This window comes from Marisediminitalea aggregata (assembly GCF_900129565.1).
Lineage (GTDB): Bacteria > Pseudomonadota > Gammaproteobacteria > Enterobacterales > Alteromonadaceae > Alteromonas > Alteromonas aggregata.
Genome location: NZ_FQWD01000001.1, coordinates 634,387 through 692,057, shown reverse-complemented (window position 1 = coordinate 692,057; position 57,671 = coordinate 634,387). Strand labels below are relative to the sequence as shown.

At 48.3% G+C, this 57,671-nt stretch carries 49 protein-coding genes (2 of these 49 only partly in view); 25 read left to right on the top strand and 24 right to left on the bottom strand.

Going from position 1 to position 57,671, the window contains the following annotated elements; translation table 11 throughout:
- The 3 genes from BUB81_RS02890 to BUB81_RS02880 form a co-directional block, all read right to left on the bottom strand.
- Positions 1 to 153, bottom strand: the 5' portion of a protein-coding gene (locus BUB81_RS02890; RefSeq protein WP_073317888.1) for a high-potential iron-sulfur protein. Its footprint begins 141 nt before the window's first position; the window shows 153 of its 294 coding nt (coding positions 1-153); the start codon lies at positions 151 to 153; the stop codon falls past the left edge of the window.
- A gap of 177 nt (positions 154 to 330) precedes the next feature.
- Entirely contained in the window at positions 331 to 987 is a 657-nt protein-coding gene (locus BUB81_RS02885; protein WP_342742585.1) for a flavin reductase family protein, read from the bottom strand.
- 16 nt (positions 988 to 1,003) lie between these two features.
- Complete coding sequence (locus tag BUB81_RS02880; RefSeq protein WP_073317885.1) at positions 1,004 to 1,195, bottom strand: zinc ribbon domain-containing protein; 192 nt, start codon at positions 1,193 to 1,195, stop codon at positions 1,004 to 1,006.
- A 68-nt stretch (positions 1,196 to 1,263) separates the two neighbouring features.
- Between BUB81_RS02880 and BUB81_RS02875 the strand changes: the two genes are divergently transcribed.
- The 3 genes from BUB81_RS02875 to BUB81_RS02865 all read left to right on the top strand — a co-directional run bounded on the left by BUB81_RS02875 (position 1,264) and on the right by BUB81_RS02865 (position 4,492).
- A complete protein-coding gene (locus BUB81_RS02875; protein WP_073318684.1) occupies positions 1,264 to 1,560 on the top strand; it encodes an HNH endonuclease in 297 nt (98 codons plus the stop codon).
- Positions 1,561 to 1,609: 49 nt separating this feature from the next.
- A complete protein-coding gene (locus BUB81_RS02870) occupies positions 1,610 to 3,733 on the top strand; it encodes an exonuclease domain-containing protein (protein ID WP_073317882.1) in 2,124 nt (707 codons plus the stop codon).
- Between the two features lie 429 nt (positions 3,734 to 4,162).
- Complete coding sequence (locus BUB81_RS02865) at positions 4,163 to 4,492, top strand: DUF3718 domain-containing protein (protein WP_073317878.1); 330 nt, start codon at positions 4,163 to 4,165, stop codon at positions 4,490 to 4,492.
- Positions 4,493 to 4,860: 368 nt separating this feature from the next.
- Here BUB81_RS02865 and BUB81_RS02860 read toward each other — a convergent pair whose 3' ends face one another.
- From BUB81_RS02860 to cutA, 17 genes are all read right to left on the bottom strand, one after another.
- Complete coding sequence (locus tag BUB81_RS02860) at positions 4,861 to 5,115, bottom strand: hypothetical protein (RefSeq protein WP_073317874.1); 255 nt, start codon at positions 5,113 to 5,115, stop codon at positions 4,861 to 4,863.
- 15 nt (positions 5,116 to 5,130) lie between these two features.
- Positions 5,131 to 6,024: a hypothetical protein gene (locus BUB81_RS02855; RefSeq protein ID WP_084526158.1), complete on the bottom strand. Its 894-nt coding sequence runs from the start codon at positions 6,022 to 6,024 to the stop codon at positions 5,131 to 5,133.
- A 393-nt stretch (positions 6,025 to 6,417) separates the two neighbouring features.
- Positions 6,418 to 7,758, bottom strand: coding sequence for an acetyl-CoA carboxylase biotin carboxylase subunit (gene accC, locus BUB81_RS02850; protein ID WP_073317867.1), 1,341 nt, complete (start codon positions 7,756 to 7,758; stop codon positions 6,418 to 6,420).
- A gap of 13 nt (positions 7,759 to 7,771) precedes the next feature.
- Complete coding sequence (accB, locus tag BUB81_RS02845; protein ID WP_073317864.1) at positions 7,772 to 8,230, bottom strand: acetyl-CoA carboxylase biotin carboxyl carrier protein; 459 nt, start codon at positions 8,228 to 8,230, stop codon at positions 7,772 to 7,774.
- A gap of 11 nt (positions 8,231 to 8,241) precedes the next feature.
- On the bottom strand, positions 8,242 to 8,682 hold the full coding sequence (aroQ, locus tag BUB81_RS02840) for a type II 3-dehydroquinate dehydratase (RefSeq protein WP_073317861.1): 441 nt from the start codon (positions 8,680 to 8,682) through the stop codon (positions 8,242 to 8,244).
- Positions 8,683 to 8,916: 234 nt separating this feature from the next.
- Entirely contained in the window at positions 8,917 to 9,963 is a 1,047-nt protein-coding gene (locus tag BUB81_RS02835; RefSeq protein ID WP_073317858.1) for a protein-glutamate methylesterase/protein-glutamine glutaminase, read from the bottom strand.
- A gap of 5 nt (positions 9,964 to 9,968) precedes the next feature.
- A complete protein-coding gene (gene cheD / locus BUB81_RS02830; protein WP_073317855.1) occupies positions 9,969 to 10,577 on the bottom strand; it encodes a chemoreceptor glutamine deamidase CheD in 609 nt (202 codons plus the stop codon).
- 10 nt (positions 10,578 to 10,587) lie between these two features.
- Positions 10,588 to 11,391: a CheR family methyltransferase gene (locus tag BUB81_RS02825; protein WP_073317852.1), complete on the bottom strand. Its 804-nt coding sequence runs from the start codon at positions 11,389 to 11,391 to the stop codon at positions 10,588 to 10,590.
- Between the two features lie 22 nt (positions 11,392 to 11,413).
- On the bottom strand, positions 11,414 to 13,585 hold the full coding sequence (locus BUB81_RS22455; RefSeq protein ID WP_073317849.1) for a methyl-accepting chemotaxis protein: 2,172 nt from the start codon (positions 13,583 to 13,585) through the stop codon (positions 11,414 to 11,416).
- Positions 13,582 to 14,100, bottom strand: a complete 519-nt coding sequence (locus BUB81_RS02815; RefSeq protein WP_073317846.1) for a chemotaxis protein CheW — start codon at positions 14,098 to 14,100, stop codon at positions 13,582 to 13,584. Before BUB81_RS02815 ends, BUB81_RS22455 begins: the two co-directional genes overlap by 4 nt.
- Before the next feature lie 5 nt (positions 14,101 to 14,105).
- Positions 14,106 to 16,052 (bottom strand): chemotaxis protein CheA, encoded by a 1,947-nt coding sequence (locus BUB81_RS02810; RefSeq protein ID WP_073317842.1) that lies wholly within the window; start codon positions 16,050 to 16,052, stop codon positions 14,106 to 14,108.
- Positions 16,053 to 16,057: 5 nt separating this feature from the next.
- On the bottom strand, positions 16,058 to 16,423 hold the full coding sequence (locus BUB81_RS02805) for a response regulator (protein ID WP_073317839.1): 366 nt from the start codon (positions 16,421 to 16,423) through the stop codon (positions 16,058 to 16,060).
- 6 nt (positions 16,424 to 16,429) lie between these two features.
- Positions 16,430 to 18,109 carry an ATP-binding SpoIIE family protein phosphatase gene (locus BUB81_RS02800; RefSeq protein WP_073317836.1) on the bottom strand — a complete coding sequence of 560 codons (1,680 nt, stop codon included), beginning with the start codon at positions 18,107 to 18,109 and terminating at the stop codon, positions 16,430 to 16,432.
- A 13-nt stretch (positions 18,110 to 18,122) separates the two neighbouring features.
- Entirely contained in the window at positions 18,123 to 18,401 is a 279-nt protein-coding gene (locus BUB81_RS02795; protein ID WP_073317833.1) for an STAS domain-containing protein, read from the bottom strand.
- A 9-nt stretch (positions 18,402 to 18,410) separates the two neighbouring features.
- Complete coding sequence (locus tag BUB81_RS22450) at positions 18,411 to 19,571, bottom strand: methyl-accepting chemotaxis protein (RefSeq protein ID WP_073317830.1); 1,161 nt, start codon at positions 19,569 to 19,571, stop codon at positions 18,411 to 18,413.
- A gap of 320 nt (positions 19,572 to 19,891) precedes the next feature.
- Positions 19,892 to 21,703 carry a protein-disulfide reductase DsbD gene (locus BUB81_RS02785; RefSeq protein ID WP_073317827.1) on the bottom strand — a complete coding sequence of 604 codons (1,812 nt, stop codon included), beginning with the start codon at positions 21,701 to 21,703 and terminating at the stop codon, positions 19,892 to 19,894.
- 30 nt (positions 21,704 to 21,733) lie between these two features.
- Positions 21,734 to 22,057 (bottom strand): divalent-cation tolerance protein CutA, encoded by a 324-nt coding sequence (gene cutA, locus BUB81_RS02780; protein ID WP_073317824.1) that lies wholly within the window; start codon positions 22,055 to 22,057, stop codon positions 21,734 to 21,736.
- Between the two features lie 213 nt (positions 22,058 to 22,270).
- Here cutA and BUB81_RS02775 point away from each other — a divergent pair, with 213 nt between their 5' ends.
- A complete protein-coding gene (locus BUB81_RS02775) occupies positions 22,271 to 22,756 on the top strand; it encodes an FxsA family protein (RefSeq protein WP_084526156.1) in 486 nt (161 codons plus the stop codon).
- Here BUB81_RS02775 and BUB81_RS02770 read toward each other — a convergent pair.
- The gene (locus BUB81_RS02770; RefSeq protein WP_073317821.1) at positions 22,753 to 23,748 is read right to left on the bottom strand and encodes a DUF4861 family protein; all 996 of its coding nucleotides are present in this window, start codon (positions 23,746 to 23,748) and stop codon (positions 22,753 to 22,755) included. The genes BUB81_RS02775 and BUB81_RS02770 overlap by 4 nt on opposite strands.
- Positions 23,749 to 23,965: 217 nt before the next feature.
- Between BUB81_RS02770 and kduD the strand changes: the two genes are divergently transcribed.
- The 12 genes from kduD to BUB81_RS02710 all read left to right on the top strand — a co-directional run bounded on the left by kduD (position 23,966) and on the right by BUB81_RS02710 (position 37,257).
- Entirely contained in the window at positions 23,966 to 24,727 is a 762-nt protein-coding gene (gene kduD, locus BUB81_RS02765) for a 2-dehydro-3-deoxy-D-gluconate 5-dehydrogenase KduD (protein ID WP_073317818.1), read from the top strand.
- Between the two features lie 16 nt (positions 24,728 to 24,743).
- Positions 24,744 to 25,586, top strand: a complete 843-nt coding sequence (gene kduI / locus BUB81_RS02760; RefSeq protein ID WP_073317813.1) for a 5-dehydro-4-deoxy-D-glucuronate isomerase — start codon at positions 24,744 to 24,746, stop codon at positions 25,584 to 25,586.
- Between the two features lie 9 nt (positions 25,587 to 25,595).
- A complete protein-coding gene (locus tag BUB81_RS02755; protein WP_175555758.1) occupies positions 25,596 to 26,582 on the top strand; it encodes a TRAP transporter substrate-binding protein in 987 nt (328 codons plus the stop codon).
- 1 nt (position 26,583) lies between these two features.
- Positions 26,584 to 27,072: a TRAP transporter small permease gene (locus BUB81_RS02750; RefSeq protein ID WP_073317809.1), complete on the top strand. Its 489-nt coding sequence runs from the start codon at positions 26,584 to 26,586 to the stop codon at positions 27,070 to 27,072.
- On the top strand, positions 27,072 to 28,367 hold the full coding sequence (locus BUB81_RS02745; RefSeq protein ID WP_073317805.1) for a TRAP transporter large permease: 1,296 nt from the start codon (positions 27,072 to 27,074) through the stop codon (positions 28,365 to 28,367). Before BUB81_RS02750 ends, BUB81_RS02745 begins: the two co-directional genes overlap by 1 nt.
- A 111-nt stretch (positions 28,368 to 28,478) precedes the next feature.
- Positions 28,479 to 29,501, top strand: coding sequence for a LacI family DNA-binding transcriptional regulator (locus BUB81_RS02740; protein ID WP_073317802.1), 1,023 nt, complete (start codon positions 28,479 to 28,481; stop codon positions 29,499 to 29,501).
- A 123-nt stretch (positions 29,502 to 29,624) separates the two neighbouring features.
- On the top strand, positions 29,625 to 31,112 hold the full coding sequence (locus BUB81_RS02735) for a UxaA family hydrolase (RefSeq protein WP_073318675.1): 1,488 nt from the start codon (positions 29,625 to 29,627) through the stop codon (positions 31,110 to 31,112).
- A 13-nt stretch (positions 31,113 to 31,125) separates the two neighbouring features.
- Positions 31,126 to 32,547 (top strand): glucuronate isomerase, encoded by a 1,422-nt coding sequence (uxaC, locus tag BUB81_RS02730; protein WP_073317799.1) that lies wholly within the window; start codon positions 31,126 to 31,128, stop codon positions 32,545 to 32,547.
- On the top strand, positions 32,547 to 34,013 hold the full coding sequence (locus BUB81_RS02725) for a mannitol dehydrogenase family protein (protein ID WP_073317796.1): 1,467 nt from the start codon (positions 32,547 to 32,549) through the stop codon (positions 34,011 to 34,013). Before uxaC ends, BUB81_RS02725 begins: the two co-directional genes overlap by 1 nt.
- On the top strand, positions 34,010 to 34,648 hold the full coding sequence (gene eda / locus BUB81_RS02720) for a bifunctional 4-hydroxy-2-oxoglutarate aldolase/2-dehydro-3-deoxy-phosphogluconate aldolase (RefSeq protein ID WP_073317793.1): 639 nt from the start codon (positions 34,010 to 34,012) through the stop codon (positions 34,646 to 34,648). The genes BUB81_RS02725 and eda overlap by 4 nt, the downstream gene beginning before the upstream one ends.
- Positions 34,645 to 35,559, top strand: coding sequence for a sugar kinase (locus BUB81_RS02715; protein ID WP_073317790.1), 915 nt, complete (start codon positions 34,645 to 34,647; stop codon positions 35,557 to 35,559). The genes eda and BUB81_RS02715 overlap by 4 nt, the downstream gene beginning before the upstream one ends.
- Before the next feature lie 282 nt (positions 35,560 to 35,841).
- Positions 35,842 to 37,257, top strand: coding sequence for a sensor domain-containing diguanylate cyclase (locus tag BUB81_RS02710; RefSeq protein WP_175555757.1), 1,416 nt, complete (start codon positions 35,842 to 35,844; stop codon positions 37,255 to 37,257).
- Positions 37,258 to 37,299: 42 nt separating this feature from the next.
- On the opposite strand, the gene BUB81_RS02705 is transcribed toward BUB81_RS02710, so the two are convergent.
- Positions 37,300 to 38,055, bottom strand: coding sequence for a rhamnogalacturonan acetylesterase (locus BUB81_RS02705; RefSeq protein WP_073317784.1), 756 nt, complete (start codon positions 38,053 to 38,055; stop codon positions 37,300 to 37,302).
- Positions 38,056 to 38,118: 63 nt separating this feature from the next.
- Positions 38,119 to 40,818 (bottom strand): TonB-dependent receptor, encoded by a 2,700-nt coding sequence (locus BUB81_RS02700; protein ID WP_073317781.1) that lies wholly within the window; start codon positions 40,816 to 40,818, stop codon positions 38,119 to 38,121.
- 421 nt (positions 40,819 to 41,239) lie between these two features.
- Here BUB81_RS02700 and BUB81_RS02695 point away from each other — a divergent pair, with 421 nt between their 5' ends.
- From BUB81_RS02695 to groL, 7 genes are all read left to right on the top strand, one after another.
- Entirely contained in the window at positions 41,240 to 42,430 is a 1,191-nt protein-coding gene (locus tag BUB81_RS02695) for a glycoside hydrolase family 88/105 protein (protein WP_084526153.1), read from the top strand.
- Positions 42,431 to 42,538: 108 nt separating this feature from the next.
- Complete coding sequence (locus BUB81_RS02690) at positions 42,539 to 44,110, top strand: glycoside hydrolase family 43 protein (protein ID WP_073318669.1); 1,572 nt, start codon at positions 42,539 to 42,541, stop codon at positions 44,108 to 44,110.
- Positions 44,111 to 44,116: 6 nt separating this feature from the next.
- Positions 44,117 to 45,100, top strand: a complete 984-nt coding sequence (locus BUB81_RS02685) for an alpha/beta hydrolase (protein WP_073317778.1) — start codon at positions 44,117 to 44,119, stop codon at positions 45,098 to 45,100.
- Positions 45,101 to 45,102: 2 nt separating this feature from the next.
- The gene (locus BUB81_RS02680; RefSeq protein WP_073317775.1) at positions 45,103 to 46,527 is read left to right on the top strand and encodes a glycoside hydrolase family 28 protein; all 1,425 of its coding nucleotides are present in this window, start codon (positions 45,103 to 45,105) and stop codon (positions 46,525 to 46,527) included.
- Position 46,528: 1 nt separating this feature from the next.
- Positions 46,529 to 47,692 carry a pectinesterase family protein gene (locus tag BUB81_RS02675; RefSeq protein WP_084526149.1) on the top strand — a complete coding sequence of 388 codons (1,164 nt, stop codon included), beginning with the start codon at positions 46,529 to 46,531 and terminating at the stop codon, positions 47,690 to 47,692.
- 247 nt (positions 47,693 to 47,939) lie between these two features.
- Entirely contained in the window at positions 47,940 to 48,230 is a 291-nt protein-coding gene (locus BUB81_RS02670; RefSeq protein ID WP_073317772.1) for a co-chaperone GroES, read from the top strand.
- A gap of 33 nt (positions 48,231 to 48,263) precedes the next feature.
- Positions 48,264 to 49,910 carry a chaperonin GroEL gene (gene groL, locus BUB81_RS02665; protein WP_073317769.1) on the top strand — a complete coding sequence of 549 codons (1,647 nt, stop codon included), beginning with the start codon at positions 48,264 to 48,266 and terminating at the stop codon, positions 49,908 to 49,910.
- A 132-nt stretch (positions 49,911 to 50,042) separates the two neighbouring features.
- Here the strand turns inward: groL and BUB81_RS02660 are convergent, their stop codons facing one another.
- Positions 50,043 to 50,906, bottom strand: a complete 864-nt coding sequence (locus BUB81_RS02660) for a hypothetical protein (RefSeq protein ID WP_073317765.1) — start codon at positions 50,904 to 50,906, stop codon at positions 50,043 to 50,045.
- Positions 50,907 to 51,239: 333 nt separating this feature from the next.
- Between BUB81_RS02660 and BUB81_RS02655 the strand changes: the two genes are divergently transcribed.
- Positions 51,240 to 56,387 (top strand): PKD domain-containing protein, encoded by a 5,148-nt coding sequence (locus tag BUB81_RS02655; protein WP_084526147.1) that lies wholly within the window; start codon positions 51,240 to 51,242, stop codon positions 56,385 to 56,387.
- Positions 56,388 to 56,682: 295 nt separating this feature from the next.
- On the top strand, positions 56,683 to 57,671 hold the 5' portion of the coding sequence (locus tag BUB81_RS02650) for a M16 family metallopeptidase (protein ID WP_073317759.1). The gene runs 1,873 nt beyond the window's last position; 989 of the gene's 2,862 nt are visible here — the first part of the coding sequence; it begins with the start codon at positions 56,683 to 56,685; its stop codon lies beyond the right edge, outside the window.

Below are 57,671 nucleotides of genomic sequence, written 5' to 3'. Positions count from 1 at the left end.
AGATTGACTGACATATTTTAACGCTTTCGCGGTTGCGTCATCTTCACTTAGGTGTTCCTGAGCATTGGCGCGCAGTGCAACGCCACCTAATGTCATTCCAATGAGAGTCGTGCCTGACAGCTTAAGAAAGTCGCGACGGTTGACAGATTTCATAAAAACTTACTCCAGCTTGTAAACGAGAATGATTCTTTTTTATTCAGTGCCTAAAACGACAAAACCTGCCAGCGGCAGGTTTTAGGGTACAAAAGCACGGGTCAGTTCATTGTTATTATTTTAACTATTATTACTTATACGCGTCTTTTTTGGATCTACCAAGGACAAAACTGCCAACTATTGATCTGTATTAAACAATTTCAGCGCGGTTGGCGCTTTATCAGGTTTTGCATACGCCATTTTTGCTATGCCAGAAGCCTGGTGATACGTATCTAAGCCGCTGACGCAGGCTAACGATAACTGACTGATGTCTATTGTCCCGTCTTCCTCAACGGCTTGTTCGCGCAGTAAGACGCGCTCTATCCGACCGATTACCAGTTCTGTCTGGTTGGCCTCAATTTTTTGGATAGTTTCTAATCGCAACCCAATCGCCATGGGACTCTCTGCCACAAAAGGTGCAGCAAAATCATCTTGCCAATGCGAGGTGAAGCCGCAGTGATCAAATTCGCTTTGTTCGGGCGTATACCTTGCTGAAGTCTGATGCGCTTGTGCGTAAAGGTTTACTGGTACTGCATTTATTGTGAAATAACCCTGTTCCTTGATATTTTCCAGGGTGTCGCGAGTGACTGTGTGGGGTCGCATCAGCATACCCATAAGTGGCGGGTTGGCACCCACGTGAAAAACCGAGGTCACAATGGCCAGGTTGGTGTGACGACTGCCATTACAGGTACCAATGAGATTAGCACTTTTGTAGCCCGACAGACTGTTAATGAAGTTTGCACGATAACGCTGCGGCATATCGTTAATGGTTTCGCTGGTATAAATCTGGTTCAAAATTGCGCCTTATGGTTTATTCATTCTCAACGTCGGCTTGCACAGAAATCTCACCGTCAACTTTGGAGACGGTGACGACAATAGGCTGACAGCAAATTTGGCAGTCTACAATTTGGGTTTGATCGATGTCGTACATTTCGTCAACTTCCAAATCGTTAATCGTCATGCAATATGGGCATTCAAAGGTGGTGGCGTTGGTTAAACTCATGCTGACCCCCGTAACGTGTTTATTCGTAGTGTAATTACGTCTCAGCAAAAAGGTTGGATTGCAAAAAAGTGAAGAAACAAAAAGCCGATACCTGTGCCTGTTGTGGAAGAACCACATATCTGACGTTCCATCACCTTATTCCGCGTAAAATGCACAGGCGGCCTCACTTTAAAAAGCACTACAGCAAAGCGGAGTTAGCGGCAGGTGTGATGGTTTGCCGGCAGTGCCACAATGGCATTCACAAGTTCTACAATGAAATGGTATTGGCAAAGCAATTAAATACCCTTCCACTGTTGCTTAGCGACCCAACTTTGTCTGCGCATTTTGCCTGGGTAAGCCGCCAAAAAGTCAGGGTTTGTCGCTAACCATAAACTGCTGTATATTTATACATGTTAGTAGCTAGCGGACACAACAATGCGTAAAACACTGCCAGAGCGGTACTATCTGGATCATTTTCACGAATTTCTGAGCTTTTTTGACGGTGCGAATCGGGTGTTATTAACCGATGAGGCCCTCGATTTTATTGATCGCTTTAAGGCCTTGGATGATAACGCGCAGTGCATTGTTGCAAGAGCGGCCAGTCGAAAATATGCCGTTGTGGTGGTGAAAACCTTTCAGTATCAGGAAATCCAGGCGCCTATCGATACGTTGTTTTTACTGCAACAACTAAACTGGTTTAGCGGTGTTTTAAACGGCGGTGCTTACGCTATTTCGCAGGTACTCACGAAGCCTCATTTGCATCAGTTATTGTTAGAAAATGGCATAAAGATGCCCGCCTCTGCGTCGAAAAATGTGCTGGTGGACACCTTTACTGAGGCTTATTCAAAGGGCGCTATCACCGAGTCCGGCGAGCTGGATTCGCAATACCTGTTTTGCGAGTTTGATGCTGTTCTGCGGTTCTTGTTATTTTTGTATTTTGGCCATACCCGAGGACGACTGAATCAGTTCTCCATGCGTGATCTGGGCGTAATGCGAACCCGGCAGGATGCCATCACCGACAGCGCGCGTTTTGAGCATCGCGAAGCTGCTGTGAACGCGTATCACTACGCCAATGCCTTACAGCAGTTCAAGTCGATGAACACCGAACAAAAACGCAACTTTGATCCGGTTGTCGATAAGCCGGTCTACTGTGCTATTGGTCATGATTACCGTGACAGATTGTTATTTGCAATGGGCCAGTTCTGGCTTTCCGAAGATAACCACAAAGCGCTCGGGTATCTGAAGCTGGCAGGCAGCGACAATGCCAGGGAAAAGTGGATACGAGAAACCTATAAAGCTGGCAATAAAGACGCCGCAAAGGAGGCTCTTGAAGCGATTATCGATGATCCGTCGTCCGACACATTGCTGGCCTTTGCTGAAGATTTTTACCAGCGCAAGTTTGGCAGTAAACGCACGTCGGTACTCACCGATATGCTTCGCGAGGCAACCCGGGTAATTTCTCTGGATGAATCTTATATTCAGGATGTCGAGAATGGCGTAGTAGAAACACACCTCAGGGAGAATAAACAAGCGTTTCGTACCGAAAACACGCTATGGCGAACCTTGTTCGGATTATTCTTTTGGGACTGGTTACATGGAGAGTTTGGACTGGTCAGCGAATTTGACCGCCGTCCGCAGGTGTTGAGGCATAACGATTTTTACGCGCGTTGTGGTGAACACATCGATGCGCATTTAGCTGAGTACTGTAATAGCCCTGACACGCTTTACCCGTATTTGCTGAAACAAGCCACCACACATTACGGCAAGGTAAACAGTGTGTTTATGTGGCGTCAGGGGTTGCTGGATACTATACATACCTTTTTGCAATACGTTGATATTCAGGGGCTGGCGAACTTCCTGCGCATGATGACCCAGGATTACGCCAATCTTCGTGATGGTTTTCCGGATATCATGGTGATTGAAAACGATACCCTGTGGTTTGAGGAAATAAAGGCGCCGGGGGATCAGCTTCGTCGCAATCAACTGGTGACGATACAGCGCTTAAAACAAACAGGCTTCAATGTAGGCATAACCCAGGTGAACTGGTATCAGGATCCTATGCAGCCCTATGTTGTGGTCGATATTGAAACCACGGGCGGTCAGGGGCCACAGCACCGTATTACCGAAGTGGGCATGGTAAAGATGATCAACGGCGAAGAAGTCGCCCGTTGGCAGAGCTTGATCAATCCTATGCGTCATATTCCGTATCGCATTACTCAGTTAACAGGCATCAGTGATGATATGGTCGTCGACGCACCCCCGTTTGAAGCCGTTGCTGACGATATTGATGCGTTTACTCGCGGCTGTGTGTTTGTTGCCCACAATGTGAATTTTGACTATGGGTTTATTAAACAAGAGTTCGCGCGTTTAGCTCGACCTTTCCGCAGACCCAAACTGTGTACGTGTGCAAGAATGCGACAACACCAATCCGGTTTGGCGTCTTATTCGTTAAAAGCGTTAACTCGGCATTTCGGTATACGGCTGGATAATCACCACAGAGCATTAGACGATGCACTTGCCGCCGCAGAATTACTGAAAATCATTCAGGGAGAAGGCTAACAAAGCCGGTGAATGTTCGATAATACGAGTTATTCTGATTTGCAACATTGCGAATAATACATACAAACTAAAAAATTATTATAATAAGTAAATTATTTTTTGATCTATTTGTACTCCCTGACCATACTAAGTATGCACTGTTGAAAGTGTGTACGCGTTCTTGCTGTTTGGCCCACATCTTTGTGGGCCTTTTTTTTGGGTGTTCCGCCCTAGACATTCCTCTTTAACTTTCTTCACTTGTCCCTCGTGAAATGCCAATGCTAAATTTTGGTCAAATTAGCCATTTTTTGGTTTTGATCTGTTTTTGTTCAACGCCGTCTTCTTTGTATTTTTGTTTAAATAGTTGATAACTAACATTAATAAAAGTTGGCACTGTGGTTGCTCTGGCTAAAGGGACTCCCCCGTTAAATGGATATAAAGGAAAAAACGATGAAAGCTATTGCAAAAGTATTAATGATTGTTGGTGTTAGTGTTGCTGGTATGGGCTTCGCACAGGCTGAAACCAAATTGGTTGCTGCTGATGACGCGGTAACCAGTGAAATATGTGTTGTGGCAGCATCAGGAAAGAAATTGAAGTTACACAAAACCATTAAAGATTTTGGCCTGACGCGTAACTATGTAGCTCGTAACGTGGAATGTAACGGTATGCCGATTGTTGAGTTTGTAGAACAATACGGTGACAACGTCACTAGCATTAATCGCTACATCACGAGTGGTGAGTACACTGGTCAGTTGATTACGCAAGTCACTGCGAAGTAATTCTGAATGACTCTGCACAAGGTCCCGCATTTGAGCAGTATGTGGGACCATTGTCATAGATACGTCTCTATTTATTCGCCGTTGTGTCTTCGAAAACCTGTATGGCCACTTCAGGCTCTCTGATAAAAAAGACCCCTTTCTGCGGAATGTAGTCGAAAGCGGGTACATCGGAGTCACTGGACGCTTTTGTTAAGTAGACTGTCCAATACTCCACATGTGGCGCGTTGTTATCCTTAAAGAACCCTACCCCGATATATTATTATTCCCGATAAAAATCCAATTCACCAAGTAAGTGTTGGCGATGTGCCGTGGACTGTTTGAACGCTTTCCTTACAGAGCTGGGAGTTGAATAGCCTCCGGCAACGGCTTCAACCTAAATTGTGCCGTACCATACCGTAGTCCGCCATGATCCTAGCCTTGTCTTCAGCTGCTTGTGCCAGTAGAGGATGACATTGAATTTGTGCACGCTGTTGGGCTTCATCTTCAATTATAAGCGATGCCAGCGCCCAGGCGGCTTCACTGAAACCACAAGTGTTGTTAGGCGTTTCATTGGCCTGAGCCTGCTGGTAAAAGCTCATTAGCAAACACAACAATATTCCTTTACCTGCATCACTCAACACCATACGAAAACGTCCTTATTAAAACTTCCTTTTGAGCCCAACAAGCAAGCGTTTGGTGCTATCCACTACATCAATCCGAGAAAACCAGTCCAAATCGGCTAAACCGATATCGCCACTTATGGCCAGTGAACCACCGTGTCCGGTGCCTAAATAATCTTCAGTAAGTTCTGCCCGGAAACCAAACTCTTCACTAACGTAGGCATAGTAAGCATAGATATCCAGGTTGTAGCCGTTAATTGCGAGTTCCGTTTCTGTGCCAACGACCACTTTATTTTGTGCATCATCCAGCCTGCGTACGTATTCGAAATTCCAGGTTTGTGTGTCGCTTGAGGAATACCGCCACTCTGCACGAGCGTAATTGCCAGCAGTGATGCGTTCAATGCCAAATTCAACGGCATGTTGCTTGGTGAGTGAAGCTGAATATTCCAGTTCGAAATAGTCTGAGCTGTCCCTTAGAGACAGAGCACGATTCGGGTCGGTGTCATTGAGGCTGCCAGCCACGAACTCCAGCTGATGGCCTGGCCTAACACTGGTTACGTAGCGAAGTCCCTGGATCCAACCGTCTTTCGATAATCCGGTTGCTGATACGCGTCCTTTGTAAGTGGGTATAACGCCAAGCTCTACTTTTCCCTGCTGCAAAGTACGGCGTAAATACAGTCGGCGAACTGCGAATTCCTGTGAGTCTGACTCACCAAAGGTATTGTGACTGGAAGCAAAGTCATCGCCAGTAACAATAAAACTATTCAGGCTCCACTTATCACTAAACGTGATTTGGGGGTAATACCTCACTCGGTACTGTACTCTATCGTCGCGGTTCGACCGATTGTCATACCGCACCTGAACATCAATTCGGTGATCGTAAACCGGATTCGACTGCAATGGCCAACTGGTCAGTACAATACAAATATACAAACATTTTTGTGCGGTTTGCCTGAAAGTCGCTGTGTTCAAACTGGGTGTACACATAAGGGCTGAATGACATGAGTGTACGTAAAAACAAAGGGCTGCGCAAAAGTTACAGCAAGAAAAAAGCCGGCAATGTGCCGGCCAAACAAGTGGAGAAGTACCTTTGGATAAAGGTATTCAGTCGCGTCCGAGCATGGGTCACATAATGCAATTAGCGCCTGAATGAGAGATTAGACTTAAGTTTAATCTCTTGGTTCAAATATAGTGAGAAAAAAATCGAAGTGATAATTAATATTATTAATCAGCCTGATTGGAAAAATAGAATAAAAGCCGTTTGTGTTATCTACAGACATAAAAAAAGGGCCTGAACAGGCCCTTAAATCTTTGACGCAGAGAGTGCTAGCTTAAACCCAGCTTCTTCTCGAGGTAGTGGATATTTGTTCCACCCGCGTAGAAGTTCTCATCTGCCATAATACGCTGCTGAAGTGGCACGTTGGTTTTGATGCCATCTACGACCAGTTCGTCCAGTGCGTGACGCATACGCGCAATCGCCTCATCACGGCTTTCGCCATAAGTGATCAGCTTGCCAATCATGGAGTCGTAATACGGCGGCACAGTATAGCCAGCGTAAATATGCGAATCCCAACGTACACCCAGTCCACCCGGCGAGTGGAACATATTGATCTTACCCGGGCTTGGAATGAAGTTGTTTGGATCTTCTGCGTTAATACGACATTCAATGGCGTGGCCGCGGATTTGGATTTGTGACTGGTCAATCGACAAAGGCTGGCCAGCGGCAATACGCAGTTGCTCTTTTACCAAATCCACACCGGTGATCATTTCTGAAACCGGGTGTTCAACCTGAATACGGGTGTTCATTTCAATGAAATAGAATTCGCCGTTTTCATACAGGAACTCAAAGGTTCCCGCGCCGCGATAGCCAATTTCAATACAGGCTTTGCGGCAGCGATCACCGATCTTGTTACGCATTTGCTCAGAGATACCTGGTGCAGGTGCTTCTTCTACCACTTTCTGGTGACGACGTTGCATAGAGCAGTCGCGCTCACCCAAGTGAATAGCGTTACCCTGACCATCGGCCAGAACCTGAATCTCTACGTGGCGTGGGTTTTCGAGGAATTTTTCCATGTAAACCACGTCGTTGCCAAACGCTGCGCCCGCTTCTGCTTTAGTGGTTTCAATAGACTTAACTAATTCCGCTTCGCTGCGAACTACGCGCATACCACGACCACCACCGCCACCGGCAGCTTTTACAATGATCGGATAGCCAATGCGTTTAGCAATCGCTTTATTGCGTTCTTCATCCGCAGTCAGCGGGCCATCTGAACCGGGTACACAAGGTACGCCGGCTTTCTTCATGGCGTTGATTGCCGATACCTTGTCACCCATCAGGTTAATGGTATCCGCTTTGGGTCCAATGAAGATAAACCCGCTTTTTTCTACCGCGTCTGCGAATTCGGCATTCTCTGCCAGGAACCCGTAACCCGGGTGAATCGCAATGGCGTTGGTGACTTCTGCGGCTGCGATGATGCGAGGTATGTTCAGGTAACTTTCTGTTGCCGAAGCACCACCAATACAGATTGACTCGTCAGCCAGCAGTACGTGTTTAAGGTTTCTGTCTGCCGTGGAGTGCACGGCAACCGTCTTGATCCCGAGCTCTTTACACGCTCGTAGGATCCGTAGCGCAATTTCGCCACGGTTAGCTATGAGTACTTTATCCATGCCTGACTACCGCTTATTCGATAATGAAAAGTGGCTGATCAAATTCTACCGCTTCCTGGTTTTCTACCAGAATGGCTTTAACAACACCGGCTTTGTCAGACTCAATTTGGTTCATCATCTTCATGGCTTCAACGATACACAGGGTATCGCCAACGTTAACGCTCTGACCTACTTGTACGAATTCTTTCGCAGTAGGTGAGGATGCGCGGTAGAAAGTACCTACCATAGGCGATTTTACCGTGTGGCCAGCTGGTGCAGCAGGCTCAGCTTCCGCCGCCGGAGCAGGTGCAGCCGCGGCTGGAGCAACAGGCGCTGCTGGTGCCGCAACAGGTGCACTGTAATGAATAGGCGCAGCAGCTTGTGAGCTACCACGGTGGATGCGTACAGACTCTTCACCTTCGGTGATTTCCAGTTCGGCAATACCTGATTCTTCGACCAGCTCGATCAGTTTTTTAATCTTTCTAATATCCATAATCTGTCTCTTTAGTTTTGTTTGTTCAGCATATCGACTGCCGCGTCCACAGCGAAATAATAGCCTTTGGCACCAAAGCCTACTATTACGCCCGCAGCGATATCGGAGAAATATGAATGGTGTCGGAAAGCCTCTCTGGCATGCACGTTCGACAAGTGCACTTCAATGAAAGGAATGTTGACGCCCAGCAGTGCATCACGCAAAGCGACACTGGTATGGGTGTAAGCTGCAGGATTAATAATGATGGCATCCACATCGCCCATTGCGCTGTGAATACGCTCAATCAGTTCGCCTTCTGCGTTTGATTGAAAGTGTAACAGCTCAACGTTTTTTGATTTGGCATACCCGGTAAGTGACGACACAATCTCTGACAGCGTCGTGTAACCGTAAGTTTCTGGTTCCCGCTTACCTAACAAATTCAGGTTCGGGCCATTTATTAATAGTATTTTCATTAAACTTGCAGCAATCTTGCGTCTATTTTCGGTGTACTTGCTAGTTATACAGAAAAAGCAAAAAAATTAACACCTAAAACGCGTTCAAATCCGACTTTTACTAAGTTAGTCAGCAATTATAGAGAATAATCATTATTTAGCAGCAAAATACTGGTCTAATCAGGGGAAATCGGCGCAAACTTGCCTTCACAAATAGGGCGAAGCACAGGGTTTGCGTCGTGGTTTACTCGATTTTTAGTAGCGGTTGCCTTTTGCTTTTGCCCGAATCGCGTCAGTTAACGCGTTGGCAATGTCGGGGATAGGTAAGGATTGGTCCACCCCGCCGCGCTTCACGGCCTCTTTTGGCATACCGTATACAACGCAACTTTGCTCATCCTGGGCAAAGGTTTTGGCGCCTTGTTCGTGCATTGCCTGCATGCCTTCTGCCCCGTCTCTGCCCATGCCGGTTAGTATGACGCCAAATGCATTCTGACCGACGGCTTTGGCCAGACTGTGAAATAACACATCAACAGATGGCTTATGCCCGCTTACGCGTTCGCCGTCACTCAGTTGTGTGCGGTAGTCTGCACCGTACTTAATAACACTCAAGTGTTGGTCACCAGGTGCAAGGTAAGCATGGCCGGGTAGCAGACGTTCGTTATGCTGCGCTTCTTTTACGGTTAACGCGCACATGCCGTTTAGGCGTTTAGCAAAGCTGCTGGTAAACCCGGGTGGCATGTGTTGTGTCATTACTATGGCTGGGTAGGACGCGGGCAGACGGATCAAAAGATCTTTAATGGCTTCGGTTCCGCCTGTACTAGCTCCAACACCCACAATGAGCTCTGTACCTGTGTAGCTCAGTTGAGTCTGACTCACCGCTTCATTGGCCGTGCGTTTGGTTACCTTGGCACTGGCCGCAGCAATAATTTTGCTGGTCACCGTTTCCTGAAATGCCATGAACTTTGCCTGTACATCAATTTTAGGCTTGGGAATAAAATCGATAGCCCCTAACTCTAACGCCAACATGGTGGCGTCGGCGCCTTTTTCTGTCAGCGTTGAAATCATCACAACCGGAGTGGGTTTGGCCTTCATAAGGCGGTCCAGGAACGTGAGCCCGTCTACTTTGGGCATTTCGATATCCAGCGTAATGACATCTGGATTAAATTTCTTCACCATCTCTTTCGCTACGTAGGCGTCGGGCGCGGTGCCAACCAGCCGTAGTTGAGGATGAGACGAAATAATTTGCGTCATCAGTGAACGGATCAGGGCGGAGTCATCTACAACTAAAACGGATATACTCATAGTACTTACTCAAAAAAATCGACATCACCCGCAACGGGACTGTCCTTGATACGCATGCGGTACTCACTCTCACGATCAAGTATAGTGTTGTTATGCATAATTTTGATTTTTCTTACTCTTACTTCGCCGGTATCGGGGAAGAAGTACACTTTTCTGGGGTAAGGACCGAGTAAATCCCTGGCCAGAATTGGGATCTTTTCAATTTGCAAATAATCCAACACAAACTCGCTATTGCGCTCGCCTACATTATTGATGGTAATGCCCTGTAACACATTGCCACCACCAAACACTTTCGCTTCTAAACGGCTCTTCGATGCTCCCAGCTTTAAGAGTTCGTTAATCAACAGCTCCATGGCGAAAGAACCATAACGGGCCGACGCATTCAAATTGCCGGCGGGGGCCATGTCTTCACTGGGTAACAAAAAGTGATTCATGCCACCGATGTTGGTTACCGGGTCACGCAAACACACGGAAACACAGGAACCCAGCACGGTTACAATCATCGTAGGCTCACGGGTTGCGAAGTATTCACCCGGCAGTATTTTGACCGCGTCACGGTCAAAATGGCGATCAAAATACCGATTGGGAATGGGCAATACAGGCAGTGTTGACAAAGTGAGCCCCTTACACGACCTGATAGATGGTTTTACCCATCGGACGCATCAGATGTGCCAGGTGTGAAAAATTTTCGGAGTGCCCTGCTATATACCAGCCGTTTGGCTTGAGTAGTGCCAGCATGCGTTTCAGAATCACTTCCTGTGTGGGTTTGTCGAAGTAAATCATGACATTGCGGCAGAAAATGATATCGACACCTGCCTTTACTTTGTAGTGATTATGCAACAGGTTTTGCTGAAAAAACCGGACAGCATGTCGCAGTTCAGGGATCACTCTGGCCTGTCCTGCGTTTGCTGCTTTACCTTTGTGGAAAAATTGTTTGCGTCTTGCCAGGCTCAGCTTCTCTACCTGCGCCAGAGGGTAGACACCCGCAGTGGCTTTATCCAGCATTTTACTGTCGATATCAGAAGCCAGAATGGTGATATTGTGTTTCAGCGAACCACGTGCCTCAGCACAGGTCATGGCAATGGAATAGGGCTCCTCACCACTGCTGGAGGCGGCGCACCAAATAGTTAACGATTCCGGGTGCGTCTCGAGAAACGACGCCAGCGCGTCGAAGTGATGGGCTTCTCTGAAAAATGAGGTCAGATTAGTGGTAAGGGCGTTTATAAAGTGCTCGGTTTCCGCCTTATTGGTATCCAGAAATGCCAGGTATTGCTGGAACGACTGGTGTCCAAGGGCACGCAGCCGCCGGGATAGGCGGCTGTACACCATGCTGTCTTTGCTATCGGCCAGATTAATGCCCGTCAACTGACGTATTTTCTGGCGAACAGCCTCGAACTCTTTATTACTGTACGCGAAAGGCCTGTCCATGCGTTTCTCCCGCAGTCAGTGCTTAAAAGCTCTCCCACTCGTCATCGTCTGGGTGCGATGCCTGCAGTGACTTCTTAGGGGCGGCGGCCAGTGCTTTAGCCGAGACCTTTGGCTTTGCAGGCGGTGTTGCCGGGGCCATGGGTGGCGCAGGCGCTATCTCCTGAACATGACCCAATTCAAAGAAGTTAACCCGTGAAATCAATTGCGACGCCTGCGAGCTCATACTTTCGGCGGCTGCTGCGGCTTCCTCTACCAACGCGGCATTCTGCTGGGTCATTTCATCCATTTGCGTTACTGCTTTGTTGATCTCGTCAATACCACTGGCCTGCTCTGCTGACGCGGATGCGATTTCAGACATGATGTCATTTACCCGCTGAATAGCAGTTACAATTTCCTGCATGGTTTTGCCTGACTCGTTCACCAGCTCGTTACCGCTTTCTACCTTAGTTACAGAGTCTGATATCAAATCTTTAATGTCTTTGGCGGCGTTTGCTGAGCGCTGGGCGAGGGTTCTTACCTCAGACGCTACAACTGCAAATCCGCGGCCCTGCTCCCCTGCTCTGGCAGCCTCTACGGCGGCGTTAAGTGCCAGAATATTGGTTTGGAACGCAATGCCGTCGATAACGCCAATGATGTCTTCAATTTTCTTGGCAGACTGATTAATGTCGGCCATGGTACCAACGACCTGCTCAATCAACTTACCGCCGTCAATAGCCACTCTGGACGCTTCTGATGCCAGTCCATTTGCCTGTTTGGCATTGTCGGCATTCAACTGAACAGTACTGGTGAGCTCTTCCATACTCGACGCAGTTTCTTCCAGACTCGAGGCCTGTTGTTCAGTGCGGGTTGAAAGGTCTGTATTACCTTTGGCAATTTCAGCTGACGCATTGTTGATCGTTTCTGAGCCAGAGCGGATCTCGTGAATGATGTTTGTCAGGTTTGACACGAACTCATTCACTGACTCTGCCAATTGTTTAAATTCGCCCTCGTATTCACGCTCTAGTTTGGAGGTGAGGTTACCCTTCGACAGCGATAACATGATTTCGCAAATATCATTCACCGCCATCTTACGCCCGGTGATATCCGTGGCGTATTTAACCACTTTGAATACTCTGCCATTGTGGTCGAAGATGGGGTTGTACGTGGCTTGAATCCACACTTCCTTACCGCCGTTGCCGATTCGGTGGAATTCACCAGACTGAAACTGTCCTTCGGCCAGTTGTTCCCAGAACAAACGGTATTCACTGCTGGAACGTTGGGCCGGATCCACAAACATACTGTGATGCTTGCCCTGAATTTCCTTCAGGGTGTAACCCACGGTATTCAGAAAGTTGTCGTTGGCCTGCAGGATTTTTCCAGAAGGTTCGAATTCAATAACGGCCTGAGACTGGTTGATCGCATCGATTTGACCAGAGAAATAGGCGTTTTTCATTTTTTCTGCGGTAATGTCGACGGCGTATTTTACTACCCGGGTGACTTTGCCGTTACTCGCTGTAACCGGGTTGTAGGATGCCTGAATCCACACCTCGTTACCCGCTTTGTCGTAACGCAGGTATTCGCCGCTTTCAAATTCACCTTTGGCCAGTTTAGCCCAGAAGTCTTTGTATTCGGGAGACTGTGCGTAGTCGGGGGCGACAAACATTCTGTGGTGTTTACCCGCGATTTCGCTTAAATCGTAGCCCATGAGGGTCAGGAAGTTGTCGTTAGCACTGACAATTTCGCCGGTGGGGCGAAATTCTATAACGCCCTGGCTGCGGTCGAGCGCTGCCAGTTTATTCGACGACAGATTAAACTCGGTTTTATCTACCCATTCTACGATGGCGCCGTCGGCATTGCCTTGTGCGTCCAGCAGGGGAGTGAGCTTTAAGTCAAAGTTAACATCGCCCACCACGATCGATGACTCCATCGGGGCGGTAAGTTCGGCAAGAATTCTGCGCTGGTGGCCAGGGTTCTTGTGGAACTGGTCAATGTTCTGGCCCACCAGGTTGTCTGCCGAAAAGTGGGGCAGCACGGTGCGGATCTCTTCTTCGTAATGTTTCAGCAGATTGTAAACCGCAGGGTTGGCGTAAATAATGTTCCGGTTTTTATCGGCGACCATTACACCTGAGGTAATAGCATCCAGGGCGATTTCATAAAACGCCGGTGCTTTGGGTTCCGGGGTGCTGCTGCCCCCAAATAGTTCACGTAAGTTCATACAGAGCCCTCGTTCTGCTGATTCATGCTGTCGAATATGCCGATTTCCTCACTGGTAATCAGGCGCTCGATGTTGACCAGAATAACTAAACCATCATCCACACTGGCCAAGCCGTCCAAATAACGGCTGTCAAAGGCAACCCCAAACTCAGGTGGCGGATGTACTTCCTCTTCTGTGACATTGATAACGTCAGAAACGCTATCGACTACTATGCCAACAATGCGATCCTGTACATTGAGCATGATGACAATAGTAAATTCATTGTAGGTCGCTTCGCTGACCTTAAACTTGACGCGCAAGTCGACGATGGGAACGATGTCGCCGCGCAAATTAATCACGCCTTTAATAAAGTCTGGCGCATTGGCTATTTTGGTAACGGGCTCGTAGCCGCGAATTTCTTTCACCTGGATAATGGCGAGTCCGTACTGCTCTTCGCCGAGCATGAAGGTCAGGTATTCCTTGCTTTCACCGACGGAGGCGGCGAGTAATTTTTCCTGTGATGAGACTGATTCCATCCGGATTACCCCACTTGGCTCAATTGTTCAGTTTTTGCGAGATTATCGACATCGATAATCATAGCGACCTTGCCATCACCCATAATGGTGGCGCCCGATATTCCGTCGACTTTGCGGTAGTGACGCTCAAGGCTTTTGATGACGACCTGTTGTTTGCCTAGCAGTTGGTCAACGATAATGCCGTAACGTTTCTTACCTACTTCCACCAACACAATAATCGACTCGGAGAGCGGTTTGGGCTTACCGGGGATACACATCTGCTGGTGCAGGGATACGAGCGGCCAGTAGGCATCCCGGCTCCACAAGACATTGTCGTTTGCCAGCGTTTTGATTTGTTCGGTGGTAGGTTGCAAAGACTCAATGATGTTGAGTAGCGGAATAATGTAGGTTTCATCGGCAACCGACACACACAGACCGTCGATAATGGCCAGCGTTAAGGGCAGTTTTATCGTGAAGGTCGAACCTTGTCCGGCCGTTGAGCTTATTTCGATTGACCCCTGGATTGCTTCGATATTCTTGCGAACCACGTCCATTCCTACCCCGCGACCGGATACGTCGGTGACAGCATCAGCGGTAGAGAAGCCCGGTGCGAAAATAAGTTGCCAAACTGCTTCGTCAGGCATGGATTCATCGACGTCTAAGCCATTACTGATGGCTTTTTCCAGGATCTTGTCGCGGTTCAGGCCACCGCCGTCATCCTGAATACTGATCACAATGCTGCCGCCGCGTTGTTCTGCTTTGAGGATCACGGTGCCGACTTCAGGTTTTCCTGCCGCCAGGCGTTTTTCTAACGGCTCAATGCCGTGATCGAGGCTGTTTCTGACCAGGTGCGTAAGCGGATCGGCGAGCTTCTCAATCATGCTCTTGTCGACTTCTGTTTCGCCGCCTTCAATAACAAGGTCAATTTTCTTATTCAGTGTTTTCGCCAGGTCGCGCACCAAACGGGGGAAGCGGTTGAACACAAAGGATACGTGAATCATACGCATCGACATGGTGGCTTCCTGGATTTCCCGAATATTTCTGGATAACTCTTCCAGCGTAGCGTTGAGCTTTTCACCTGAGTTGCCGTCTACTTCCTGGCCTATCATCGACAAAATAGACTGGGTGATAACCATTTCACCAACTAAATTTACGACGTTGTCTATTTTCACCGTGTCGACCCGAATAGAACCGGTGTCTTTTGCTGCGCTTTGTTTGGCAGCGGGTTTAACTGGTTTCTTGGTTACCGGTTTCGCTTTTGCGGGTGGGGCTTTGGGTTCGTCGGTAAAAAAGCCAAATGCCTCGTCATCCGGGATGGCTTGCGCAGTTGTTGGTTCAGTAAAAAAGCCAAAACCATCATCGTCAGTCGACGCCTCTTTTGACTCAACAGTAGCGGTATTTGTTACTTCCTCGCTGCCTGGCGCATCGTCGAAGAAGCCAAAGCTGTCGTCGTCACTGCTTTCTGTGGTTTCTGCGCTATTGGCGCTTGCAGCAGATACCTGCTCTGACGGTTCGTCATCGAAAAATCCGAACCCATCCTCTTCTTCTGTAGTGGCTGCCGGCGTGTCATCAGAACCGCCAGTATCTTCATTTAATATGGCTTCTAAATTGGCTTTACCCTCTTCGATTTGCTGCCAGTCTATGTCGCTTTCGTCCTGGTAACACTGGATAATGACACCCAGCGTATCGGTAGTAGCGAGTAACACATCAACAATGTCTGTCGTCAGGTCCAGTTCGTTGTTTCGCGCTTTATCCAGAATCGTTTCCATGACATGAGTGAGCCCGGTCAGAGCGTCAAACCCGAAAATGCCACTACCACCTTTAATAGAATGCGCGGCACGGAAAATACTGTTTAAATCTTCTGGATCAGGAGCGTCAGTAGAGATATTCAGCAATAACTCTTCCATGGTTTGAAGATGCTCAGTACTCTCTTCAAAAAACACGGTATGAAATTGATTCATATCCACTGACATGACGATTACCCCAGCACTTTGGACGCGATTGCGAGTAACTTGGAAGGATCAAAAGGCTTAACCATCCAGCCCGTTGCGCCTGCTGCCTTACCCTGCGCCTTTAAGGCATCACCTGCTTCGGTTGTAAGGACAATAATTGGTACGGCTTTATAGCTCGCCATGCCCCGCAGAGATTTAATTAACGTGATGCCGTCCATATTCGGCATGTTCTGGTCTGTCAGCACAAAGTCGTAACGGTTGGTTTGGCACTTATCGAGCGCGATCTTGCCATCTGCAGCGGTTTCTACATCGTAGCCCGCCCCTTTCAGTGTTACTTCAACCATTTGCCGAATCGACATCGAATCATCAACAATTAGTATCTTTTTACCCATAATCTATTAATTCCTAACTAATGAGATAGTCGTGAGATTGCCTTTCGCGTTTCTTTCTACTGATTCACACAATGCATCAAGCAATGCGAGCCCTCTGCCACTCAGGGTCTGTTGTTGTTCTGAAACGTCAGTCCGGCAAAAGCCGGGTCCCGAGTCCTCTACGGTCACTTCTATAAACGTAGTAGAGTTTGTGTAAATGTGAATATTTATTTGATCATTTTCCTGTAATTGCGCTATCCGCTCATCTCTAAGACTTAAATAGGCAGAAAAGCCCTCGATATCGTTTTTTAAAGACGAGTCAATCTGAAGTATGCCGTGGTCTACAGCGTTATTAACTAACTCAGCAAGCACCGTAAACGTCTTCTGACACAGCGACTTTGGTAGCTCTGCATTTTGTAAAATGAACATCACCTGGCTGAGTACATCAACCCGCACAATGGCCTGGCCATTTAACTGAAAACGGTAGTCCAGTTCACCAAAATTCTCGCTAACGGATACTTCATTTGAGGCCAGTTCTTCCCGGAGTGTCTGGCCGTCGATGACACACAATGTGATGTCGTCTTCAATTGGTCTTCCCTGGGCATGTGAAACACAGATATCCATTAGCTGAATCAGACTCTGGCCTTCGCTGGCGAGTGCTTCTGCCTGCTCAATGAGGCGGTTTAGCGTTAAGGCTTGCCCTTCGGCATTTGTTTGCTCAATCAAGCCGTCAGAAAACAGGGCGATCTGACTGACGGTTGGCAAACTGATTTGTTCAGCGGTCACGCTGAAGTCCTCCGGGCTCATTATCCCCAATGGCATTGAGCGTGACTTGAATCGCAACAGATCACCGCTTTGCATACTGCACAGTATGTCGGGTAACCCAGCGTTGATGACGTGCACTGTTTCAGTGTAGGGGCAAATTTCCAGTCCCAATACGGCAATGAAGCGGTCATCGGGTATTTCAAAATAGAGCTTGCGATTGATTTCGTGAAAAATTTCATCCAGCGCTTTGCCTTTTGACGCCATTGCCCTGGCTATGGAAATCAATGGCAAAATACAAATGGCCGCTGCCAGTCCGTGCCCCATGGCATCGGCGAGAAAAATCTGTACTTTACCCGTCGGGGTTGAGGGGCAAAAAATCGTGTCACCACTGAAAGTGGTCATGGGTTCGCTTTTTACATCAACGTATCCTGGCAGGCTGTTTTGGGCAGTCGCCATGTTGTCATAAACGTGCTGAGCGAGCGCTTCTTCCTGTGATTTTTCATCGATAAACTGGGTGAGTAAACGGTTCTTGTTTGCCAGTTCAATGTTGGCTTTTTTGAACGACATCAGGTTGCGAATTTTTTCCCACAGCATACTGATGCTGACTGGCTTAACCAGGTAGTCATGAACACCAGAGGCGAAACTTTTGGCTATGCTGCTAACGTCTTCGTCGGCAGAAACCATTAAAATATAGGGTTTAAGCCCTGCTCGTTGCAGAAAGGGGATCAGAGCGGCGCCTTCACCGTCGGGCAGGTGGTTATCGATAATCGTGATATCGAAATGGTGCCTGGATACGGCTTCTTTTGCATCCTCCAGCGTATGGCAGGCAACCACCGTGAGGTGTTTGCTAACCAGATCAGCTAGAACCAGGTCACAAAATATCGCGTCATCATCAACAACCAGTATGGAAAACGCGCCCGGTGGAAAGGGCATGTCTGTCATGGCATAACACCTGTTATCGGATTTTTACCATTTTGTCGAAGTTGGCAATTTCCAGTATTTCTAACGCAGTGCCATTGGCACTAACGATTTCTACGTCACTATTACTCGCTTTTGCACGTTTCTGCAGTAAGACAATCATGCCCAGCGCAGCACTGTCTAAATACATTACGCGGGAGAAATCCAGCGTGATGGTGGCGCCAGCATTTTCCTCGAGTAACTTGTTGTACTGGTCGGTAAAAGCTTTGTGAAAACTGAAATCGAATCGTTCCGGTATTGCTATCGTTGTGCTCATACGTGTTCCTTAAAATAACTCAATCTCGCCTGCATCCACTGTAGAGGATGAAACGGGGTTGTGGAGTCCTGCCCATTCTGATTTGATTTTTTGTATGAAAGCGTCAGGTTGTTGCATTGCTTGAGCGCGTTTCTGGTCGTCAAGCAAGTCATCCAGGTGCATGGAAAGCACCGAGATAACGTTTATGGTGTATTCGATGTACTGGCGATTAATATCACCAAACTGAAGGCTTCGAGTTGCATCGCTCAGCGCGATGTCGAGCTGCATGGCGAGGTCGTGTAGTCCGGACGTCACTTTTTGATCATGTTCTGCTTTGGTGATTATCCGTTCCAACTCGGTATTGATATCTTTCTTGGCTTCGATGACATAACTCACGTCATAGGCGGCTAACTGGCCGATGCGGTCACTCAGCGAGGAGATTTTGCTGTTGATGCCATTAATTTGCGTTTGTATTGACTCGCTGAACTCCGCAGAGCGGTTAGACAGGGTTCGTACTTCGTCTGCCACTACAGCAAAACCTCTGCCGTGTTCGCCTGCACGGGCCGCTTCTATTGCTGCATTCAGCGCCAGAAGGTTGGTTTGTCCGGCAATGCTATCGATGTCTTTTAACGCTTGAATAACGGATGGTACGGTTTCATTGATGGCGGTGATTTGCTCAAGGATTTCCATGATCCCGGCTGACATGTCGACCGTGCTTTGGATAAATCGGTCCAATGTGACGGCTGTTCGTTCGGCAAAATTACGCATCTGGTCACTGTGCAGCTCCTCGCTGCCTTCATCCGCGGTGATCAAACTGTGGATCGTATTACTTTGTTGATCAACCAGGCCCCGTAAACCCACGAAGCTACTACTCAGTGTGTCTACCGCATCGTTGTGCGTAGATAGAATGTTATTCAGGTTGTCAGTGCAATCTGTCAAAACCTCAGAACAGGTTGATGTAATCTGCTCGTATGCTGGGTTATCGGTAACAGGGGGGGGAGACATGCCTTTTGATGCAGCTGCCGGTGACGATGCCGTTGTGTTCGGCGGACTGTTCTTCGAGAAATACGCTTCAGCGCCTATCGCTGCAGCGGCAACTACTAACACCGCGATTATGCCTGAACTGATCCAGGCAACGCCCAAAGCAATGAGTGTGGCAATCCCTAACACCATTAACTTATTTGTATTCATCCGCTTCACCGGCCCTTATTTGCGTTTTAAAATTTGCTGCAGAGACGAATTGCGACTTGGCCAACTTGTTGATTATCTGAAATTTATTGCTATTCCTTGCGGAAAAGTCCAGTACGTGACCTCTTGTCCCAGTCCTAAATGTAGGCAAGGATCTGAGGTCTTGCAAATTGTCAGACCAAAAAGAATATTGTTTTTGTATCAGGTGTTTAAAGAGGGCGAGATGCAGATTATGATGTCAATTAATCGTCGGTTAGCGACGGTAAAATGACAGGGATGAATGCGCCTCCGGCAATGCCGAAGGCGTGAAATTCTGGCTGTTGTTAACCTTTGTTCAGTGCCGCGCGCACATGCTGGGCAAAAGGCTCTGCTCGCATAAATCCGGTGACTCGCGCCTGACTCAATTCGGTGCCCTGAGCATCGAACAGCAGAATGGTGGGCAGTCCGAGAATATTGAAGGACTCCTGAAACGCCAGGTTGGTAGGCGTGTTATCCGTCAGGTCGATTTGCATCCATACCGTATTGCTAAGCGCATCGATTACCGCGGGATCCGGGAAGGTGTATTTTTCGAATTCTTTACAGGCAACGCACCAGTCAGCATAGAGATCAACCATCACAGATTTTCCCTGTGCGTTGGCGTCGGCCAGTTTTTGTTGGAAGTCCTGCAGATTTTTGACGACCAAAAATTCCGGGTGTGAAACAGCCCTTTGCTTATATTGCACGCTTGTATTTGTATTGGTTTGCACATCGTTGAATATGGTCTGGTAGCCCAGCATGGCACTGCCAAATAAGCCTAGGAAAATCACAATACTGCGTACGCCTTTCCAGAAACTGCTGGCAGACGACTGATTGATGACCTGGAAATAACCAAACGTCGCTAAACCGAGTCCGGACCATAGCAGCCAGGTGTACTCTGAATTCCACAGCCGTTCTACAAAGATGATAGCCACGGATAGCAACATAAAGCCAAATGTTGTTTTTACGACATTCATCCAATTGCCCGCTTTAGGCAGTAATTTACCGCCGGTCATGGCGAAGATAATCAGTGGAATACCCATCCCCAGACTGAGCGCGTAGAGGGCCAGGAACCCTAGCAGCAAGTCGCCGCTTTGGGCAATAAATAGCAATATGCCCGTGAGTGGCGCAGTCGTGCAGGGGGAAGCAATTAGCCCGGAAAGTACGCCCATTACAAACACGCCAGTCAGGCTGCCGCGCTGTTGCGCGTTACTGACCCCGGTGAGTTTTTCCTGCCATTTTCCAGGCAGCTGAATTTCATAAGCCCCAAACATGGCAGCAGCAAGTGCAACAAACAAAACAATGAACGTAATCAGAATGGCTGGATGCTGCAGTGCGGCCTGGAACTGAACACCGGCAGACGCCACGACAAGCCCGAGTAATGAGTACGTGATCGCCATGCCTTGTACGTACACGAAAGACAACGAGAACGCTCTGGACGCTTTGATTTCTTTGCCCTGACCAATGACGATACCGCTCACAATGGGGTACATGGGGAATACGCAGGGAGTAAACGCAAGGCCAACCCCCAACAGCAGAAACAGCGCCAGGGTAATGGGCAGGCTTTCCTGTTGCAGTTTGTCGGCTAAATCGAATTGCTGACTCACTACAGGGGCAGTCTCCGGCTGACTGGTCGCTGGCGCTGACAACGGCGCACTGATGGTGTTGTCAGTCTCGCCAACAGCATTCAGGTAGATAACTTTGGTGGTAGGTGGGTAACACAAACCGGCACTCGCGCAGCCCTGGTAGCGCAGTTTTACTACGCCATCCTTAATGCTGCTTTCTATTGGGTAAGTAAATGCAACACGGTCAAAGAAAACGTCTGATATCCCGAAGAACTCGTCTTCTATTTGCTGGGCTGGTGGAAACGTTGGCTCACCCAGCGTAGCGTTTTTGGTGACGACCTTGAACTGCTTTTTGTAAAGGTAGTAACCGTCTGCAATATCAAATTGCACGACCAGTTTGTCACCCGTTTGGGCGAAGTCGAATTGAAACGCATCATCAACAGGCAGAAACTGGGGTTCATCACTGAACAAATCCTGCATATCATTATTGCTTAACTGCGCTGATGTCATGGTGCTCAGCAAACTGCTCATTAACAGCAGTAGCACGACTAGCATGGGATTGCGTTTCACTACATTTAGTCCTTCTTACATCTGATTCGTAACTTGTTGTGCCCAGCGCAAATAGTCTTCGCTGGCCACCACGGAATTTAATACGACCCATTCCGGCACATTATAGGGGTGAAGACGTTTCACAACCTCATATGCCTCGTCGATAACAGGCGATGTTGATTTGATGATCAACTGTATTTCCTGGTCACTCGCGATCTTGCCTTCCCACCGGTAAAGTGACGTAATGCCGGGAAGGATTTGTACACATGCTGCCAGTTTACGCTCCAGTAACGCACTGGCAATGGTATTGGCCGACGCAACCGAATTGGTCGTTGTCAGCACCACACAAAGTGAATTCATACCTGCCTCTTTAGACCGTTCAAGCACGAAAAAACATTCAATTTTCTATGCTGCGGCACTTTTTCTGTAGACCCGCGCTCTAACCTTTACGATAGGGTACGCGAAATCGATGACTTGGATTTATCCAAACGTACCCCATTTTAATTAAAATAACCTTAAGGTGACCAGCAGCGTCTGCGTTCATCTTTCTTTTTCACTAACCGGGACAGCATTTTGCAAATTTTATTACTGCTTTTTATTTTAATGCCCATCGCTGAGATAGCACTACTTCTTCAGGTAGGTGACATGATTGGCGGCTGGAATACGGTTGGGCTGATTATTGTTACCGCATTTGTCGGTGCTTATCTGGTGCGTCAGGAAGGCTTGTCCACGCTACAGAAGGCTCAACAGAAAATGGCTAATAACGAAGTGCCAGGCAAGGAAATGATGGAAGGGTTGATGTTAGTGATTGCCGGCGTGTTGTTAGTTACCCCCGGTTTCATTACCGACATTATTGGTTTTTTGTTTGTGTTGCCATTTAGTCGCCAGCTCATGGCCGGCCAATTGGCAAAGCACATGACAGTGCGTGCCGTGCAAGGCGGGAATCAATCGTTTTACTATTCCAACACACAACAGCGTCCGGGTAATGAGGGCGATCCCATTGAAGGTGAATACACCGACACTACCCGCACGGATGAGTCTAAACGCCTCGACCGCTAGTGGCCTGTAGAGGCGTCGAGTCGCTGTAGTTTCTGTTCCATAAAGGCCTCAAACTCCTGTTGGGTCTGAGGCTGTTCAGGATGCCCCTGCCAGGTGGCAAAAAAGCCATATTCATAAGACGTTTGCGGAACAAACTTAAACAGGTAGTCGTGTGGCCCTTCAAATTGCTCGGCGATTTGACTGTTTTTCACAAACAAAGCCAGCCCTAAGTCCCACTCGTCACCCAATACATTTTGTTTGCCATAAGTGGCAATCATCGTCCAGTGCTCGCTGCGCTTTTCAATGTAGTTGACGTTGTCGTGTTTCACTAAACCTGTAACCAGGTTATCCATTGGTGTAGACGAGGTGACCGTAACCAACGTTGATGGGTCACCTGCACTTATTTGATAGTGAGTGGTCACGTCAGCTTTGACACCGGCAACGTCCCAACCTTCATAGCGCACTTCAAATTCGCTGGTGTCGCCACCGTCTTTTAACAGGTTCCAATGAGTTTTATCGACCTGTCTAAAGTGTTCAACGCCATTGTCGACCCAACGACCCAGCGCGCCCAGGCCAACAGATTTACCTACTTTCAGTGCGTCACCGCCCCAATCGGATAGTTCGTGGTAGCTGTCGTAGCCATCCTGACCTACCAGGGGTAACACCATCTCGCTGGTGGTTTTTACAAACACGTCAATGCCGTTTCGCCAGTCCAGATACAAGCGATAACCAACCAGATCGTTTTCCCAGCCCGGACCTTCGTAACGCAAATAATAAGAATGGTCTGTTAGTTGGTCAGGAGAAGTGAACGACGTGACCGGTTCAAATGTAAAACCGTCGGCAACATATTTTTGCCCCTCCCACGCACCGCCCTGGCGTACGGAAAGCTCGGCGTGCGTCTTGACTGTAGTTTCTGCGGAAGCGGCTGAATCTGTTACTGTTTCTGGTGATTCATTACATGCGGTCAGACAAAAGCTGGCGGCAATTAGGGTGGCTAAAGTCCTGTGATTCATGGCTGTCTCCGAGGGTTAAATTCAACAAATTTTTTACCTATCATATTGACAATTGCCACCGGTGGCAATTATTTTAAATATTATTAACAATTGACTGGGTGTGATATACCAACACAAGTTGCACATGCGACTGTGAAGGATCGTGCCTCAATCGCGTTTGCCAATGTGGCCTTTTTTGCCAACAGAGGTTAGCGCAGCAGAGAAATAAAGGGTTGTGATGCCGAACTTTAGTTTAGCGGGAAAACGTGCGCTGGTGACCGGAGCCAGCCGGGGAATTGGGCAAGCTATGGCAATAGCGTTAGCCGAAGCAGGCGCAGATGTTATTTGTGCCAGTTCTAGTGAGCAGGGGTGTAACAACACGGTCGAGCAGATCCGCGCGCTCGGTACAGTAAATGTAGCTCAGGTAAACGCTGATTTGTCGGACATGCAGGCGGTAGAAGCCATGGCTGAGCAAGCATTAACCCTGTGGGGCGGCATAGATATTCTGGTGAACAACGGTGGCACTATTTATCGCGAGCCGGCCGTAAGCTTTCCATTGGATGCCTGGCAAAAGGTACTCACCGTGAATCTGGATGCTGCGTTTTTGCTGAGCCAGAAAATCGGCAAAGCCATGATTGACCAAGGCGGTGGCAAAATTATCAATACCGCGTCGATGCTAAGCTACAGCGGTGGTATTACGGTGCCTGCCTATACCGCCAGTAAACACGCTATTGCCGGATTAACCAAAGCCCTGGCAAATGAATGGGGTGCGTCGAACGTGCAGGTGAATGCCATTGCACCGGGTTACATTCGCACCGACAACACCCAAGCCCTTCAGGATGATGAAAAACGCAGCACAGAGATTTGTGCGCGTATTCCCGCCGGACGCTGGGGAGAAACAGAAGACTTGAAAGGGGCCGTGGTGTTTTTAGCCAGCCCAGCCAGTCAGTATATCAACGGCCACGTATTGGCCGTTGATGGTGGATTTTTAGCCCGATAGCCCGGCGGATAAAGTAATGACTACAGAATACGAAACCCGATACGCCATTGGTCAACGTGAGGCCAAACAATACGATACGCAGGAATTACGCGATGCATTCCTGGCCGACAAACTTATGCAGCCAGGCAAAGTGTATTGGATATACAGCCACTATGAACGTTTTATGGTAGGAGGCGCTGTGCCATTAGAGCAGGGCCTGCCTCTGGAGACATTGGACGCCCTCAAATCCAATTGCTTTAGCGCCCGTCGCGAAGTAGGTGTCATTAACGTCGGTGGCCCGGGTAAGGTCACGGTTAATGATACGGAATACGCCCTCGATAAAGGCGAAGCCCTTTACATCGGTGCAGGTGACTACGCGGTTACGTTTTATTCAGATAACGCCGATACCCCGGCGCATTTTTACCTTAATTCCGCGCCTGCACATGCCAGTTACCCTTGCAAGAAAGTGGGTAAAGACGATGCCAATGTGCTGCATCTTGGGTCGCCTGAAACGGCCAACGAGCGCGATATTCATCAACTTATTATCAACAGTGTGGTGCAAACCTGTCAGTTACAAATGGGCCTGACCCGACTGTATCCGGGTAGCGTGTGGAATACTATGCCAGCACACCAGCACGACCGCCGCAATGAAGTGTATTTCTACTTTGATATCGCCGAGCAACAAGCGGTGTGTCACTTTATGGGTGAGCCAAAAGAAACCCGCCACTTGTTTGTTCAAAACGAGCAGGCCGTGTTGTCACCGCCCTGGTCGATTCACTGTGGTTGCGGCACGTCGAGCTACGCGTTTATTTGGGGCATGGCCGGAGAAAATCTGGACTATGACGACATGGACAAGTTTCCCGCCAGTGAGTTGCGCTAGGAGTCGGCTATGAAGTTGCTGAAGACCTTACCGCTTGTTGTATTAACCGGTTTATTCCTACTTGCCGGTTGCAGTGACAACGCGGCGTCTGATGACAAAGTGGTGTTAAGGCTGGGTCATACACTCGATACCCAGCACTCGGTGCACAAAGCCATGGTGTTTTTTGGCGAACGCCTGGCAGTGTTGTCGAATGGCGAGATGGACGTGAAGATTTATCCTGGCAGTCAGTTAGGTACCGAGCGCGAGATGATCGAGCTGCTGCAAATTGGCTCGCTTTCGATGACCAAAGTGTCAGCCAGTCCGCTGGAAGGCTTTGCGCCGGCCATGAAAATTTTTAGTATCCCTTACATTTTTCGTGACAACGATCATTACTGGACAGTGTTAAACAGCAGTGTGGGTAAAGATCTGTTAACCGGTGTTGAAGACTTTAAGTTAAAAGGCCTCGCTTACTACGATGCGGGCAGCCGAAGCTTTTATACCAACGACAAGCCGATTCATTCGCCGGCAGACCTGGCGGGTATGAAAATACGTGTGTTGAACAGCCCAACTGCGGTGCAAACCGTTCGTGAGCTGGGAGCCGCGGCAACGCCGGTGTCGTGGGGTGAGCTGTATACCGCCCTGCAGCAAGGTGTGGTTGATGGCGCTGAAAACAATCCGCCAAGTTATTACCTGTCTCGTCACTATGAAATTGCGCGTTACTACTCACTGGATGAACACACCTCTGTGCCCGATGTCATGCTGATGTCTTTGCGCACCTGGGAAAACCTGAACCCACAGCAACAGCAGTGGGTGGCAACAGCCATGGCTGAATCTGTAGTGTTTCAGCGTGAAGCCTGGCAGGCCTCGACGAAAGAATCACTCGAAAAAGTGATTGCCGACGGTGTTGAAGTCATTTATCCCGACAAAGGGCCGTTTGTGGAAGCGGTGAAACCCTTCCATGACAGTCTGCGCGGCACCGAGATTGGTGCGTTAATTGAACAAATTAAGGCTATGTAATATGCGCTCTATTATTGCATTCATCGACCGCGCCGTTGCCGGTACCCTTATCCTTGCTATGTCCGGCATCTTGCTGGCTGTGGTGTGGCAAGTTATCTCCCGCTATGTATTAAAAGATCCGGCCTCGGTTACCGAAGAATTATCACGTTTTTTCCTGATTTGGATCGGCCTGTTGGGCGCTGCGTACGCGTACCGCCAAAAGGTGCACTTGGGATTCAACCTGATTGTCGAAAAGCAGCCAGCTGAACTTCGCCGACTGATCCTGACGTTTGTTGAACTGCTGGTATTTGGTTTCTGTGCTACGGCGCTGCTGTTTGGCGGCAGCCAGTTGGTTAGCCTGACCCTGCAACTTGAACAGATTTCGGCGGCACTGGGCGTGAAAATAGGCTACGTGTACACCGTCCTGCCCATTACAGGCTCGCTTATCATGTTGTATTGTCTGATTAATATTCGCAACCTGTGGGTTGCCGATGACGTGGAGGCGCTGTAATGGATATGACCGCTATTGTACTGGTAGTCGCGTTCTTCACACTGCTGCTATTGAACGTACCGATTTCGTTTAGCATTGGTATTGCCACCCTGATTGCCATGCTGATGAACATTGATTTTACGCCGGCTGTGACGACGATCGCACAGCGCATGGCAGGCGGCCTGGACAGCTTTGCGTTGCTGGCCATTCCCTTTTTCGTGCTGTCTGGCATGATCATGGGGCGTGGCGGTATTGCCAAACGCCTGATCAACTGTGCGTTAGCTCTGATTGGCTCACTGCCCGGCGGATTAGCCTTGGTGAACGTCGTGTCCTGTATGCTGTTTGGCGCGATATCGGGCTCGGCGGTGGCGACTACCTCTGCGATTGGTAGCTTTATGCTGCCTGAAATGAAAAAGCAGGGTTACGACGAAAACTTCAGCGCTGCTGTTACCGCTGCTGCTTCCACCACCGGCATGTTGATCCCACCGAGTAATATTCTGATTGTTTATGCGATTGCCAGCGGCGGTGTGTCAATTGCAGCACTCTTTATGGCAGGGTACTTGCCCGGGATCATGGTGGGCCTGAGCCTGATGACCGTGTGTTATTTCCACGCCAAACGCAAAGGCTATGCAACGACCGATCGTTTGCCATTAAACGTTGTGGTAAAGCAGGTGGCGGCGGCCATTCCCAGCTTGTTCCTGATTGTGCTGGTGATCGGCGGTATCGTTGGCGGAATTTTTACCGCGACAGAAGCGGGCGCAATAGCGGTGGTGTATTCACTGGTGCTGGCCGTTGGCGTGTATCGGGAAGTTGAAGTTAAACAGCTGCCGGATATTTTGCTCAAGTCAGCGGAAACCACGGCAATCGTGATGCTACTGATTGGCGCCTCTACCGCCATGTCGTGGATGTTGTCTTTTGAGAATATCCCACAGAACATCAGTGCGTTCTTGCTGGAAATCAGCGATAACCCCATTGTGATCCTGCTACTGATTAACTTGCTGCTGATTGTGGTAGGTGCGTTCCTGGACATGACACCTGCGGTGTTAATTTTCACACCTATTTTCCTGCCAGTGGCCATGCAGTTAGGCATGTCGCCCTTGCAGTTTGGTATCATGATCGTACTTAACCTGTCGATTGGGTTGTGTTCTCCACCTGTTGGTGCAGTCTTGTTTATCACCTGCGCGATTGCGAAAACCCGTCTCGATAAGATTATAAAGCCGTTATTGCCTTTGTACGTCGCCATGTTTGTGGTGCTGATGCTGGTGACTTACGTGGCCTGGTTCAGCGAAGCCTTACCTGCTGCGTTTGGCTTATAGACAGGGTCGGTCAATAACGGTATAAACGCTTGTGGTCTGGCCTTGTGGCACTTTGCTGACACTCGGGGTAGACTCACAGGCGCACAATAACAAGAAAATGAGAATTGCCAGATGGAAAAGAAACCTACCATTAATGATGTAGCCAGACTCTCTGGCGTGTCGAAGCGGACGGTATCAAGAGTGATCAACGGCGCCACCAATGTTGGTGCTGCAACCCGTGAACGCATTCAAAAAGTCATTGATGAACTGGGTTTTTCTCCTGACAAGCAGGCTCGTGGTCTTGCTGCCAGCCGGTCTTATTTAATCGGATTAATCTACGACAACCCGGATGCCCTGTATATCGATCAGGTGCAACGTGGTGTGCTGAGTGTCTGCTCAGAAAAAGGCTACGAACTGGTTGTGCATCCTTGTCACTATCGCAGTGACGACTTCATCAGCAACTGTATTAATTTCGTCCGCCGCTCTAACATCGACGGCGTGATTGTATTGCCCCCTGCCTCAGAAGCAAACGAACTGGCGAAAGCGCTTCAAAACCACGGCATTAACTACGTACGTATGGCGTCGGTTAAAATTGACGAGCAGGAAAACATTGTCGTGTCAGATGACCGGGCTGCGCTCAGCGACATGGCGCGCTACCTGGTTTCATTGGGACACAAGGACATTGCGATTATCAGCGGTCCAAAGCATTACTATTCAACCGTAGAACGTTTGGAAGGGATCACGCATACTCTGGCGGAATTGGGTATGACAGTACCGCCAGAGCGTATCATTGAAGGTAAAAACAGTTACGAAAGCGGTATTGAGTGTGCCAGAACCTTACTGATTCAAACGCCTCGTCCGCAAGTGATTGTTGCCAACAATGACGAAATGGCCGCCGGTGTATTAAAAGTCGCGCATGAAATGGGCATTGATGTACCTGGCGAATTGTCTGTCGCCGGATTCGATGACAACTTGTTTGCATCACGGGTAATCCCGTCATTAACCACGGTGCAGCGCCCGGTTGTGGCCATGGCAGGGCTGGCAGCGAAAAAAATTGTTGCATTAATTGAAAACAAGCCCACCGAAGACGTTGATGATTACATTGTAAAGCCGCATTTAATCATTCGGGAATCCACCCGCAAAGTCACAAAATAAAAAGTTTTTACTTGAAAGGGCATTCATTTTTGTCATAAAATGCCACCGGTGGCACACATGTTAAAAATGTGCTACCTTAAAACCAGTAACATTGCATTGCACAAACGTGAGAAATGGTTCGCTATGACAACTCAGACACAGCTGATTAAAGTTCATCCAAACGACAACGTCGCAGTTGCCACCATGCCGCTGTCGGCGGGCGAGCACATTGCGTCACCAGCACTGGATTTGTTGGATGACATCCCGGCTGGACACAAGGTTGCATTGCAACCCATTAGTGCAGGTCAGGCCATTGTGAAATACGGTTTCACTATTGGAATTGCGCAGGCCGACATCGCGCAAGGGCAGCATATTCACAGTCACAATTTAAAAACGGCATTGAGTGGTCAGGAGTCGTATACCTATGCACCAAAGTCAGTGCCAGCTCCCATTACCCGCCCCAGTGTGGCGTCGTTTATGGGATATCGTCGCGATAACGGCAAAGTAGGTATTCGAAACGAAATCTGGATTATCAATACAGTAGGTTGTGTCAATCGCACCGCAGAGCGCATCGCCGCTGAATGCGATCGCCGTTTCTTTGGCGAGTGTGATGGTTTCAGGGCGTTTACCCACCCGTTTGGTTGTTCTCAGTTGGGTGATGATCTTAACGATACACAAACTATCCTTGCCTCTCTGGCTTCACACCCTAATGCCGGTGCGGTCCTTATTGTGGGCCTGGGTTGTGAAAACAACCAGTTGTCAGCACTACTTGAAAAAGTTGACCGTCCGGCGAATCGCATTCGCTATTTCAACTCACAACAAGTGGGCAATGAAATCGAAGAAGGTATTCGCCTGGTTCACGAAATGCTGGGTGAAGTTGGCAAAGACAAGCGCGAACCAATCCCTGCTACAGAACTGGTGCTGGGCATGAAGTGCGGTGGTAGTGACGCGTTCAGTGGGATTACCGCTAACCCGTTGGTTGGCCGCATGACTGACCTGATGTGCGAACAAGGCGGCTCTGTGTTGTTAACGGAAACGCCTGAAATGTTCGGTGCAGAGCAGTTACTCATGAATCGCGCTACCAGCGAGCCGGTATTTGAACAAATCGTAAGTCTGGTAAACGAGTTCAAGCAGTACTTTCTCGACAATAACCAGCCAGTCTATGAAAACCCGTCTCCCGGCAACAAAGCGGGTGGGTTAACCACACTGGAAGAAAAATCCCTGGGCGCCGTGCAAAAAGGCGGTCAGGCCGCAGTAAATGGCGTGCTTCACTATGGTGAACCCATGAAGCACAAAGGCCTTAATCTGTTGCAAGCCCCTGGTAACGATGCGGTGAGTTCTACCGCACTGGCTGCCAGTGGTGCACACATCGTGCTCTTTACAACCGGGCGTGGTACACCGCTTGGTTTCCCTGTACCCACAATAAAAATCTCATCAAACAGTGATATTGCTCAGAAGAAGCCACACTGGATTGATTTTAACGCAGGTCAGGTGTTGCAAGGCGTCAGTATTGACGACTGTGCAGCACAGTTGTACCAGCAGTGCCTGAATATAGCGTCGGGCCAGCAAACCTGTAACGAAAAGAACGGCAGTCACGAGATCGCGATCTGGAAACGTGGCGTAACCTTGTAAATAAGAGATTGATATGAAACCAATATTATTACACGAAGACAGACTGTTTCCGGCGGACGAAAAGACACGCGGTATTGCGCGTTCGCTGTATCAGACTGTTAAGGACTTGCCTATTATCAGTCCACACGGCCACACCGATCCTCGTTGGTTTGCTTACGATGAAAATTTTGGCAACGCGACTGAGCTTTTCATTCTGCCCGACCACTACGTATTCAGAATGCTCTACAGCCAGGGAATTTCCCTGCAGGACCTTGGCATTCGCCGTTGGGATGGCGGTGAAACAGAAAGTGATCCGAAGAAAATTTGGCAAATATTTGCTGACCACTATCACTTGTTTGCTGGCACGCCTTCACGTATGTGGCTGGACACTGTATTTAAGAACGTCTTTGGTCTGACCGACATGCTGTGTAGTGCCAATGCCATGAACTACTACGAGTTCATCACCGCTGAATTAACCAAAGCGGAATACAAGCCTCGTGCGCTAATGGACCGTTTCAACATTGAACTGATCGCTACAACGGAAGGTGCGTTGGACTCTTTGCAACATCACAGCGTGCTAAAAGGCACGGGTTGGGACAAGCGCGTTATCACGTCTTTCCGTCCTGATGACGTGGTTGATGCTTCACGCGAAGACTTCGTGGATAACATCAATAAACTGGGTGAAATTACCGGTTCAAACACCACAACCTGGACCGGATACTTGGAAGCCATTCGTCAGCGTCGCGCATTTTTCCGTGACCACGGTGCTACTGCAACCGACCATGGACATCCTACCGCACTGACTGCCGACTTGTCGGTGTCTGAGTGTGAAGCCTTGTTCGACAAGTGTTTAACCGGTAAGTCCAGCGCCGCTGAACAGGAGTTATTCCGTGGTCAGATGCTGACAGAGCTGGCAGGAATGAGTATTGAAGATGGCATGGTAATGCAAATCCACCCTGGCGCATTCCGCAACCACAACGAAGATGTATTCCAAAAGTTCGGCCGCGATAAAGGCGCCGATATTCCTATGCAAACCGAGTACGTTAACGCGCTTAAGCCATTGCTCGACAAATACGGCAATGACCCGCGATTGAGCATCATTCTGTTTACGCTGGACGAAACCGTGTATTCCCGTGAGCTGGCACCGCTTGCTGGCCATTACCCTTGCCTTAAATTAGGTCCGGCCTGGTGGTTCCACGACAGCCCGGAAGGCATGCTGCGTTATCGTCATCAGGTGACCGAAACCGCTGGTTTGTTCAATACAGTTGGCTTTAACGATGATACACGAGCGTTCTTATCGATCCCTGCCCGTCACGATGTGGCGCGCCGTATCGATTGCCGCTTCCTGGCATCGATGGTCGCTGAACACCGCGTGAGCGAAGAAGAAGCTGCAGACTTAATTAAGAAGCTGTCTTACGACTTCGCCAAGCAAGCATACAAATTAGGAAACGCATAATGACTACCCCGTTAACTGAGCAGTCGCTGGCTGGATTACCGGCTGATATTAAAAAGCCCGGATACGTGCGTGCAGAGCGCACCAGAGGCATTGTGCATATTGGCCCGGGCGCGTTTCACCGTGCTCACCAGGCCGTATACACCGATATGGCAATGGCACATGGCGGCAATTGGCGGATAACGGGTGTTTCAATGCGCAGCGCGACATTGAAGCGCAAACTGGCAGAGCAGGACAATCTGTACTCACTGGTCGTGCTAGACAATGAACCTTATGTACAGGTTATCGGCGCGTTCGATGAAGTGTTGGTACTGGATGAAGACCGCGATGCAATACTGGCTGCGCTGACTGATGCCAACACACACATCATCTCTTTAACCATTACTGAAAAAGGCTATTGCCTGACCAGCAGTGGTGAATTGGATACGTCGCACCCTGACATTATCAATGACCTGGTAAATCCGGATCAGCCGGTGTCAGCCGTTGGTCTGATTGTGTGTGCCCTTAAAGAGCGCTACGAAAGTGGTGTGGCAGACATGACCGTGATCAGCTGTGACAATTTGGCCGACAACGGCAAAAAGCTGGAAAAAGCCGTGTACCAATTTGCTCAGAAACTGGACCCGGCCATGGCGGACTGGATCAAAGCCAATATCTGCTTCCCATGTACTATGGTAGACAGTATTACCCCAGCTACCGATGAGGCACTCATTGAATTAGCTGCCGAAAAATTAGGTGTAAGCGATGCCTGGCCAATTCAACGTGAAGCCTTCACGCAATGGGTAGTTGAAGATACGTTCAGCGGCCCGCGCCCGGCCTGGGACAAAGTGGGTGTCACGTTTACTGACGACGTAGCGGCATTCGAAAATGCCAAGCTACGCATTTTGAACGGTACACACTCAACCCTGGCTTACGTAGGCACGTTAGCAGGCAAAGAAACGGTGTTCGAGGCCATTAGCGATGACACGTTGCACACGTTTATTCGCAAGCTGCTAACAAGCGAAATCATGCCGTCTATTGACGCTGAAGGTGTGATGGATTTGGCCAGCTATGCCGATGATATTGTGCGTCGCTATCAGAATCGCCACATTCGTCACTTGCTGTCACAAATTGCCTGGGATGGGTCGCAAAAACTGCCCTTCCGTATTCTGAATACCGTGCGCGACAACTACAAAAAAGGCAACCCGGTATCGTTACTGTGCGTGCCTATTGCGGCCTGGATCCTGTTTATTGCCAAACGTCACAATGATCAGGAGCAGTTAGTCGACCCACTGGCTGACACCCTGTTAGACCTTGCTGCACAGCATAAAGGTAGCGTCACAGACCTTGCCAATGCCGTACTGAATTTAACCCAGGTGTTCGACGAGTTAACGGTTAATAATAATTTTAAACAAACCGTACTCAAGCATGTTGAACAGCTGGCTGCGTTAAACAACGAGAACATCGCAGACACTCTGGAGACCCTACTATGAATGGATTTCGCGCGCTGATTCAAGGCACGCCGTTATTACCCATCCTGCAACCTGAAAGTGTAGAGCAGGCAATTAACATTGCCCGCGCTGTGCACAACAGCGGCTTACGCAGTATCGAAGTGGTTCGACGCACCCCGGCAGCCGCCGCTGCAGTCACCGCGATTCGCGAACAATTTCCGGACATGCTGGTGGGCATGGGTACGGTGCTTAATGCCGATCAGGTACAGGAAGCCAAAGATGCTGGCAGTCAGTTTATTATTACTCCCACACTCAGCGAAAAGCTGCTGGGGTATTTAAGTGACGCGCAGCTGCCATTTTTACCCGGTACTGCCACGCCATCTGATATTTTACTGGCTGTTGAAGCGGGTTTAACTGAAGCCAAATTTTTCCCGGCCACCTTGTGTGGTGGTGTGGGCATGCTGAAAAACTTCGGCGCTATTTTTCCGCAAGTGAGCTTTTGTCCGACCGGGGGCATTGCCGACCACAACCTGCATGAGTTCAGCGCGCTGCCAAACGTATTCGCGGTAGGCGGTTCATGGATGATCCCCAAAGACTGCGTAAAAGCGGGCAATTGGCAGGGAATTACCGATGCCTGTGTGGTAGCACAAGGTCAGTTTATTGAGGATGCCGCGTGAAAAAAGTCGTCATATTCGGTGAGTGCATGGTGGAGTTGGTGTCGAAAGGCGGCAACGACATGATTAAAAGTTTTGCGGGTGATACCTATAACACCGCAGTCTATTTAAAACGTTCTGCACCGAATGTGTCGGTGAGTTACCTGACCGCTATCGGCGAGGATTTTCTCAGTAATGAATTGCTGTTTGCCATGGGTGATGAGCAAATCAATACCGATCAGGTGTACCGCTGCAGTAAACGCAACTTGGGTTTGTACATGGTGAGAACCGACAAACAAGGCGAGCGTACGTTTGCCTACTGGCGCGACAACTCGGCGGCAACACAAACCCTGAACGTGATGACTCAACCGCCTCAGCAAATCGATATGTTTTATTTCTCTGGGATCTCCGTGGCGATCCTGGATGAAGTACAGCGCGAGAAGCTGTTCGATTTGATTGCGGAGCTCAAGCATCAGGGCTGCGAAATTGTCTTTGACCCAAACTACCGCCCGCGTTTATGGCCAGACAAAGACGTCGCGCAGGCTTGGATGGACCGCTGTTATTCCGTTGCTGATATTGCCTTCCCGGGCGGCGACGACCACCTGGCGCTTTATGGCCACACTGATGCCGACGATGTGTTTGGTCACCTTGCGCCGATGCGAATTGGTGAAACGGTAATGAAGAACGGCGCCGTGGGTGTTCGTATTAAAAACGCTCAGGGTCAGTTCATCGTGCCTGTTGAAAAGGTCAATGATGTAGTGGACACCACTGCAGCCGGTGATGCTTTCAACGGTGGCTATCTGGCTGCGCGTATCAGTGGTAAAGGCGTAACAGAATCCGCCAGTTACGGTGCAAAAGTAGCGGGTACCGTTATTCAACACCCGGGCGCAATCATTCCGGTAGAAGCACTGAAAAAGGCCGTAAACAGCCTTTAGGCACTATTGATACGCATCAAGCCTACCAACGTTAGCTGCACAGAATTCGTGCACTTACTGACGATTCCTTATAAACTGACCTGCGGGCGGTAACGCGAGTACCGAAATGCGTTACGCCTGTTTCAGTGTAACAGGAGTAGTCAGTGTGCGTAGCAGTTTGAATCCACACTATTCAAAGCCCGTTGAACGGCCAGATTTTCATGCCAGACAGTACAGGCATCGCGTTTGTTATTTTCAGGTTGAGTGCGCTTTAGCAAAATACCTCCCGGGAGCATGTTTGTCATGGGCCTGACATCATCAGGTGCCATGCGTCAATGTGTGTTACTTGTCCTCTGGTTGCTGTTGTGGCGGCTATCTGTGGTCATGGAGTATGCTCCTCACGCCAGTATCTGGTTCCCCCCGGTGGCACTTACCCTCACTGCGCTGCTGTTTTTAGGGTGGCGTGCGTGTATTACACTGACTGTGGCCTGCGTACTCTCTACGTTCTGGGAAGAGAGTATCTATATGACGGGGCGTAGCATTCAGGAGTTGCTTGTTTCGGGCAGCTTATTTGCCATGCTTCACGTGGGTGTTTATGGCGCTGGTGCTGTGGTGTTACGCAAGTCCTTAGCGCACATTACTTCCTATAATTTGTACAGCGTTGTGATGCGCTTTTTGTTGGTATGTGCAGCGTCAACCTTGTTGGTGTCTGTTGTAGGCACGCTGGTGCTTTACGACGGTCTTGCCTCAGCAACGCTAAAAGAAACCCTGATTGCCTGGTGGATAGGCGATATGTCTGGTTTGCTGGTGATGGCGCCACTTTTTGTTGCACTGTTTCAGCGCTGGTACCCTTCACGAAACTTTCTATCCGACATCGCTTTCGTGCCGATAGTCCACGCTAATGATTTTCCCTACAGCGTAAAACTACTGTTGACCATGCTGGGGTTGTTGTTTACGTCTTTCGCTGCCTACTACTTTGATTCGCCCGAGATAGCCTGTTTCGTGTTCTTTCTGGCGATGCCACAAATGTGGATTGTATACACTGAGTCGCCGTTTCATGCGGCGGTCAGCCTGGCGTTGTTTGGTTTTACTATGGCCGGGCTCGTGGCGTTTTGGGGCATAGATACCCAAGCGTATATTTTCCAGTTTGCTTTGTGCGTGATGGCCTGTAGTACCTATTTTTCCATGGCGGTACCGGCCTTGATCTCCGACAATCACAAGCTACATCAGCAGGCCCATTACGACGGACTCACCCAGGCGCATACGCGTCAGTCATTTTTTAATACCGCCGAGCAACTCACTAAACAGGCGGCGCGCTATCATGAGTCTTTGTCGTTGATTGTGTTTGATATCGATAAGTTTAAACACATAAACGACTCGCTTGGCCACATTGTGGGAGACGATGTGCTAAAGGCGGTAGCTCAAATAGCCCGTTCAGAATGCCGGGAAAGTGATTTGTTTGGCCGCTTTGGGGGTGACGAGTTTTTGATTCTGTTGCCGAATACGCCATTGGAATCCGGTGTGAAAGTGGCGGAGCAAATCAGGCTGGCAGTCAGTCAAGTGTCTGCACAGTTTGATGGTATAGAGGTGTCCTGTTCCTTTGGTGTTGCGCCCGTGCTGATTGCTGAAGGTGTAGAAAGTGCGTTTGAACTGGCAGACAGACAGTTGCTTATGGCCAAACGAGCCGGCCGTAATCAGGTGAAGTGGCCACAATTCTAGCATAAGGCAATGAACACACTGCCTTATGCCAAGTGGCTGCTACTACAACGAGTCGCGGTATACGTAGTTTGCCAGCGGGTGTTTTCTGCTACGCAGATCACGAATAAAGAACTGCGCGACTTTCGAAGCCCCCACGACGTTCAAGTGAGTGTTGTCGACTTTGCCATCCGGGTAGCGGGTGTAGAGATCGGGCGGTACCTGAATAAAATACTGCTGACTGGCTGGTTCACCTATCTCCTTTAAAAAGCCACAGGTCTGGTCATTCAGGTCAAAAAAGGCAACATCTTCTTGCTGAGCTACCTTTTTCGCTGCACTGGCGTAGTCGATGAGTTTGCGTTGTAAGTTACCTTCGTTGTCGAAGTGGCGACGGCAAATGGAGCTGGCGATCATGGGAATGGCATCCTTAGCGCGTACATCGGCGATGTACTGTTTAAGGAACGCCGGGTAGTCTTTGTCTACAGAGGCATACCGTGCCGGGTCGTCGACTTTCTGGTCGTTATGACCAAATTGAATCAATACATAATCGCCTGCTTTTAACTCAGAAAGCACTAATGCCCAGCGGCCTTCATTGATAAAGCGGCGGGTGCTGCGTCCATTTGCCGCGTGATTCACAATCTCAAGCTCTTCGTTCATGAACTCAGGTAGCAATTGCCCCCAGCCGCGTTCCGGATAGGCCAGGTTAGGTTTGTCGGCCATGGTAGAGTCACCCACCAGATGAAGCGCTACGCGCGTTGGATCCCAGGCACTGGCTGGTATACAAACGGATATCAGTGCGAAAACAGCGAAGAGTTTTTTCATTGTATTTCCTTAAAACGAAAAAAGGCCATTACGAATAATGGCCTTTGCTTAGGACACTAAAGATTACATTCTGTAGCTCGCGCCAATAAAGAACTGACGACCAGTTTGCGTCACGTTCCACACGCGGCCACCGATATTAGGAGATACCATTGCAACAATTGGCTCGTCGGTCAGGTTAATACCTTCAATTGAAATTTTCAGGTTTTCTGACACGTTGTAGCTCGCTGAGAAGTCAATGTGCGTAGTACCGTCAACATAACGTTGTTTGTTCGGGTTGCTATTGAACGACGTAGTGAACTCGCTGCGATTTGCCATTGAGATACGTGCGCTGAATACTTCATCTTCCCAGTAAACGGTGAAGTTTGAAGAGCGGTCAGACTGGCCCGTCAGGTTCACGTCTGCATCAACAAACGTCATGTTAGCCAGTACGCCGAAGTTTTGCACCCATTGTGGGCCCGGCAGGAAGTCCAGTTTTTGTTGATACTGTACTTCGTAACCGTCCAGCTTACCGCCACCGCCATTAATTGAGCGACGAACTTCAAAGTCAGAGTTGTTAACGATGTTAGCCTGGCCACCCAGTACGCTGTCTGGTAAGCCTACTTCCTGCCAGTTTAGTGTAACCGTTTCGCTGGTAGGGAAAGACTCGATGTCTTTAATGAAGTATGCAAGTGACAACAACGCGCCTTCGTCGAAGTAGTATTCAGCCGACAGGTCGTAGTTAGTTGCACGGAACGGGTCAATGAACGGGTTACCGTAGCTTACTGTCAGGTTGAATGGGTCAACACTACCACCTGGAGACAAGGTGCTTAGACCAGGGCGAGACATAACGTCCGCATAAGACGCACGTAACACTACATCTTCGGTTACGTCTAATGCGAGGTTAAGTGACGGCAGCGTGTCGCTGTAGTCGTTCTTCACTGAGGTTGGGTCGCCATTTACCAGGCCGGTAGATTCAACGTCGGTTGTAGCATAACGCACACCCGCGTTACCGCGCAGATCCATGTCGCCAATTGGGTAGAAGAAATCCGCTTGCAGGAAGTAGCTCAGGTTTTCTTCGCTAACGGCATAAGTATCGCCGCCGCGTGGTGCATAGCTCCAGCCACCGCTCGCCAGGAATTGGGGTAATTGCGCGTTGTCGGCCATAAAGAATGACTGACCGCCAAAGTTAACGACATTGCCGTCAGCAGCAGTAACTACGTTGCTGATACCAAAGGCTACGTTGTCAACGGTACCGTCTGCTGCGTCAGCTGATGCGAATGTGCCATCTGCGCGTGAGCCTGCAATTGAGTACAGGTAGTCTTTATAAGTTACACCGCCTTTCAGGGTAATCGCGTCATTCAGGATATACTCGAAGTCAGCGCGGGCGTTGTCGTAGCTTGATTTGGCATCATAAATACGGTCACGGTATTCAGACAGCTCCCAGTTTGCCGGGTTGGCCGTATCAAAGCTGTAGCTCATTGTCGGGCTCATCTGATTAGTAAAATCGTATGTTACCGCTGACGTGCTGTCTGCATAGTCCAGTGTGCGACGCGAGTCGTTCACGCTGAAGTGCTCGTAAATAATAGTGGTTTCACGGTTGTCCAGCACAGATTCAGACGTACCGACTAACAGGTTAACTTTTAAGTCATCGTTGAAGTGATGTTCAACATCCACGCTGAACTGGGTAAATTCAGATTCCCAGTTAGACTCGAAGTTTTCTGAACGAATGTCTACATCGTGGGCTGTTGCAGCAATAATGCTGTCGTTGCCATCAATAGTGTAGTCAGTCAGGTAAGTCTGGCCTACACCTGAAGAGTTGGTACGAGCCAACGAGATAGCCTGCATGAACGGCTCAAGACGCTGTGCTTCAATTTTTGAGTACAAGGCATCTACGGTAACCGTGGTGTCGTCGCTTGGCGCAAACTGTACAGACGCAGTGATACCGGTGCGATCCAGTTCATGCGTCTTGTCGGCAAAACGTGGGAAGCGTGGGTGCCAGTAGCTGCTTAAGTCTTCATCCTGGGTACCCAGGCACGAAGAATCTGTACAGAAGCCGTCGTCTTCCCAGCGGCCAGTATCTGAGCCAACGTTGCTGATTAACTGTGAAGAGAATGAGGCAGAAACCAAGACACCAAAAGAGCGATCGTCATTGGTGTAGCTGGTCAGTGCCGATAATCTTGGGTCCGCTTCTTCTGACTGGTCGTTATAAGTGCCCTGCACGTTAATGGCAGTCACATTGTCGTTAAAGTCGAAAGGGCGGCCTGTAGTGAGGTCCACTGTTGCACCTAACGTGCCTTCTTCAATTTCTGCTGATGACGTTTTGTGAACGGTTAACTGGCTGAATAATTCAGATGCAAACACGTTGAAGTCAAAAGCTCGGCTCTTACGCACGCCGCCAGGACCCGCAGAAAGTGATTGTGCTTGCATGCCGTTTAACTGCACACGTGTGAAGCTTGAGTTCAGACCACGAACGGTGATCTCACGACCTTGTCCGGCGTCACGGCTGATCGCAATACCTGGGATACGTTGCAGTGACTCGGCCAGGTTCTGGTCCGGGAAGTCAGCAATATCTTCTGCAAGAATAGTATCAACCGCGCCTGCTGAGGCTCTTTTAGTAATCAGTGCTTTCTGTAAGCTGTCGGCAAAGCTCGATGCGCGAACTTCGATTACTTCGACCATGTCATCATTGGTCTCAGCACTCTGGGCAAGTACAGCAGGAGTAAGCATGGCGCACGCGACAGCAATACTGACTGGTGCTTTTTTAAAGGACTTGGCAAAATTCATTCGTGGATCCTCACGTTTTTATTTGTGCCTGCATCAGTGGTTGGTTAACGTGCAGGCACATAGTGTGCATGGGTACTGATGCTTGTATCACCTGTTATTTTTATTGCTGTAGTTTACAAGCGATTAACAATATATGATTAAATGCTACCGGTGGCAAGCCTGTTTTTTCATTTTTTTAAAATTTTTGTACGTTATTTCACAAATCGATTTGATAAATAAGATGGATTTATAGGCAGTTGAATGGCGCATTTATTACGTCGAATGACTTTTTTGTGCTTTTAAAACAGTTATTTATACTATTGTTCCGTTTATGGTATTTTTTGCTCGAAAATCTATTTACAACTTGACAACATCAATCAAATTAACCAAAATGCTACCGGTAGCATTTAGCGTTTCAATTTTGTTAACACAGGGGTAAATAATGGCCAGAAAGCTAATCAAAGTTGTCCTTATGTCATTAGGTATGGCGGTAGGTAGCAGTATGGTTCAGGCAGAGCCACTCGATAATACCAAAGCCTGGTCTCAGCGTATGGTTGAGTCAGAAATGGTGCGTTTCCCGGAAGCCTGGATGATGGACTGGGACGAAAAACCGACCTGGGATTATGTTCACGGCTTAAACCTGCTTGGCTTTACCCGCGTGTATGAGCAAACCGGAGATCAACGGTATTTCGATTATCTGAAAGGATATTACGACACGCTGATTGACGATAAGGGCAATATTGCCACTTATAAGAAAGAGAAATTCAACATCGATATGATCAATGCAGGAAAGGTTCTGTTCTTTCTGTATGACCAAACCGGTGATAAAAAATACCTGTTAGCCGCTGACAAATTGCGTGCACAGTTCGATGAACATCCACGTACCAGTGAAGGTGGGTTCTGGCACAAAAAACGTTATCCGTACCAAATGTGGCTGGATGGCCTGTATATGGGCGCGCCGTTTTATGCAGAATACATCATGCGTGCTGGCAAGCCTGAACAGCTTGACGATGTTTTCCTGCAATTCGAGCTGATTGAAAAGCACTTATACGATCCGAACACCGGTCTGCCTCGTCATGGCTGGGACGAGTCTCGCGATCAAAAATGGGCAGACAACAGCACTGGTCTGTCACCTCATCACTGGTCTCGTGCTTTGGGATGGTATGCCATGGCAATGGCTGACGTACTGGACATTGTTCCGCCGCATTTATCCAAACGCGCCTGGTTGGCTTCGCGCTTCGAAAACCTAATGACGCAAGTGGTGAAATATCAGCACACCAGCGGTACCTGGTATCAGGTGACTGACCTGGGTGACCGCGACGGAAACTATCTTGAAGCGTCAGGCACAGCTATGCTGACCTATGCGATGGCGAAAGGCGTAAACCTCGGCGTATTACCCGCAGAGTTTAAAGGTTACGCGGAAAAAGGTTTTGCAGGGCTGCTTGATCAAATGATTTCCGTCGACCCTGAGTCAAATGTGATTACCCTTGAAAAAGTCTGTGCCGTAGCTGGCCTTGGTGGCAACCCTTACCGCGATGGCAGCTTTGAGTACTACATGAGCGAACCGATTCGCCCGAACGATGCGAAAGGCGTGGGTCCGTTTATTCTGGCTGCAGTAGAATTGGGTAAGTAAGCCATGTTTACCGGTAAGTTTTGGGGCCTGGGTATTTTGTTAACTGGCCTTTGTGGCTGCAGTGGCGCTCATTCACTGCAGTCACCTCCCCCTTCCGACGCTAGCATAATGCATCAGTCAGATCGTGGGGATGGGACTTACCGTAACCCAATTCTGCACATTGATTATTCCGACCCGGATGTCGTCGCCGTAGGTAATGACTACTACATGACCGCATCCAGCTTCAATTCTGCACCCGGTTTACCCGTATTACATTCTACCGATTTGGTTAACTGGACGCTGATCAACTACGCGTTGCCTGTGCAGGTGCCTGCAGACCACTATGCCCGACCGCAACATGGTAATGGCGTATGGGCACCCAACATTCGTTATCACAATGAGAAATTCTGGATCTTTTACCCCGATCCGGATTTTGGCATATACGTTGTGACTGCCGATGATCCAGCGGGAACCTGGAGCGAACCCAAACGCATTCTTGCTGGCAAAGGGTTAATTGACCCGACCCCGTTATGGGATGACGATGGTAACGCCTGGCTGTTACACGGTTGGGCGAAGAGTCGTGCGGGCTTCAATAACGTATTGAGTTTGCGAAAAATGGCAGCAGACACCAGTTGGGTGTCAGAAGAGTATCAACACATTGTTGACGGTCACGCGTTGCCGGGTTATCGCACCCTGGAAGGGCCCAAATTCTATAAGCGTAATGGCTATTACTACATATTTGCCCCTGCCGGTGGTGTTGAAACTGGCTGGCAGTCTGTGTTTCGGTCAAAAAACATCGCAGGCCCTTATGAAAGCAGAGTAGTTATGGCGCAGGGTAATACCTTGATCAACGGCCCGCATCAGGGCGCATGGATACACACCGCCCAGAATGAAGACTGGTTCATTCACTTTCAATCCCGAAAGGCCTATGGTCGCATTGTGCATTTACAGCCGCTTGCGTGGCAGGATGACTGGCCGGTTATTGGCAATGACGCAGATAAAGACGGCGTCGGCGAACCTGTGTATGTGCATCAGAAGCCTAAGAGCTCAAAACCAGGTGCAGTGAAGGCTCAGCCGACCACTGATGAATTTAATGACCAGCGATACGGTTTGCAATGGCAGTGGAATGCCAACCAGCAAGACAACTGGTTTAGCTGGGAAACAAAGTCGCACATTCGGTTGCATGCCCAAATGAAAATGCCTGAAACAGGCAATAACCTGTGGATGACGCCCAATCTGATGCTGCAGAAATTACCCGCCCAGCAATTTCAGGTGCGTATGCGCATGACGGTGCCTTCAAATATGTTTGCATTGGAGTCAGGTCTGCTGTTATTTGGCGAAGACTACGCCTGGGTTGGTGTGAAAGCGATTAACGGCGCGCCTCATCTTGTGTATGTGCAGTGCCGCAACGCCCGCACTGGGTGTGATGAAAGCGTTCATGACTATGGCCCTGTTAAGCACGAAACGATCGAATTTCGCTATATCATGGCATCCGACTCGACCGCAGTATTTGGCTATCGTTATGATGACACCGAACCCTTTACGGTGGTGGGTGAACAGTTTATTGCGCGACGCGGTCGCTGGGTAGGGGCGAAAACGGGTATTTTCGCGGTAACAAACCCTTTAATTAAAGTGGATGCTGGCTCGCAAAACTATGTATATGTGGACTATGTTCGCTTTATCCCGATGCACCGGAAATAATCACGTATGAACCTGAAACGCGTTTCCCTGTTTCTTTTACTTTGTTCCATGCTGAGTACAACGGCACTGGCAAAAGAAACGACTTTCCAGGTGGATGACGGCTATACGCCGGGTGAACGCTTTGCGCGCTATAAACCTAAACACCCTGAACTGAAATGGCCGGTATTGCAGTACCGGGAAGGGCAGGCCGCAGAATTTGAACGGCCCTACAAATCGCTGGGCAATCGCGATTTGCACATAGACACGTTTTTTCCTTCAGCTGAAAATCACAATGGTCAGGCGATTGTGCTGATTCACGGCGGTGGTTGGCGCGCAGGCAATAAGTCCCATTTTTATCCGTTGGCTAATAAACTGGCTCAGCTTGGCTACACCGTATTTACTCCGGAATATCGCCTGTCGATTGAAGCCCAATACCCGGCTGGCATGCTGGATATAGTAGATGCAGTGCTGTGGGTCAAAGTGAATAGCGAAACATTGATGATCAATCCAGACAGAGTCGCCATCGGTGGTGGTTCTTCCGGTGGTCAAATGGCCGCGTTGGCGGGCTTTACCGCACACTTGCCGCTTTTTAATCCGCATCAGGACGCTGACCCTCGTGTTAATGCCGTTATTGATTTGGACGGCGTGCTGGATTTCACTACACCACTGGCGCTGCAATTTGAAGACAAACGCAAAGCGACGTCTGCTGCTGCCTTGTGGCTGGGCGGCGACTATCAGTCTATGCCAGCGCGCTGGAAAGAAGCGTCTGCTGCTACCCATGTGCACAATAATGCCCCACCCACACTGGTGATCAGCAGTGGCCAGGTGCGCTTTACGGCAGGGCATGAAGCGGTAGGCAAAGCGCTTAACCAATACGGTATCGATTACGAATTTGTCATGCTACCGCCCACTATTCATACGTTTTGGTTGTTTGAGCCGTACCTGAGCCAGACAACACAAACCATTCATACCTTTTTACAGCGTGTCGCAACGCAAGGAGTACCGCAGTGACTATGTCGATGAACCGTCGGTCTTTATTAAAACTAATGGGTACAGGCTCAGCCGCCATGGGCGCGCTGACAATGTCGGGTTGTACAGGCAGTCCTTCTGCTAACAGTGATTTTGCCTGGAACGATCAGGCCAACGCCATCCGAGCGCGTATTGTGCCGCCAAGCTTTCCATCTCGCAGTGCGGTGATTACCGAATACGGCGCCAAAGCGGGCAGTGGCGAGAATGTCAGTGACGCCATTCACGCCGCGATTGATGCAATCGCAAAGCAAGGCGGTGGCCGTGTAGTCGTGCCGAAAGGCGAGTTTTACACTGGTCCGGTTCACCTCAAATCCAATATTAATTTGCATATTGAGGAAGGCGCTACGCTGCACTTCATCCCGGAACCAGAACTGTACAAACCCTACGTGTTCACCCGCTGGGAAGGCACGGAACTCATGGGATATTCGCCGCTTATTTATGCGTACGAACAAACCAATGTAGCCATTACAGGTAAAGGCACGCTGGAAGGTGGCGGTAGCCCAACCCAGTGGTGGCCCTGGAAAGGCAAATGGAAAGAGGCAGACTGGGGCGACCACCCGGTTGAAAACCAGAAGTTTACCCGCGATGTGTTACGCCAAATGGCAGAAGACCAGGTGCCGGTAGCCCAGCGTGTGTTCGATGAAAACTACCTGCGTCCGCCATTTATTCAGCCCTATAAATGCAAAAACGTGCTTATTGAAGGCGTTACCATCAAGAATTCACCGTTCTGGTTGGTCAACCCGGTGTTGTGTGAAAACGTAACGGTAACCGGCGTTCACTGTGACAGCCACGGACCAAACTCCGACGGGTGCGACCCGGAGAGTTGTAAAGACGTGCTCATAGAAAACTGTGTGTTCGATACTGGCGATGACTGCATTGCAATCAAGTCAGGCCGCAATGCCGATGGTCGCAGAGTGGGCGCGCCGTGTGAAAACATTCTGATCAATGCTTGCCAAATGAAAGCCGGACACGGCGGTGTGGTGATTGGCAGTGAGATCTCTGGCGGGGTAAAAAACCTGTATGCTCAGCACTGCGAAATGAGCAGCCCGGATCTAGACCGGGGAATTCGCATTAAAACCAATTCCATACGCGGCGGGCATTTACAAAACCTGAACTACCGTCATTTGCGCATTGGTAAGGTAAAAGATGCCATCGTGATCAACTTTTATTATGAAGAAGGCGATGTGGGCCAGTTTATGCCTGCCCTGGAAGCCATCTCCATTGAAAATCTGCATGTAGTGGAAGCTAAGCGTGCCTTCATGATGCGCGGGTATCCTCATACGCCTATCACCGGCGTGTCGCTGAAAAATATCACGATCGAGAAAGCGGAAAAGGACTCTGTGATTGAGAATGTCGCCGAGGTCACGCAGGAGAATATCGTTATCAACGGTAAAGCGGTGGTGATCTAACATGGGAGTACGGGGAAGACTGTTCAGGATACTGGCCTTATGCGCCACGCTTCTGGGCGGGTGCGCAACGCTACTGGGTGGGTGCGCAACGCCGCCCGGCCAACCGGTGGATCGCATTGACGCTCGCGTGCTAAGCGCACAGAGTGACAATGCATTTACATCGATACAAGCGGCTATCGACGCCGCCCCGGACGGGAAACCCTGGACGATATTCATCGGCCCCGGAGTATTTGAAGAGCGGGTCATTATTAATAAGCCGGGTATTCGACTTGTCGGCAGCGGTAAACGCAACACAACCATTGCTTACGCCCGTTATGCAGGTGAGCCTGTAGCACCGGGAAGTGAGGAAACCTGGGGAACGTTTCGAACGGCCGTGGTGGAGGTGTTGGCGCCCGACGTCAGTTTGTTTGATTTAACGATTGAAAATACCTACGACTATCCGGCAGACGATAAGCTGCCTAAGGGCCACCCGGATAAAATTCGAGGTACCCAGGCCGTCGCGCTTAAAATTGCAGAGCAAGCTGACCGCACTGTGCTGCAACGCGTAACCTTGCTGGGTTATCAGGATACACTTTACGCTCAATCGGGCAGAACCTATGTTCTGGACAGCGAAATTGCCGGGCATGTGGACTTTATATTTGGTGCAGGTAACATGCTGTTCGAATATACCGATGTGATTTCCCGACCAAGAGCGCATCCAATGACGTTTACCGGGTATGTGACCGCTCCCAGCACGCTGATTGAACAGGAGTATGGTTTTACCTTCCTGAACTGCCGATTGCTGCGAGAGATTGGTGTGCCCGACAACAGTGTGCCCCTGGGCCGCCCCTGGCACCCCACCACCACCTTTGATGACGGGCGTTATGCCAACCCCAATGCCATTGGTAAAAGCACCTTCATCAATACCTTTATGGATGGCCACATTGCGCAGGTTGGTTGGAGCAGTATGGGCGGCACCGCCAAAGACGGTTCTCGCAAACGCTTTATGCCGTTAACCGACGCGCGATTTAGTGAGTTTGGCAGTTATGGGCCTGGCGCACACAGCAATACCGACAGACCGCAAATATCCATGGCAGATCTGCCTCTGTATACAAAAGAAAAAGCACTGAATGACTGGACACCCACTACGTTGTCCAGACAAGCGCATCGCTTGTTAATTCAGTAATTCATATCGCTGGGGCCAGAGATTTCCAGCCCTGGCGTTATTTTCATCACATGCCACTCTCAGGCAAAAAAAAATTTTCAAATTTTTTTTAATAAACCCCTTGATCTTGTCTGGGTACTCCCCCATTTAACCACGCAGTAACAATTTTACGGCCCATCAGGGTCAAACTAGGCAAACGGCGTATGACCAATGTGTACGTCGGCTAATCACAAAAATTGAATAGTTAGATTATTCAGGAGATTTGAAAATGGCAATTCGTCCTTTACACGATCGCGTTATCGTCAAGCGCGCAGAGCAAGAAAGCAAATCTGCTGGCGGTATCGTATTGACCGGTTCTGCGGCAGAAAAATCGACTCGCGGTGAAATCGTCGCTGTGGGTAACGGTCGCATTCTGGAGAATGGCGAAGTGAAAGCGTTAGACGTAAAAGTCGGCGACACCGTTATTTTCAACGACGGTTACGGCGTAAAAACCGAGAAGCTGGATGGCGAAGAAGTGCTCATCATGAGCGAAAGCGACATTCTGGCAATCGTAGAGTAATAAACCGTTTAACCGAATTGAGAGGAATTTAAAATGGCAGCTAAAGAAGTACGTTTTGGTGATGACGCCCGCACAAAGATGCTGAAAGGCGTAAACATCCTGGCAAACGCAGTTAAAGTTACCTTAGGTCCTAAAGGCCGTAACGTAGTACTGGATAAGTCATTCGGTGCCCCAACCATTACTAAAGATGGTGTATCTGTAGCGAAAGAAATCGAGCTGGACGACAAGTTCGAAAACATGGGCGCGCAGATGGTTAAAGAAGTCGCGTCTAAAGCAAACGACGAAGCGGGTGACGGTACTACTACTGCAACTGTGCTTGCACAAGCGATTGTTACTGAAGGCCTGAAGTCTGTTGCTGCGGGCATGAACCCAATGGACCTGAAGCGCGGTATCGACAAAGCGGTACTGGCTGCAGTTGAAGAGCTGAAAGCCCTGTCTACTGACTGTGCGGACAGCAAGTCTATCGCTCAGGTAGGTACTATCTCTGCAAACTCTGATTCAGAAGTGGGCGACATCATTGCCAAAGCAATGGAAAAAGTAGGTAAAGAAGGCGTAATCACTGTAGAAGAAGGTCAGGCTCTGCAAAACGAACTTGACGTTGTTGAAGGTATGCAGTTCGACCGCGGTTACCTGTCTCCTTACTTCATCAACAACCAGGAAAGCGGTGCGGTTGAATTAGACAGCCCATTCATCCTGTTGGTTGACAAGAAAATCTCTAACATCCGTGAATTACTGCCTACACTAGAAGCAGTAGCAAAAGGCGGTAAGCCTCTGCTGATCATCGCTGAAGACGTAGAAGGTGAAGCGCTGGCCACTCTGGTTGTTAACAACATGCGTGGAATCGTTAAAGTTGCAGCGGTTAAAGCACCTGGTTTCGGCGACCGTCGTAAAGCTATGCTGCAAGACATCGCTATCCTGACTGGCGGTACTGTTATCTCTGAAGAGATTGGTCTGGAGCTGGAAAAAGTTCAGCTGGAAGACCTAGGTACAGCTAAGCGCGTCGTTATCAGCAAAGACAACACAACTGTCGTTGACGGTGCGGGTGAAGAAGCGGCGATTCAGGCACGTTGTGAGCAAATCCGCGCACAAATCGCTGACTCTACTTCTGACTACGACAAAGAAAAACTGCAAGAGCGTCTGGCTAAACTGTCTGGCGGTGTAGCAGTAATCAAAGTTGGCGCAGCGACTGAAGTTGAAATGAAAGAGAAGAAAGACCGCGTAGAAGATGCACTGCACGCTACTCGTGCTGCGGTTGAAGAAGGCGTAGTACCTGGTGGTGGTGTTGCTCTGGTTCGTGCGGCTGCTAAACTGGCTGACCTGACTGGCGAAAACGAAGACCAGACTCACGGTATCAAGCTGGCTCTGCGTGCGATGGAAGCGCCTTTGCGTCAAATCTCTATCAACTCAGGTGCAGAAGCGTCTGTTGTTGTTAACGAAGTGAAGAACGGCGAAGGTAACTACGGTTACAACGCGGGCAACGACACTTACGGCGACATGCTGGAAATGGGTATCCTTGACCCAACTAAAGTGACGCGTTCTGCACTGCAATTCGCTTCTTCAATTGCATCACTGATGATCACTACAGAAGCAATGGTAGCTGAACTGCCTAAAGAAGACGCACCTGCAATGCCTGACATGGGCGGCATGGGCGGAATGGGCGGCATGGGCGGCATGATGTAAGCCACCCACAAGCTTAACGCTTTAAAGAAAGGCACTCTTCGGAGTGCCTTTTTTATTTCGCGCCAAACAATGGCACTGCTGGATATGGCTGGAACATACAAACACTATTTGGTTGCTTACCCCAGAGCGGGACTACTCTTCGCTGATTGCCTCATTTATTTTGCTTTGCAGACGTTCTAAATTGACATTACCAAAAGCAAAAGGCCCTTCATGGGGAGAGGGACTATCGTGATGTGCCGTAAGCCAGTAGCCAGTTGCGTGACCTGTGGTACCAATTCTTAGCATCATTACACCAATCCACACTTCTTTATTGGGCTCGGCAATCATCTGATAATTGACCGCGGCATACCCGTTGAGGTAATCCCCACTGGCAACAAAGCGTGCGAAATAGCTAAGTGCAGGTTCAAACGTGCTATGCGTGTGAATGTCGGCGGTAATATTGATGTGGTCATCCTGAATGGCAACTTTAATGTTGTCGAATTCATAGTGGTACATTGCCACGTGAAAATCATTTATCCCATCCATGGCGGATAAACTGAAATCTACCCCCTGGCCATGAAATTCCGCAGTGTGCTCATTCAAAGGGAGTAGGCTGTACGCACCAAGACCCATTAGCGAAAAGCAGAAAACGACAAATAGCGCGACCTTGGCATTGCGTGTTTTGCTTTGCGAAGATGTGTTCTTTTGAGCATTAACATTCAGTGCGGTTGAGTCGGTAGGTTGGTCTGGCGCGTTTAATTCCAGAAGTTGTTCGATAGTGGGGATTGGCTGGCTGGAGTCCGGTTGATGTAATTGATAAACAGTTTCCACCGGGAGTTGTAAGAAGTCTGCTATCTTTTCAGCAATTTTTTCGTTCAGTGGGCCTTCGAATGTTCGGTAGTAGGCAGAGGATGACATTCCGAAATGCGCATATACCTCCTTTATCTTCATGCCTTTTTTATTGCCAATTTCTTTGATTAGCGTTTTTAGATTTGCGCTTTTTTGTTCTTCAGGCATACAACCAAACTCCTTGTCTGAATGTGTGTCCCATTACTAAACACAACCCCACAATCCATTTTAAAATTCGATAAACGAGCTATTACGACTAAGGTTGGGAATCGCAATTTACGGAAACGTAATTATTATTGTAAAAGTTAAAGTAACACACTATTCCCAAATTGTTCCCATAATATTCCCAAATCCCTACTTTAGTATAAAAGTATGATTTTTATGTTATTTTGCCGTTGAATGATGGCGGGATTTGTAGTCGTATAAAGAAGGAAATATTTAATGTAAGACTAACTACTTTGGGAAATACAGCGTTACTACGTCGGCTTCTTTGAGTAGATTATGGCGCAGTTAAATAGCTCTGAAAGCACAAAAGTAAAAGCACAAACGTGGTACGGAAGTGTTACAAGAACAAATACGGATATCTCAATGAAGTATAAAAATAGAATAAGAACAATGCTGGTGGTTGCGTCGTTTTCATTGATTTTGGCAGCCTGTGGGGGCGGCGGAGGCGACGGTGGAGCTACGCCTATTTCCCCCCCTTCGACTTTTCGAGTAACAGTCAGTGCCACCGAAGGCGGCACAGTGTCCTCTCTCAATGAGCAAGTAACTAAAGGTGAAACTGCCCAATTTGTTTTAACGCCGGATAGCGATTATTCAATAGAGTCCGTGGACGGTTGCGGAGGAAGCCTGGAAGGTAATACATATACAACGGGAACGATTACCGCTGATTGCAGTATTTCCGTTACCTTTGTTTATATAAATAAAGCGCCTGTTCTAAGCCTGCTGGGAGAAATATCAGTTGGTGAAAAAAACAGCGTTACTGTGACCGCTGACGCGTTAGATCCTGAAGATGAAAAACTCACTTATCAATGGACGCAAACATCTGGAGAAGAATTGGTTATAAGCGATGCTCAGACATCAGCAATTACCATAGATGCTCCTCTAGTAGACGAAGATACTGAGTACACTGTAGAGCTTGTTGTAACTGATATAAAAGGTGAAAGTGTTAGCGATGCACTTACGATAAAGGTCGTCAATGACGAGCAACCTCCCCTAAATGTTAAAATTGTCAGTGGAACAGGTGTATCCACTAATGAAGTTAGCCTTGATTGGTTAAGTACTACGGATAACTTCACCTCTCCAAATGATTTGAAGTATGAAATTTATGTGTCTGATAAACCAAATTTCACTCCCTCGCCAACGGATAAATATGCAGAAGTAACCGGCATTGCGAGCACCAACATTTCAGGATTATCGCCTGACACAACATACTACTTTGTCATCAAGGCTGAAGATGTAATAGGTAATGGTAGCTTTTCAAATAAGCTATCTGCCAAAACAATGGCAGCGGCGCCTGTACTTTCAACTATTAACACGGTCGTAGAAGTGAACGATGTAACGGCTACAACAGACACATTAATCTACGATGTTGAGCAAGAAGATGAAACGCCAGGCGTAGGTGACATTGTAGTGTCAGCTCAAGAAACCGGACTATTAAGAGAAGTAACAAGTGTCAGTAGAACCGGAAATAGCATCTCGGTCGAAACCACACCAGCTTCCCTGAATCAGGTTTATGAAGAGTTAGCATTAAGTACTTCCATAAAACTCATTGATGTGCCCGACGTAGACTCAGTCGATTCCAGTTATATCGACTCACTCAAAGCGCAAGGCTTAATCATAAAGCGACAAAAGAACGGTAAACTTAATCCGACACAGAAAAATGTAAGCCCAACAAATACGTTGGAGTGGGAGCAAAGCCAGCTTACGCTCTCACACACGACTCAAAACAATATAAACATCCGCACAACATCAGCAACTACGTTATCAACCGCTCCTGATGAGTTTCAAGAAGTCAAAGAGGGTAAGTTAATGCTCCGCGGAATGTACAAAGTACTATTCCGAGAAAACGTAACCAACACGTTTGAAGTAAGTGCAAGAGTCATCAATGATATCAATGATGAGTACGAAGTATCGAAGTTTGATTTAGAACGTATTTCCCATAATACCAAAGCAAACCCTGAAAATGACATCACTGTTTCTAATGTATCACAAGGGTCGGATAATAATAAAAAAGACCTGTTATTCATATGGAGCCCTACCGCCGATGATATTGATTTCGATCATGCTCAACCCTACATTGCAGTGTTTAAAGCAACTGTTCAAAAACGCGACTGCAAAATATTGTGTGATGCAAGTACTGCATTACTCAGCGTTAAAATTTATGTTGGTGAAACAGATATACCGAAAACTTCTTCATTAAGCATTGAAAAATCGGCAGACATAACTATTGCGGGAACAGGAAGCTATAAGTTCGAGCCTACTCTGGATGTTTCAGCAATTCTCAAAGGAGCAAAATTAAAAAGTGCGCACGCAAAAGTTAACGGTAATTTAAACGTTGAACTTACGCTCGACATCACCGCAAATGCTGCCGGAAAAGTCGACGGAGAAACCGAATTCGCACGTAAAAACTTTGTGAAAGTAATAGTTGTAGGTGGCGCGCCCATTATTGTACGAGGTGAATTTGGTCTAAGCGGTGAATTTCATGCAGATGCGAAAGCAAAATTAGCGATAAAACAAAAAGTAAGCTTTGACTACAATATTACTGCAGGCTTTGAATACGATGAGAATGGGCATCGTCATGTATTTAATGGTGAACCAACTAGCGCTAACATCAATCTACTTGGATCCGCCGAAGCCGAACTCTATGCCGAGTTACGTCTGGTCCCCGAATTACAGTTATATTTTTATGAGGTGGCTACCGCTCATGTGAAAGTTGAGCCTTATTTGTTTGGTGAAACAAAGGTACAAGGTGTATTTGAAGGCAACGCCGATCTATATACCGGTGGAGATTTTATTGCAGATTATGGGTTTGATTACTTACGCACTGGCGTAGGAATGGATTTAAACGTCAGAGCGGGGCTTGAAGTGATAGAGAAATCACTTATAGGCTGGCCTAGCGAAGATCAAAATCATTTTGAATTGTTTACTATTTTAGACAAGACCCCTCTCTATGGATTGCCTGAGATTTCAGTACTCGATAGCTATATTGCCTACCCAGAAAATAGTTGTGAGATTGAAGCCGTGGCCACCGTGACTCCTATTCCATTTCCATATAGCGATGAAATCGATACCTTCGTTGATTGGGATATGGAAAGCGCAAGCTGGGAACTATTCCCAATAGGGGATGATGATAGTGCAGTTAATTTTTACAATATTAACTCAAAGAGTTATGCAACGGTTACGGTAAGAGAGCCTGTTTTATACAAACTACGTTTTTCTGGGCATAGTGAGTTAGGGGCGTGGGCCAATCAATTTACAGATCAATACTTTGACTTCACGCTCAACGAGAATGGCTTGCCGAATTATTGGGCTTCAAAATATGGTTTGAATGACTCCACAGCTGATAAAGATAACGACGGGCTAAGTAATATCGAAGAATTTAACCATTGCACCTGGGCAAATGACAATGACAGTGATGATGATGGAATTCTTGATGGCTGGGAGGCGAATAATCAACTCGACCCGTTAACCGCTGGTGACAGTGAGCTTGACTCCGATGAGGATGGTCGAACAAACCTTCAGGAATATCATGATGGTACTGATCCTCATCAGGACGATCAAAATCCGCCACCTGTAGTTGACGCAGGAATAGATCAAGTCGTTTCCGAAGGATTCATTGATCTTTTAGGCTCGTTTACAGATGCCGGAGCCAAAGGTACGGAAGCCAGTTCAATAAAGTGGACACAAATTTCTGGGCCAGAGACCACAGTAATTGTTGATGATAAATTAGAAGGTACATTTGTTCCACCAGTCGTACAAAGCGACACAGTACTAACATACCAATTGGAAGTCGTTGACAGTGGTGGTGCGAAAGCGGTGGATACTGTTGACATCACGGTGCTGGCCACTAATGAGGCGCCTCTCGCTGACGCAGGGTCCGACCAAACCATAATTGCTAATGACGTTGTCACGTTGGATGGTTCATTAAGTACTGATCTGGAAGATGACTCAAATAACATTCCCTTACTCTATAAATGGAATCAAATTGATGCTTCCGACTATTCCGTTGTATTGAATGATGATTCTAGTACTACTCCCAGCTTTACAGCGCCCGATGTTGCTGAGGAAACGGTTTTGACTTTTGAGCTAACCGTAACTGATAGCCAACAATCGAGTAGCTCCAGCACTGTTGATATAACAGTGTCACCAGCCTCAATCGATTTGAACAGAGGTCTTATTGCGTATTACCCATTTGACGGCGATGCCAAAGATTATAGTGGTAATGGCAATGACGCAGTAACCACCCAAGACATTGGTTACGGTGCAGGATTGCAAGGGAAGGCTGTTACATTAAATGGTACCTCAGACACTATCGATGCCGGTAACATTCAAATCAACAACGAAGGGATAACCTTATCCATTTGGGTAAAACTCAATCCGGGAGAGATTAAAAGTAGTGGGCAAAGTACGGTGTTTTTTGACAAGCACCAGTCTTTTCACTTTGTTATTTATGACAACGAACTACAGTTTTCTATCGGCTCTGGAGAGGAAAACAAACTCAGAAGTGCTCAGTTGCCAAACGAAAATGTTTGGACTCATTTGGCAGCCAGTTATGACGGTAAACAAATGAGGCTTTTTATAAATGGTAGTCAAGTTGCAACCAAAGAAATTCAATCTGAAATTTCATTGAGTAATTACTCTCTCTATATCGCATCTGATGAAACTGCCAACTTTGTTTACCTGGGTGGAAATGTTGATAATGTAAGAATCTACGATAGAGCGTTACATTATTCTGAAATTCAAAATCTCTTTGATTTTGATCAGAAGAAAGAAGGGGCGGAATATATCTCTAAAATAGATAAAGAATTCTGGTTTGCCGCTAAAGATATGACGCCTAACACAGAAATGTGGGATACGATTGCAATTTCGGAAGAGAAAACCACAATGTGGGTGGATGATTACCAGAATGGCACCAACCTCTATTCAGTGGGTATGTATCCGGTAGAAAATAAATTTTTACAAATCACTAGAATAGTAAAACATCACTGGCGAACATCTAGCGCCAATCCTACCGCCTACCTTTTTCAAACAGATGATGCAAAGAGAAGAGGGTTTGATGAATCCAATGATGAATTGTATTGCGGTATTAGGTTCAAAGTAAAAACAAGTCATTATGGCAATAGCCATTGGATGCAGTTCGATAGAAATGATACAGGCGTACCACTTGAAACACGTTGCACACACTATGCTTATGTTGATTACGTTACTGAAACTATAACTTATGATCCATCCAATGGTGATTTTGTGTTCGAAGGGCCTGGTGCTTTTGAGCAATGGTCTTGTTTACCTCTCGAGAAAAACTTCATAAGAGTACGATTGAATACAGGCACCGGATATAGAATGGCCTCGGGTGGTTCAGTAGTTAAAAGCTCAACTGATATTTTTAATATCGAAATTAAATGGGTTGATGAGATGCCGAGCTTATAAACTTGGGTTTCTGAAAAGTACTTTCAAAGTCAGTTTACGCCAACTGATAGGTGCTGACACGTTACTTGGCCCCTAGAGTTTTGAGTATTCATTTGTTACACAAAGGGAGCTATATCTGCTCCCCTTTGTAACGCTACGCGCAAGTTACTTATCAACTCAATACTTACAAAACCATAAACCGAAACAGGTTGTTACTATAAACTACCGTCTGTTTTGGTTGCCTTATCCGGGCTTGCTGGGCAAAGTAATCAACCGTTGTTATATTGTGATCACTCTTACAATATTAACGACGACAATGAAAATTCCATATCGAGTCAATTTTCTGTTAGTGGCATTAAGTGCGGTTGCGCTAGCTGCTTGTACAAACAACGATCCCGCAACCGCGGCCGACAAACCTACCAGCACCGCACAATCGGCTTTCAGCATTAACTACGAAAAATTCGTGCTCGACAACGGTTTGGAAGTGGTCTTTCATCAGGACGATTCAGACCCGGTTACGGCGGTGGCATTAACTTTCCATGTGGGATCGGCACGAGAACTGGAAGGGCGCACCGGATTTGCTCACCTATTCGAACATTTGCTCTTTTTAGAGTCTGAAAATCTAGGTAAAGGCGGGTTGGACAAAATGAGTTCACGTATTGGCGGCTCTGGCGCCAATGGCTCAACCAGCCGTGACCGCACCAACTACTTTCAAACTGTGCCAAACGACGCACTGGAAAAAATGATCTGGGCTGAAGCCGACAAGCTGGGCTTTTTCATTAATACGGTCACCGAAGAGGTACTGGCGAAAGAAAAGCAGGTAGTGAAGAACGAAAAGCGCCAGGGCACAGACAACCGCCCCTATGGCCATGCAAATTACGTGGTAGGTAAAAACCTCTACCCTGCTGATCACCCTTACAACTGGCAGGTAATTGGCTCTCTGGAAGATTTGCAAAACGCCACACTGCAGGATGTAAAAGACTTCTACAACAAGTGGTATGTGCCCAATAACGCCACACTGGTGATTGCCGGTGATTTTGACGCGAAGCAGGCGAAAGCCTGGGTACATAAGTACTTCGACGAGATCCCTCGTGGTGAGGAAATCACGCCGCTAGCAGACAGACCCGCAACGCTCAACAAAACGGTTAAGCGATACTACGAAGACAACTTTGCGCAACTACCTGAGCTACGCCTTGTGTGGCCGGGTGTCGATTTGTATCACCCCGACGCCTATGCACTGGATATTCTGATGACATTGCTGTCTGAGGGGAAAAGCGCACCGCTCAACAAAGTGATTGTGGAAGA

What these genes read in the sequence shown, in the direction of transcription:
- BUB81_RS02880 (WP_073317885.1), bottom strand. Translation starts at nt 1,195, where the DNA reads ATGAGTTTAACCAACGCCACCACCTTTGAATGCCCATATTGCATGACG.
- BUB81_RS02870 (WP_073317882.1), top strand. Translation starts at nt 1,610, where the DNA reads ATGCGTAAAACACTGCCAGAGCGGTACTATCTGGATCATTTTCACGAA.
- BUB81_RS02865 (WP_073317878.1), top strand. Translation starts at nt 4,163, where the DNA reads ATGAAAGCTATTGCAAAAGTATTAATGATTGTTGGTGTTAGTGTTGCT.
- BUB81_RS02860 (WP_073317874.1), bottom strand. Translation starts at nt 5,115, where the DNA reads ATGGTGTTGAGTGATGCAGGTAAAGGAATATTGTTGTGTTTGCTAATG.
- accC (WP_073317867.1), bottom strand. Translation starts at nt 7,758, where the DNA reads ATGGATAAAGTACTCATAGCTAACCGTGGCGAAATTGCGCTACGGATC.
- accB (WP_073317864.1), bottom strand. Translation starts at nt 8,230, where the DNA reads ATGGATATTAGAAAGATTAAAAAACTGATCGAGCTGGTCGAAGAATCA.
- aroQ (WP_073317861.1), bottom strand. Translation starts at nt 8,682, where the DNA reads ATGAAAATACTATTAATAAATGGCCCGAACCTGAATTTGTTAGGTAAG.
- BUB81_RS02835 (WP_073317858.1), bottom strand. Translation starts at nt 9,963, where the DNA reads ATGAGTATATCCGTTTTAGTTGTAGATGACTCCGCCCTGATCCGTTCA.
- BUB81_RS02825 (WP_073317852.1), bottom strand. Translation starts at nt 11,391, where the DNA reads ATGGACAGGCCTTTCGCGTACAGTAATAAAGAGTTCGAGGCTGTTCGC.
- BUB81_RS22455 (WP_073317849.1), bottom strand. Translation starts at nt 13,585, where the DNA reads ATGAACTTACGTGAACTATTTGGGGGCAGCAGCACCCCGGAACCCAAA.
- BUB81_RS02815 (WP_073317846.1), bottom strand. Translation starts at nt 14,100, where the DNA reads ATGGAATCAGTCTCATCACAGGAAAAATTACTCGCCGCCTCCGTCGGT.
- BUB81_RS02810 (WP_073317842.1), bottom strand. Translation starts at nt 16,052, where the DNA reads ATGTCAGTGGATATGAATCAATTTCATACCGTGTTTTTTGAAGAGAGT.
- BUB81_RS02805 (WP_073317839.1), bottom strand. Translation starts at nt 16,423, where the DNA reads ATGGGTAAAAAGATACTAATTGTTGATGATTCGATGTCGATTCGGCAA.
- BUB81_RS02800 (WP_073317836.1), bottom strand. Translation starts at nt 18,109, where the DNA reads ATGACAGACATGCCCTTTCCACCGGGCGCGTTTTCCATACTGGTTGTT.
- BUB81_RS02795 (WP_073317833.1), bottom strand. Translation starts at nt 18,401, where the DNA reads ATGAGCACAACGATAGCAATACCGGAACGATTCGATTTCAGTTTTCAC.
- BUB81_RS22450 (WP_073317830.1), bottom strand. Translation starts at nt 19,571, where the DNA reads ATGAATACAAATAAGTTAATGGTGTTAGGGATTGCCACACTCATTGCT.
- BUB81_RS02785 (WP_073317827.1), bottom strand. Translation starts at nt 21,703, where the DNA reads ATGCTAGTCGTGCTACTGCTGTTAATGAGCAGTTTGCTGAGCACCATG.
- cutA (WP_073317824.1), bottom strand. Translation starts at nt 22,057, where the DNA reads ATGAATTCACTTTGTGTGGTGCTGACAACGACCAATTCGGTTGCGTCG.
- BUB81_RS02770 (WP_073317821.1), bottom strand. Translation starts at nt 23,748, where the DNA reads ATGAATCACAGGACTTTAGCCACCCTAATTGCCGCCAGCTTTTGTCTG.
- kduD (WP_073317818.1), top strand. Translation starts at nt 23,966, where the DNA reads ATGCCGAACTTTAGTTTAGCGGGAAAACGTGCGCTGGTGACCGGAGCC.
- kduI (WP_073317813.1), top strand. Translation starts at nt 24,744, where the DNA reads ATGACTACAGAATACGAAACCCGATACGCCATTGGTCAACGTGAGGCC.
- BUB81_RS02755 (WP_175555758.1), top strand. Translation starts at nt 25,596, where the DNA reads ATGAAGTTGCTGAAGACCTTACCGCTTGTTGTATTAACCGGTTTATTC.
- BUB81_RS02750 (WP_073317809.1), top strand. Translation starts at nt 26,584, where the DNA reads ATGCGCTCTATTATTGCATTCATCGACCGCGCCGTTGCCGGTACCCTT.
- BUB81_RS02745 (WP_073317805.1), top strand. Translation starts at nt 27,072, where the DNA reads ATGGATATGACCGCTATTGTACTGGTAGTCGCGTTCTTCACACTGCTG.
- BUB81_RS02740 (WP_073317802.1), top strand. Translation starts at nt 28,479, where the DNA reads ATGGAAAAGAAACCTACCATTAATGATGTAGCCAGACTCTCTGGCGTG.
- BUB81_RS02735 (WP_073318675.1), top strand. Translation starts at nt 29,625, where the DNA reads ATGACAACTCAGACACAGCTGATTAAAGTTCATCCAAACGACAACGTC.
- uxaC (WP_073317799.1), top strand. Translation starts at nt 31,126, where the DNA reads ATGAAACCAATATTATTACACGAAGACAGACTGTTTCCGGCGGACGAA.
- BUB81_RS02725 (WP_073317796.1), top strand. Translation starts at nt 32,547, where the DNA reads ATGACTACCCCGTTAACTGAGCAGTCGCTGGCTGGATTACCGGCTGAT.
- eda (WP_073317793.1), top strand. Translation starts at nt 34,010, where the DNA reads ATGAATGGATTTCGCGCGCTGATTCAAGGCACGCCGTTATTACCCATC.
- BUB81_RS02710 (WP_175555757.1), top strand. Translation starts at nt 35,842, where the DNA reads ATGGGCCTGACATCATCAGGTGCCATGCGTCAATGTGTGTTACTTGTC.
- BUB81_RS02705 (WP_073317784.1), bottom strand. Translation starts at nt 38,055, where the DNA reads ATGAAAAAACTCTTCGCTGTTTTCGCACTGATATCCGTTTGTATACCA.
- BUB81_RS02700 (WP_073317781.1), bottom strand. Translation starts at nt 40,818, where the DNA reads ATGAATTTTGCCAAGTCCTTTAAAAAAGCACCAGTCAGTATTGCTGTC.
- BUB81_RS02695 (WP_084526153.1), top strand. Translation starts at nt 41,240, where the DNA reads ATGGCCAGAAAGCTAATCAAAGTTGTCCTTATGTCATTAGGTATGGCG.
- BUB81_RS02690 (WP_073318669.1), top strand. Translation starts at nt 42,539, where the DNA reads ATGCATCAGTCAGATCGTGGGGATGGGACTTACCGTAACCCAATTCTG.
- BUB81_RS02685 (WP_073317778.1), top strand. Translation starts at nt 44,117, where the DNA reads ATGAACCTGAAACGCGTTTCCCTGTTTCTTTTACTTTGTTCCATGCTG.
- BUB81_RS02680 (WP_073317775.1), top strand. Translation starts at nt 45,103, where the DNA reads ATGTCGATGAACCGTCGGTCTTTATTAAAACTAATGGGTACAGGCTCA.
- BUB81_RS02675 (WP_084526149.1), top strand. Translation starts at nt 46,529, where the DNA reads ATGGGAGTACGGGGAAGACTGTTCAGGATACTGGCCTTATGCGCCACG.
- BUB81_RS02670 (WP_073317772.1), top strand. Translation starts at nt 47,940, where the DNA reads ATGGCAATTCGTCCTTTACACGATCGCGTTATCGTCAAGCGCGCAGAG.
- groL (WP_073317769.1), top strand. Translation starts at nt 48,264, where the DNA reads ATGGCAGCTAAAGAAGTACGTTTTGGTGATGACGCCCGCACAAAGATG.
- BUB81_RS02660 (WP_073317765.1), bottom strand. Translation starts at nt 50,906, where the DNA reads ATGCCTGAAGAACAAAAAAGCGCAAATCTAAAAACGCTAATCAAAGAA.
- BUB81_RS02655 (WP_084526147.1), top strand. Translation starts at nt 51,240, where the DNA reads ATGGCGCAGTTAAATAGCTCTGAAAGCACAAAAGTAAAAGCACAAACG.